Raw genomic sequence first — 57,671 nt, 5'->3', positions numbered from 1 at the left:
CAGATTTTCGTGCTCGGCCTCGATGCGACGGCCAGCGACGCCACCGTCGCGCAGCACGCCTGGTGCCGCGCCGAGGGCATCCACGAAAAAATCGGCGTGCGCGTCCTGGCCGGCGCCGAGCGCGAACAGATCCTCGCGCAGCGCAAGGCTTTTACGCAGCGCTACCTGTCGCTGTACTTCAAGGCGCGCGGCGTGGTGTGGCATGCGGGCATGGCGGTCAAGGACAAGCGCCTGGAACGTTTGCCCCTGGTGGTGCTGCAATGCCAGCGGCCGTTGCCGGCCAAGGCCAAAGTGGCGCTGGTGTGGGGCGCTGGCATGGCGGCCGACAACGGCATCGCCACGCGCCAGGACCAGGCGCTGGCGTTCCGCACGCGGCCCGACTTTACCGCCAAATTTACCTGCGAACGGCTCTCGCCCAAAGCCGGCTGCCTGCCGTTCCTGCCCACCCGCGTGACCTTCTCCGCGCCGGTGCGGCGCACCGATGCGCTGGCCGCCACCCTGACCGGCCCTGGCGCTAAGGTCTTCAAGCCAGAAGTGGAAAAATACCAGGCCAGGGCCGACTACGTGGACAGCATCAGCTTTGCGGGACCGCTGCCGGCCAGCAGCGCCTTGCGCCTGGCGCTGCCGGCCGGGCTGAAAGATGATGCGGGCCGCCTGCTGCTCAACGCCGCGCGCTTTCCGATGACGATCAACACCGACGCCCAGCCGCCGCTGGTGAAATTCCCGGCGCGCTTCGGCATCATCGAAGCGCAGGGCGACAAGCTGCTGCCGGTCACCGTGCGCAACGTGGAGGCGGCGCTTGCTGCAAAATTGGCGGCCGTCGATATCGATGGCGCATCGCTGCGCGTCAACGAAGGCGCCACCGACGAGCAGCAGGACCGGCAGATCGTGCGCTGGCTCGGCCGCATGAGTTGTAACGGCGGCTGGGAGCCGCAGGAGCTGTACCACGAACAGTTGTTCAAGCCGCTGCTGGCCGGCTTCGAAGTCAAGGACGGCAGCGCCGACCGCGTGCAGCGCTTTACCATGCCCAAACCGGGCGGACGCCAGCAGTTCGAAGTGGTGGGCATTCCGTTGAAAAAGCCGGGCTTCTACGTGGTGGAACTGGCCAGCCCGCGCCTGGGCGAAGCTTTATCCGGCAAGCGCCGGACCGCGTACGTCAGTTCGGCCGCGCTGGTGACCAACCTGGTGGCGCACTTCAAGCGCGGCGCGCAGTCGTCGCTGGTGTGGGTCACTTCGCTCGACAAGGGCCAGCCGGTGGCTGGCGCCAGGGTGGCCGTGCGCGATTGCACCGGCAAGCTGCTGTGGCAGGGCGCGACCAACAGCGACGGCGTGGCCAACATCGCCAAAGAACTGGCGGAACCCTCGTGCGAAGCGCGCGAAGGCCTGTTCGTCAGCGCGCGCCACGGCGCCGACATGACGTTCACCCTGTCGAAATGGGATCGCGGCATCGAGAGCTGGCGCTTCAACCTGCCCACCGAATACGGCGGCGCCGACAACGTGGTGGCCAACACGGTGTTTGATCGCACCCTGCTGCGCGCCGGCGAAACGGTGCACATGAAGCACTTCCAGCGCCGCAAGGTCATGCACGGCTTCGCGCTCGAGCCGAACCAGTCGCTCCCGGCCAGCATGTTCGTGATCCACGAGGGCAGCGACCAGCGCTACGAACTGCCGCTGGCCTGGCGCGCCAACGGCAGCGCTGCCAACGACTGGAAGATCCCGCTTGACGCGCGCCAGGGCTGGTACCAGGTGCTGGTCGGCGGCCGCGCAGCTGGCCGCTTCCGCGTCGAGCAGTTCCGCGTGCCGACCATGAAGGCGCTGCTGCAGGGGCCCAAGGCGCCGGCGGTGCAGGCAGCCGCGCTCGACCTCGATCTGCAACTGAGCTACCTGTCCGGCGGCGGCGCCGGTGACGCGCCGGTGCAGTTGCGCACCCTGGTGCAGGACAAGCCGGTGAGCTTCGACGATTATGGCGACTTCACGTTCAGCAATGGCGATGTGAAGGTGGGCGTGGAGCGCAGCGGCGGTGCGTTCGACGAGGACGAGGGCGTTTTCGATGACGGTGAAAACGAGGAAAGCGGTGGCGCCGTGGGTGGTGCTGTCCGCACCCGCAACATCACGCTGGACAAGGCCGGCGGCGCCCGCGTCACCATCGATCAACTGCCCGCGGTGACCGTGCCGCGCGAACTGGCGGCCGAGCTGTCGTACCAGGACGCCAACGGCGAAACCCTGTCCGCCGCCACCCGCGTGGGCCTGTGGCCTGCGGCCGTGGTGGTGGGCATCGCCCCTGACGGCTGGGTACTGAGCCGCGACGCGCTCAAATTCCGGGTGGTGGTGCTCGACCTGCAAGGCAAGCCGGTGGCCGATGCGCCGGTGTCTGTGGACTTCTTCCAGCGTGAATCGACTTCGCACCGGCGCCGCCTGGTTGGCGGCTTTTACGCCTACGAGAACAGCAGCGAAGTAAAAGCGCTGGGTCACGCTTGCCAAGGACGCACCGACGCCAAGGGGCTGCTGGTATGCCAGGTCAAGGCGCCGGCGGCGGGTAACCTGATCCTGCGCGCGCAAACCCAGGACGCGCAGCAGCGCGTGGCCACCGCCCACCGCGAAACGTGGGTGGCCGATGGCGACGACTGGTGGTTCAACGTGTCCGACAACGACCGCATCGACCTGCTGCCCGAACACAAGCGCTACGAGCCGGGCCAGGACGCCAGCTTCCAGGTACGGATGCCGTTCCGCGCGGCGACCGCCCTGGTGACGGTGGAGCGCGAGGGCGTGATCGACAGCTATGTGCGCCCGCTCGCGGGCAGCGCGCCGGTGTTCACGGTGCCGATCAAGGCCGGTTACGCACCGAATGTGTATGTCTCGGCGCTGGTGGTACGCGGGCGCGTGGCCGGCGTGCAGCCGACCGCGCTGGTGGACCTGGGCAAACCCGCCTACAAGCTTGGCATCGCGCCGGTGCGGGTGGGCTGGGCCGCCAATGAACTGAAGGTGCAAGTCGATACCGACCAGCAGGTGTACAAGGTGCGCGACAGGGCCAAGGTCAGGGTGCGGGTCACGCGCGCGGACGGCTTGGCGCCGCCGGCGGGTGCCGAAGTGGCGCTGGCGGCGGTCGACGTGGGACTGCTGGAACTGATGCCCAACACCAGCTGGAACCTGCTCGACGCCATGATGCAGCAGCGCAGCCTGCAAGTGCAAACGGCCACCGCGCAGATGCAGGTGGTGGGCAAGCGCCACTTCGGTCGCAAGGCGGTGGCGGCCGGCGGTGGCGGTGGCAAGGGCGGCGGGCGCGAGCTGTTCGATACGCTGCTGTTCTGGAAGGCGCAGGTGGCGCTCGCCGCCGACGGCACGGCTTCGGTCGAAGTGCCATTGAACGACTCGCTCACGGCGTTTCGCATCGTCGCCATCGCCAGCGCCCAGGCAGGCCTGTTTGGCACCGGCCAGGCCGAGGTGCGCAGCACGCAGGACCTGATGCTGCTGTCCGGCTTGCCGGCGCTGGTGCGCGAGGGCGACCGCCTGCGCGCCATCTACACGGTGCGCAACACCACCGCCGCCGCGCTCGACGTGGCGCTGACGGCCAGGGCGGGCGCGCAGACGCTGCCCACCCAAAAGGTCGCACTCGAGGCGGGGCAGGCGAAGGAAATCGGCTGGGACTACCAGGTGCCGGCCGGCGTGACCGCGCTGGCGTGGGAGGTGGGAGCCAATGTTGCAGGCACTGACGCGCGCGACAGCATCAAGGTCAGCCAGAAAGTGGCGCCGGCGGTACCGGTGCGCACCACGCAAGCGACCTTGCTGCAACTCGATGGCAAGCAGTCGCTGGCGATGCGCCTACCCGACGATGCGCTGCCCGGACGGGGTGCGGTGCAGGCGCAGTTCAGTGCGCGCCTGGGCGGCGACCTGCCGGGCGTGCGCGACTTCATGCGCGACTATCCGTACCGCTGCTTCGAGCAGGTGACCTCGCGCGCGATCGCGCTGCGCGATCCGGCACTGTGGCGCACGGCGGTGGCCACCTTGCCGGCGCACCTGGACAGCAATGGCCTGGTCAAGTACTTCGCTCCTATGCTGCACGGCAGCGACAGCCTGACCGCCTACGTGCTGTCGGCCAGCCAGGAGGCCGGCTACGAGATTCCGGCGGAACTCAAGGCGCGCATGGAGTCGGGCTTGCAGGCCTTTGTGCAGGGCAAGCTGTGGCTCGAATCGCCGCTGCCCACGGCCGACCTGGCGGTACGCAAGGTGGCGGCGCTGGAGGCGCTCTCGCGCAGTAACGCCATCAACCACGACGACCTCGAATCGTTCACGGTCGCGCCCAACCTGTGGCCCACGTCGGCCGTGATCGACTGGTACTTGGTGCTGAAACGCTCGCCCCAGCTGCCGCAGCAGGCCAGGCAGCTGGCCCAGGCCGAGCAGATCCTGCGTGCGCGGCTGAACCTGCAAGGCACGACCATGGGCTTTGCCACCGAGCGCACCGACAACTGGTGGTGGCTGATGTCGTCGGCCGACAGCAACGCCAACCGGCTGCTACTGGCCATGGCCGACAATCCCGCCTGGCGCGCCGACATGGGACGGCTGGCGCGCGGCACGCTGGGACGTCAGCGCGCGGGGCACTGGGATACGACCGTGTCGAACGCCTGGGGTGTGCTGGCCATGGACCGTTTCAGCGCCGTGTTCGAGCGCGCGCCGGTAACCGGCAGCGCGACTGCCGCGTTGGGTGGGGCCAGCAAGTCGGTGAGTTTCGGTGCGGTGTCTGCTGATGCCAGCGTTGGCAGCAATGCAGGCGTAGAGGTCGGGGTCAAGGCTGGCAGCAAGTCCGGAATTCCGGCCGATCCGAAAGCCGCGCCGACTACCGACCTCAAGTCGACCACCGTCGCACTGCCATGGCCGAAGGGCAGCAGCACGCTGGACCTGGTCCACGCCGGCACCGGCAAACCGTGGGTAACGGTGCGCACGCTGGCGGCGCTGCCGCTCAAGGCGCCGGTATCGAGCGGCTACACCATCGCCAAGACCATCACGCCGGTCGAGCAGAAGACGCGCGGCGTGTGGTCGCGCGGCGATGTGTACCGGGTGCGGCTCGAGCTGGAAGCGCAGTCGGACATGACCTGGGTGGTGGTCGACGATCCGATTCCCGCCAGCGCCACCGTGCTCGGTTCTGGACTGGGGCGTGACGCGGCGCTGCTGGACCGGGGCAACCGCAGGTCCGGCTGGGCGTGGCTGGCGTTCGAGGAGCGCAGCTTCGACGGTTACCGGGCGTTTTACGAATTCGTCCCCAAGGGTAAATGGAGTGTCGAGTACACGGTGCGGCTGAACAATCCCGGCCAGTTCAACCTGCCGCCCACGCGGGTGGAAGCGCTGTACAGCCCCGAGATGTTCGGCGCGGCGCCCAACGCGCAGGTGGTGGTCAAATGAGCGGGATGGCTGAGCGGATCGCCGTGCCGGTACGCGCTTGGGCAAATACCCGTAGATGGGCGGGGGCGGGGGCGGGGGCACGGACATTTTCGTGGTCGCTGGCGCTGGCCGCCTGCGCAGCGCTGGCCCAGCCGGCAGCATCGGCGGCATCGTCCATACCCACGCCGGAACAGGTGCGCGCAGCATACCGCAGCTCGGAGGCTGTACTGCTCGACCGCCACGGTGTACCGGTACAGTCGCTGCGCATCGACATGAAGGCGCGCCGGCTCGACTGGGTGTCGTTTGACGATATCTCGCCCGCCTTGCCGGCGGCGATCCTGCAAGCGGAGGACCAGCGCTTCTACGAGCATGGCGGCGTGGACTGGAACGCGGCGGCCAAGGCGGCGTGGGACAACCTGTTCCGCATCCGCCCGCGCGGCGCGTCCACCATCACCATGCAGCTGGCGGCGCTGCTTGATCCGGCCTTGCTGCCGAAGTCGAAGGGACGTAGCTGGGGCCAGAAGTGGGACCAGATCCAGGCCGCGCGCGAGCTCGATGCAGGCTGGACCAAGCGCCAGATCATCGAAGCCTATGTGAACCTGGTGTCGTTCCGGGGCGAGTTACAGGGCGTGGGCGCCGCCTCGCGCGGGCTGTTCGGCAAGGCGCCTTCGGGGCTGAACCTGACCGAGTCGGCCATCCTGGCCAGCCTGCTGCGCGCGCCGTCGGCCGCGCCGCGCCTGGTGTCGCAGCGCGCCTGCGCACTGGCGCGCGAGCTGCGCATGCCGGCCACCTGCGCCGATATCGAGCTGCGCACCGCCATCGCGCTGGGCCGACCGCAGCTGGCTGCGGGCATGGCGCCCGCGCCGCAGGTGGCGCAGCAGCTGCTGACCGGAATGGCAGCCGGGCAGTCGGTGCGCAGCACGCTCGACGCCGACGTGCAGCGCTTCGCCCAGGGCGCGTTGCGCCAGCAGTTGATGGCGCTTACCGCGCGCAACGTCAACGACGGCGCAGTGCTGGTGCTCGACAACGCCAGCGGCGACATCCTGGCGTATGTCGGCAACGCTGGTGGCGCCGAGGTCGATGGCGTGGCCGCGCTGCGCCAGGCCGGCTCCACCTTGAAACCGTTCCTGTACCAGCTGGCGCTGGAGCGCCGCCTGCTTACCGCCGCCTCGCTGATGGACGACAGCAGCTTCGGGATCGCCACCGGGGCCGGCACCTACGCGCCGCAGAACTACGACAAGGGTTTTAAAGGGTATGTCAGTGTGCGCACCAGCCTGGCCAGCTCGCTCAACGTGCCGGCCGTGCGCACCCTGGTGATGACGGGCCTGGACCGCTTTTACGCGCGCCTGCGCGACGTGGGCCTGAGCAGCCTGACCGAATCGGCCGACTACTACGGCTACTCACTGGCGCTCGGCTCGGCCGAAGTGTCGCTGCTCGAATTGACCAATGCCTACCGCACGCTGGCCAATGGCGGCCTGTATGCGCCGGCCAGGCTGGTGGCCACGGTTGACGCACTTGCCGGCGTTGGGGCAGGCGCAAGGGCAGGTGGCAGCGCGCCAGCCAAGTCGCTGCGGGTGCTCGATGCGCGCACCAGCTTCATCATCGGCGACATCCTGGCCGACCGCGGCGCGCGCAGCACCACCTTCGGGCTGAAAAACGAACTGGCCACCACGTTCTGGAGCGCGGTCAAAACCGGTACCAGCAAGGACATGCGCGACAACTGGTGCATCGGTTACTCGGACCGCTACACCGTCGGCGTCTGGGTCGGCAACTTCGATGGCCAGGCCATGTGGGACGTCTCGGGCGTGACGGGCGCCGCGCCGGTGTGGCGCGACGTGATGGACTACCTGCACCACGGCCAGCCCAGCCGCGCACCGGCCGCGCCGGCCGGCGTGGTACGGCGCCAAGTCGCCTGGCAGCCGGCGCTGGAACCGACCCGCGCCGAGTGGTTTTTGGCCGGCACCGAAACCTCGGTCGTGGCGCTGGTGCAGGACAGCGATGCCGGCCAACCACCGGCCATCGTCTACCCCGCGCCCGGCAGCGTGATCGCCATCGACCCCGACATCCCGGCCGGCCGCGAACGGGTGATGTTCCACGCCCAGGCTGCACAAGGCCTGACCTGGCGCCTGAACGGCGCCGCCCTGACCGCCGCCAGCGCCGACTTCTCCTGGACCCCGCAACCGGGCACCCACGAACTGGCGCTGGTGGACGCGGCCGACAAGGTCGTGGCCAGCAGCCGCTTCCAGGTGCGCGGCAATGCGCGTTAGGATGCTTGAATTTCCCGCCGCAACGTGCAAACATGGGACATTGAATAACTCGTGTTTGACACATTTGCGGGTTTGTAGAGGAGGCATCATGGCTACCGCATCGATCAAGCAGCGCATTTCGGCGCGCATTCGCTCGTCCAAGAGCTCGGTGTTCTTGCGCCAGGAGTTCGATCACTTTGGTGGATATCGGCAAGTAAGCCGTGTCATCAAGGAACTTGCAGAACTGGGGCAAATCATGCGTGTCGGCTACGGCGTCTATGTAAAGGCGCGGCCTTCTACCATCAGCGGCAAGCCCGTTCCTGAAGGGGCGCTGCTTGATATAGGCCTTGAAGCCATGCGGAAACTTGGCGTAAAAGCTGATATTGGCACCGAAGCGCGGGAACTTCGTGCCGGTACGAGTACTCAAATGCCTATGTCCGCTGTGATCAGCGTAGGTAAATCCCGGGTGCGCCGTGCCATCGCGATTGGCAATCGCAAAATCATGTATGAGAAAGATTGAAAGCTACCAAAGCCAAAAGATATCCGACCTGATCAATGAAAAGGGCCTTGCCATCGCAGAATATGCGCTTGAAAAGGACTTTATTGTCACGGCGGTGCTCAAGGTCATTAGTCAACTCAACAACGACGATTTCAGCTGCGTGTTTTGCGGCGGAACCTGCCTTTCCAAGGCCTACGGACTACTTGCCAGGATTTCGGAAGATGTTGATTTCAAGGTCATCAGCAAGGCGGTCGGAGTCCTGGGTAATAGCAAGCGACGTGATCTCTTAGGTGCCCTCAAACGTCAGGCGGTCGAGTGCTTGGTAGCGTCAGGATTTCCAGTTGAGTATGTCAAAGTCGATAAGGCTCGCAATAACAACGGATACATGCTGCTCAGCATCGCCTACGAGTCATATTTCTCGCCTGGCGTCGACTTGCGCGCACACGTCAGGTTGGAGTTCAATCACACTCAACTGTCTGCCCCGGTAGCCACCAAAAAAATCGGACTGCTATTCGATGTCCTTGCAGGAGCCACTGTCGGACAAACATTCGAGGTGGCATGTATAGACTTGATGGAAGCGGCGGTCGAGAAGCTGGTGCTTTTTCCCCGGCGCCTGGCGCTGTATCGAGCGCATCCTGGGCGAATCTTCGATCCCTCAATGGTTCGTCACCTCTACGACATTCACCAAATCGCCGCAGCCTATCCAGCTTTATTCAGTCCGAGTGACCACCTCAAGTCATTGATGCTCACCGTCATAAAAAAAGACGCTCAGTTGTATTCTCGCCAGCATCCTGAGTTTTTCTCCGATCCTGTCGGTGAGTTGAACAGGGTAGTGGAATGGATTCAAACTGATGCGCAGATACGGCAGCGTTACGACCGATTCATACGCGTCATGGTGTATGGACGTGATCCGCCGACGTTCGATATGGCGTGCAATACTTTCCAGTATGCCTTGCGATCAGCAGTGCCAGCGCCGGAGAACCCAGCGCACTGACGTAACTCCGCCCGCAAGCGCCCCTGCCGCCAGCCAGCCCAGATAGATAATGATCGCAAGATTCGACTGCAGCATGGGCCCAAAGCCGATCGTCAGCGTGGCGAGAAGGGCAGCGATCACCGTGCCGGGTGCAGCGCCGCATGCAAAGACGACCGCCAGCGCGAAGGCAGTGCGGGTGGAGTATTTGAAGCGGAAAATGCCGAACAGGCCGGCGAACAGCGGCGTGCCGGCGATGATCATGACGATAAGCGAGACTGCGGGACCCATGGCGCTCCGATATGTGTTGATGGATTGTACTGATTTTCGGGAACGGGGCGCCAATAAAAAAGCCGCCAACCCGTAAAGGTTGGCGGCTTTTGTCGTCAGCCGGTCGGGAAGACCGGCATGGATGTTAGAGCTTAGTCGCGGCTACCGCCCGCAAAGCCCAGCAGCGACAGCAGGCTGGTGAAGATGTTGTAGACGTCCAAGTACAGGCGCAGGGTAGCGCTGACGTAGTTGGTTTCGCCGCCGTTGACGATCTGCTGCACGTCGTACAGGATGTAAGCCGAGAAGATGGCGATGGCCACGACCGAGATCACGATGCTCAGGGCAGGGATGGCGAAGAAGATGTTGGCCAGCGATGCCAGGATCAGCACGATCACGCCGGCGAACAGCCAGGTGCCCATGCCCGAGAAATCACGCTTGGTCACGGTGGCGATCGATGCCAGTACTGCGAACACCGAAGCCGTACCACCGAAGGCCATCATGATCAGCGTGCCGCCGTTGGAAAAGCCCATGATGCGGGTGAGCAGCGGTGTGAGCATGATACCCATGAAGAACGTGAAGCCCAGCAGCAAGGCTACGCCCAGGCCGGAGTTCTTGTTCTTTTCGATGGCCCAGATGAAGCCGAAGGCGCCAGCCAGGAACACGATCATCATCAGGCCGCCGCCCAGGGGCAGGTGCAGCGCCATGCCGAGTGCAGCGCCCAGCACGGTCGGGATCATCGACAGTGCCAGCAGCCAGTACGTGTTACGCAACACGTTGTGCTGCACCGCCCGGCGACCGGTACTCAGGTCGTAGGTGTTTTGTTGCAAGTTGTTCATGATGCCTCCAATAGTTGGTGCGGAGCAATCCGCTTAGATAAAAGGATAGCACGCCCGCGCGACATTACCGAAAAAACTGCGGCAAAAGCCCTTAAAGAGGGCTTAAACCGGCTTCAAATGCCCGATATCGTGCTTGCGCGGCTTCAAAATGCTCTATCGTGAGCCATTGTTCGGGCCAATCTGGTGCCGGTTCTCGAAAGTCCGTAGTGTTCTATGTTAAAATCGAAGGTTGATTGAACTATCAATTCTTGTTTTAAACCTTTCTTTTTATTGGAGTTTTTCAAATGGCAATCGAACGCACCCTGTCGATCATCAAACCAGACGCAGTTGCAAAAAACGTAATCGGCCAAATCTACAGCCGCTTCGAAAACGCTGGCCTGAAGATCGTTGCTGCGCAAATGAAGCAACTGTCGCGTGAAGAAGCTGAAGGCTTCTACGCTGCGCACAAAGAGCGCGGCTTCTTCAAGGATCTGGTTGATTTCATGGTGTCGGGTCCAGTCATGATCCAGGCCCTGGAAGGCGAAAACGCCGTCCTGAAAAACCGCGAACTGATGGGCGCTACCGATCCTAAGAAGGCTGACAAAGGCACCATCCGTGCTGACTTCGCCGACTCGATCGATGCCAACGCCGTTCACGGTTCGGACGCAGTAGAAGCCGCACAAGTAGAAATCGCCTACTTCTTCGGCAAGTAATTTTTTGTAATGTCTCCGTTTCCGCCTTGGTGGAAACGGAAACTTTTTGTATTGTTTGGACTGACTATGAACGCACCTCTGACCAACTTGCTGGACTTCGATCCCGCGCAGCTCATCGCTTATTGCGCCGAGTTGGGGGAGAAGCCGTTCCGCGCAAAGCAACTGCAACGCTGGATCCACCAATTCGGTGCGTCGGATTTCGACAGCATGACCGATCTGGCCAAGTCGCTGCGCGACAAACTGAAAACCCGCGCCTTTGTTGCCGCGCCAGCCATCATCAGCGACAACACGTCCACCGACGGCACCCGCAAATGGCTGATCGACGTCGGCAATGGCAACGCGGTCGAAACCGTGTTCATCCCGGAAGAAAACCGTGGCACGCTGTGCATTTCCACCCAGGCTGGCTGCGCCGTGAACTGCCGCTTCTGCTCGACGGGCAAGCAGGGCTTTTCGCGCAACCTGTCGGTCGGCGAAATCATCGGCCAGTTATGGATGGCCGAGTTCGAACTGCGCCGCACCAAGGGCATCGAGCCCGGCCCCAAGGGCGAACGCCAGATCACCAACGTGGTCATGATGGGCATGGGCGAGCCGCTGCTCAATTTCGAACCGACTGCCACAGCACTCAAGCTGATGCTGGACGATAACGCCTACGGCCTGTCGCGCCGCCGCGTGACCTTGTCCACCTCGGGCGTGGTGCCCATGATCGACCGCCTGGCGCAGGAAGTGCCGGTGGCGCTGGCCGTCTCGCTGCACGCGTCCAACGACGAGCTGCGCAACGGCCTGATCCCGTTGAACAAGAAATATCCGCTGAAAGAACTGATCGCTGCCTGCAAGCGCTACCTGCAATACGCGCCGCGCGACTTCATCACGTTTGAATACTGCATGCTCGACGGCGTCAACGACAGCGACGAGCACGCGCGCGAACTGATCGCGCTGGTGCAGCACCCGGTCGATGGGATCAACTGCAAGTTCAACCTGATTCCGTTCAATCCGTTCCCGGAATCGGGCCTGCTGCGCTCGAAAAATCCGCGCATCAAGGCGTTCGCCCAGATCCTGGTCGATGCCGGCCTGGTCACCACCATCCGTAAAACCCGTGGCGACGACATCGACGCCGCCTGCGGCCAGCTCGCTGGCGAAGTCCAGGACCGCACCCGCGTCCAGGAGCGCATGGGCAAGATGGCCGAGTACCAGCAAAAGTTCGGCGCCAATTTCGGCAAGATCGTGGAGATCCATTCCTGATGGCGGGTTGGGCGCAGCGCAACCGGTATCGCTTGGCCATGCTCGGGATGTTCCCGCTGCTGGCCGGCGCACTGGGCGGTTGCGTCACGACCCCGGATAGTCCACAATCTGCCCGTGGCGCCGACAGCGCACGGGCGCCGGGCAGCGCCGAGCGCAAGGCAGCGATCCGCACGCAACTGGCGGTCGGTTATTTCGAGCAGGGCCAGTACGCGGTGGCGCTGGGCGAAATCAAGCTGGCGCTTGCTGCCGAGCCCGATAACGCCGAAGCGCTGGGCTTGCGCGGCCTGATCGAACAGGCACTGGGTCATACCGCTGCCGCCGACGAGAATTTCCGCCGCGCCCGCATGCTGGCGCCGGAAAATCCGGACCTGGCCAACAATTACGGCTCTTTTTTGTGCGAGAGCGGCCGCGTGGTCGAGGCGCTGCCGCTGTTCGACGCGGCGCTGGCCAACCGCGCTTACCGCTCGCCGGCCAGCGCCGCCAACAATGCCGGCGCGTGTGCATTGAAAATCAAGGATTACGCCAGCGCGGAGCGTTATCTGCTGCAAGCGTTGCAGTTGACGCCCGATCTGCCGGCCACCAACGCCAACCTGGTGCGGCTTTACGTGGAAAAACGCGATGTCCAGCGTGCCCATTTCTTCGTGACCCGCCTGGCCGACGTGGCAAAGATGGAGAGCTTGACGGCCGATGTGCTGTGGCTCGGGATTAAAGTGCAGCATCAAGTGGGCGATACGGGAAAACAAGCTGGTTGGGTCACGCAGTTGCGGTCCCGCTACCCCGGCTCGGCCGAGTATGCTGCTTATCAACGTGGGGCGTTTGATGAGTGAGACAGCAATGAATTCTGAGTGGGTAGAACCGCCAAAAGACCAGGCCAAAACCGGCCTGGCTACGCCCGGAGCACAGTTGAAGGCGCAGCGCGAAGCGCTGGGCCTGACCGTGGAACAGATCGCCGACCAGCTCAAACTGGCGCCGCGCCAGGTGGTGGCGCTCGAAGCCGGCGATTATGCGTCGCTGCCCAATATGGCGGTCACGCGCGGTTTCGTGCGCGCCTATGCCAAGGTGGTGCGCATCGACGCCACGCCGCTGGTGGCCATGATCGAAGTGCGTTCGCCCACCAGTCCCGAGGTGTCGCCGCCGCGCAAGGAAATCGCGGCCACGTTCTCCGACACGCGCATGCCGCTCATGAAGTCGCGTAACTCGCACACGGGCGCCTGGGTAATGGGTGGTGTGGCAGTGGTGGTCGTGGTGGGCGGGATTTTCCTCTACCAGAGCGGCCTGATTGCACACACGCTGGCGCTGTTCGAGCGCGGCGCCGATAGCGCTGCCGTCGCCACCGAACCCGGTAAAACCGACACCACCGTCGCGCCGCTGGAAACCACGCTGGTCAAGCCCGGCCAGGAAACCGCGCCGCTGCAGTCGCCCAATGTGCCGCTGGTGTCGGTGCCGCCGGTCGATGGCGGTAGTGCCGCCAACGCTGGCACGGTGGCCGGCGTCGCGCCTGCGCCAGCTGCCGGTGCCGCCGCTGCCACCACCCCGGCCACCGCACCGGTCAATACGCCGGCGCCTACCGTGACCGGTCAGCCGGCCACGACCACCGCAGCGCCGGCAGCCGCTGCTGCCACGACTGCAGCCGCAGCAGCCGTCACCGGCACCGCGCTGGTCCTGAAAGTAGCGGAGGATTCATGGGTCGAGATTCGCCGTCCGGGCGCCGCGCCGCTGATTTCGCGCGTGGTCAAGGCCGGCAGCACCGAAACCTTCGACATCAAGGGCCCGTCGCTGCTAATCGTCGGCAAGCCAGCCGGTGTGCAGGCTTCGCTGGGCGGTGCGCCGCTGGCATTGCCGCAAGTTGCAGGCGGTACCATCGCCCGCGTGAACATCAAGTAAGCCACATCAGCCAACAAATACCAGTTTCGAGTTAAACGACCATGTCTTCTACGCCAACAGCTATTCCTTCGGGCCAGTCACCGCGCCGCGCCAGCCGCAGCGTGCTGGTGGCGCACGGCCAGCGCCAGATCTGGGTAGGCGGCGACGCCCCCGTGGTCGTGCAGTCGATGACCAATACCGACACCGCCAACGCCATCGAAACCGCGATCCAGATCCGCGACCTGGCGCGTGCCGGGTCCGAGCTGGTGCGTCTGACCGTGGACCGTCCGGAGTCGGCCGAAGCCGTGCCGTACATCCGCGAACAGCTCGACAAGATGGACGTCGATGTGCCGCTGGTCGGCGACTTCCACTACAACGGCCACACGCTGCTCAATGACTATCCCGAGTGCGCCAAGGCGCTGTCGAAATACCGCATCAATCCGGGCAACGTGGGCAAGGGCGCCAAACGCGACACCCAGTTCGCGCAGATGATCGAAGTCGCGGCCCGCTACAACAAGCCGGTGCGTATCGGCGTCAACTGGGGCAGCCTCGACCAGGCGCTGCTGGCGCGCATCATGGACGAAAACGCCGGACGTGCCGAGCCATGGACCGCGCAGCAGGTGATGTACGAAGCGTTGATCACGTCGGCAATCGAGAACGCTGTCCGTGCCGAAGAACTGGGCCTGGCGCGCGACAAGATCATCCTGTCGTGCAAAGTCTCCGGTGTGCAGGACCTGATCGCCGTGTACCGCGAACTGGGCAAGCGCTGCGACTATCCGCTGCACCTGGGCCTGACCGAGGCGGGCATGGGCAGCAAGGGCATCGTGGCGTCCACCGCTGCGTTGTCGGTGCTGCTGCAAGAGGGCATTGGCGACACCATCCGCATCTCGCTCACGCCGGAACCGGGTGGCGACCGCACCAAGGAAGTGGTGGTAGGACAGGAGATCCTGCAAACCATGGGCCTGCGCAAGTTTACGCCAATGGTGATCGCGTGCCCCGGCTGCGGCCGCACCACGTCAACAACGTTCCAGGAGCTGGCCGACAACATCCAGACCTTCCTGCGCGACCAGATGCCGGAGTGGAAAAAAACCTACCCGGGCGTGGAAGCGATGAACGTGGCCGTGATGGGCTGCATCGTCAACGGTCCCGGCGAATCGAAACACGCCAACATCGGCATCAGCCTGCCCGGCACCGGCGAATCGCCGGCCGCGCCGGTCTTTGTCGATGGCGCCAAGGTGGCGACCTTGCGCGGCGAGCGCATCGTGGAAGAGTTCCACGAGATCGTCCTCAATTACGTCAAGACCAATTACAGCAAGACTGCCGCAGTCTAGTTTTTAACGAAATCAGAACCATGTCCGAAAATAAAAAAGCTGAAAAAATCACCGCCGTAAAAGGCATGAACGACATCCTGCCGCAGGACTCGCACCTGTGGCAGCTGTTCGAGAACACTGCGCAATCGGTGGTGCAAAGCTACGGCTTCCAGCAGATCCGCACGCCGATCGTGGAAGACACGGCGCTGTTCAAGCGCGCCATCGGCGCCGTTACCGACATCGTTGAAAAAGAGATGTATTCGTTCACCGATTCGATGAACGGCGACCAGCTGACCCTGCGTCCTGAAGGCACGGCCGGCGCGGTGCGCGCTGTCATCGAACACAACCTGGTGTACGAAGGTCCGAAGCGCGTGTGGTACACGGGACCGATGTTCCGCCACGAGCGTCCGCAGCGCGGCCGCTATCGCCAGTTCTACCAGTTCGGCTGCGAAGCCGTGGGCTTCACCGGTCCCGACGTCGATGCCGAGATGATCATGCTGTGCCGCCGCCTGTGGGACGACCTGGGCCTGGAAAACATCCGCCTCGAACTCAATTCGATCGGCGACGCCGAAGAGCGCGCGCGCCACCGCGTGGACCTGATCGCTTACCTGGAAAGCCACGAAGCGCTGCTGGACGCGGAAGCCAAGCGCCGCCTGCACAGCAACCCGCTGCGCATCCTCGACACCAAGAACCCTGCCATGCAGGACATGGTCAACGGCGCGCCGAAACTGCTCGACTACCTGGGCGAAGAATCGCTGGCGCACTTCAACGGCGTGCGCAAGATCCTCGACCACAACAACATCCCGTACGTGATCAACCCGCGCCTGGTGCGCGGCCTCGATTACTACAACCGCACCGTGTTCGAATGGGTGACCGATTCGCTCGGCTCGCAAGGCACCGTGTGCGCGGGCGGCCGTTACGATCCGCTGATCGCCTCGTTCGGCGGCAAGCCGACGCCGGCCGTCGGTTTCGCCATGGGCATCGAGCGCCTGCTGGAACTGATGAAAGAAGTGGGCGAGCCGGAACAACCGAACCTGTGCGACGTGTATCTGGTGCACCAGGGCGAAGCGGCGCAATTGCAATCGTTCGTGCTGGGCGAACGCCTGCGCGACGCCGGCCTCGACGTCATCATGCACGGCTCCACCGCCAACGGTCCTGGCAGCTTCAAGAACCAGATGAAAAAAGCCGACGGCAGCGGCGCGTCGTTCGCGGTCATCATCGGCGAAGACGAAGTGACCAACCACACCGCGTCGGTCAAGGCCATGCGCGGCGCCGACGGTGAACCGCAGCAAGCGACCGTACCGTTCGACGAAGTGGTCGACTACGTGGTGGACCAGATCACCGGTAGCGGCGACCATCACCACCACGTGCACGACGAACACTGCAATCACTAAGCCGACCCACCCCTTAACCTTTTAGCAGACGAACTGACATGGCATACGATCTCGAAGAACAAGAACAACTCGCTACGCTCAAAGCATGGTGGGAACGGTACGGCAACCTGACGACCTGGCTCGTCATTGCGGCCCTGGCCGCTTACTCGGCCTGGGCCGGCTGGAACTACTACCAGCGCAACCAGACCACCCAGGCCTCGGCCCTGTACGAAGAACTGCAACGCGCGGTGGAAGCCAAGGACAACACCAAGGTACAACGCGCCGCCACCGACATGGAAAGCAAGTTCGGCAGTACCTCGTATGCACCGATGTCGGCGCTGGTTGCCGCCAAGAGCGCGTTCGAAGCGAACGACGCCAAGACCGCCAAGGCCCAGCTGCAATGGGCGGCGGACCACGGCGCCGACGAGTTCAAGGCGATCGCCAAGGTGCGCCTGGCTGGCGTGCTGCTCGATGAAAAAGCGTACGACCAGGCGCTGAAAGCCCTGGACGGCACGGTGCCGCCAGCGTTTGCCGGCTCGGTGGCCGACCGCAAGGGCGACATCCTGGTAGCACAGAACAAGCTGGCCGAAGCGCGCACCGCCTACCAGGCCGCGCTTGACGCCACCGACAAGAAAAACCCCGGCCGCCAGCTGATCCAGCTGAAGCTGGAAGCGATCGGCGGCGCCGTGCCAGCCGACAAGCCAGCCAAGGCGGCTGCGTAAGCAGCAGCTGTACCGCATCCGGATAACCCGTAACGAGCAAGGTTGAAAAATTTTATGCGCATCACCGAAAAAGCTATTGCTGCAAGCCTGCTGGCACTGTTGGCTGGTTGCTCCTTGTTTGGCTCGAAAGACACCAAGAACCAGCCGGCGGCGCTGGTGGAACCGGCGGGCAGCCTGCAGCCGCCCGTGGCCTGGAAGTATTCGATCGGCAAGGCCGGCAACGCCGTCTTCACCCCGGTACTCGCTGGCGACAGCGTGTACGTGGCCGACGGCGACGGCGTGCTGGCACGCCTGAATGCGGCCACCGGCAAGGAAATCTGGCGCATCAAAACCGGCACCGACCTGACGGCCGGCGTGGGCAGCGATGGCGAGGTGGTTGTGGTTGGCGACAAGAAAGGTGTTATCCTTGCTTTTGATGCCAACGGCAAAGAATTGTGGAAAGCACAAGCGTCGAGCGAAGTGCTGTCCTCGCCGGTGGTCGGTGGTGGCGTGGTGGTGGTGCGCAGTGTCGATAACGTGATCACCGCGTACGAAGCCAAGACCGGCGCCAAGCGCTGGAACGTCACCCGTACCACCCCAGCGCTCACCCTGCGCAATGCGCCGGGCATGGTTATCAGCGGTCCGAATGTATATGTCGCCCAGCCGGGCGGCAAGCTGGTGGTGCTGGCCCTGGCCGGCGGTCTGCCACGCTTTGAAGTGGCAGTGGGCGAGCCGCGTGGCGCGACCGAACTCGAACGCGTGACCGACATTGCCGGCGCACCGGTAATTTTCGAAAAAGATGTCTGCGCCGTGTCGTACCAGGGCCGCGTGGCCTGTTACGACGCCACCACCGGCGCGCCGTCCTGGAGCAAGCCTGCTTCGTCCGACGTGGGCGTGGCGGTTGACCAGCGTTTTGTATTCGTCTCCGACGACAAGGGCGAAGTTGCCGCCTATAGCCGCGAAAGCGGCAGCAACGCCTGGAAGAACGACAAGCTGTCCTATCGCCGCCTCTCGACCCCCGTGTCGTATGGCCGCGCCGTGGCCGTTGGCGACTACCAGGGTTACATCCACTTCCTGTCACGGGAAGATGGCGCTCTGATAGGTCGAGTCGCGACCGATGGCAGCCCGATCCAGTCGGCCCCCGTCATCGCCGGCTCGAATTTGATTTTTCAAACTCAAGCAGGAACTGTGACCGCTTTCGCGGTCGAGTAATTCAATGAAGCCGGTAATCGCACTTGTGGGTCGACCCAATGTAGGGAAATCGACCTTGTTTAATCGTCTGACCCGCTCGCGCGATGCGCTGGTGGCGGACTTGCCTGGGTTGACGCGCGATCGTCACTATGGCGAGGGCCGTGTCGGCGAACGTCCCTTCCTCGTCATCGACACGGGCGGCTTCGAGCCGGTCGCCAAGGAAGGCATCATGCATCAGATGGCCAAGCAGACCAAGCAAGCCGTTGCCGAGGCCGACATCGTCGTGTTCCTCGTCGATGGCCGCCAGGGTCTGACGCCGCATGATAAAACCATTACCGACTTCCTGCGTAAAAGCGGCCGTCCGGTCATGCTGGTCGTGAATAAATCGGAAGGCATGCGCTATACCGCCGTGGTCTCCGACTTTTACGAACTGGGCCTGGGCGAGCCGTACTCGATCTCGTCCGCGCATGGCGACGGCGTGGCCGACCTGGTGGAAGAGGCGCTGAACCTGGCCTTCGCCCAGCGTCCCGAAGAGCCGGACGAACTAGACCCTGCCCAGCGTGGCGTCAAGATCGCGCTGGTCGGCCGCCCGAACGTGGGTAAATCGACCCTGATCAACACCCTGGTCGGTGAAGAGCGCGTGATCGCGTTCGACATGCCGGGCACCACCCGCGACTCGATCGAAATTCCGTTCGAGCGCGAAGGCAAGCAGTACACGCTGATCGATACGGCCGGTATCCGCCGTCGCGGCAAGGTGTTCGAAGCGATCGAGAAATTCTCGGTTGTGAAAACCCTGCAGTCGATCTCGGAGGCCAACGTGGTCGTGCTGATGCTCGACGCCCAGCAGGACATCTCCGAACAGGACGCCCACATCGCCGGTTTCGTGCTGGAGACGGGCCGCGCCCTGGTCATCGCCGTCAACAAGTGGGATGGCCTGCGTACCGACGAACGCGACGAGATCAAGATCGACATCGACCGCAAGCTCGACTTCCTGTCGTTCGCCAAGATGCACTTCATCTCCGCACTGAAATCGCAGGGCATCGGCCCGCTGATGAAGTCGGTCGATGCCGCGTACGCGGCCGCGATGTGCAACCTGTCGACGCCAAAGCTGACCCGCGCGCTGATCGAAGCGGTGGAAAAGCAGGAGCCGCGCCGCAAGGGTTCGATCCGTCCGAAACTGCGCTATGCGCACCAGGGCGGCATGAACCCGCCGGTCATCGTCATCCACGGCAATTCCCTGGAAGCCGTGGGCGATCCGTACAAGCGCTACCTGGAAAAACATTTCCGCGACACGTTCAGTTTGATAGGCACGCCGCTGCGGATCGAGCTGCGCACGGGTAAAAACCCGTTCGACAAGCGTACCGAGAAGAAGTAATCGCCAAGTAAGCGATAAGTTAAATCAGGTCGCCAAATGTGTGACCTGGTTTTCAACTTAGTATTCGATTAAATAGGCTGTTTTTTTGCGGTGCGACACTGCAAAAAAAGCAAAAACAGGTTACAGTGGCTTGGAAGCACCATTCCCTACGTGGCGAGCGGTGTTTCAGCGAATATCATTTGACTTTCGCTGGGCCACGTACTTGAAATTAAGCGTCTCGCCTCCAAATCCAACACAACAACATAAAATGGAGCTGTTATGAGCAACAAAGGGCAACTGTTACAAGACCCATTCCTCAACGCACTGCGCAAAGAGCACGTGCCGGTGTCGATCTACCTCGTTAACGGCATCAAGTTGCAAGGCCACATCGAATCGTTCGATCAATACGTCGTATTGCTGCGCAACACCGTGACCCAGATGGTTTATAAACACGCCATCTCCACCGTGGTGCCGGCTCGCGCCGTCAACCTCAGCATCGATAACGACGCGGACTAAGCGCTTGCCTTATCGCTTCTCCCCAACCTTACAGATCGTCGTATGCGTGCAGCTCTAGTCGGTATTGATTTCGGCCAGGGCGACTTTGGCGCCAGCGTCGAGGAACTGCAACTGCTGGCCCGTTCAGCAGGTGCCGAACCCGTGACGACGATCACCGCCAAGCGCTCCGCCCCGGACTCCGCTTATTTCGTCGGCAGCGGCAAGGCTGACGAAATCGGCCAGGCCGTGCTGGACGAGCGTATCGAAATCGTCATCTTCAACCATGCGCTGTCGCCGGCCCAGCAGCGTAACCTGGAAAAGCGGCTGAACATCCGCGTGCTTGACCGTACCAGCCTGATTCTCGACATTTTCGCCCAGCGCGCCGCCTCCCACGAGGGCAAGCTGCAGGTGGAACTGGCGCAGTTGCAGCACCTGGCCACGCGCCTGATCCGCGGCTGGACTCACCTGGAACGGCAAAAGGGCGGTATCGGCCTGCGCGGCCCGGGCGAAACCCAGCTCGAGACCGACCGCCGGCTGATCGGCGAGCGTGTCAAAGCCTTGCGCGCGCGCCTGGCCAAGCTGCGCAAGCAGCATGAAACCCAACGCCGTTCGCGTGGCCGCAGCCAGACTTTTTCCGTGTCGCTGGTCGGCTATACCAATGCCGGCAAGTCCACCCTGTTCAATGCGGTCACCAAGGCCGGCGTGTATGTGGCCGACCAGTTGTTTGCGACGCTGGACACGACCTCGCGTCGCGTCTACATGGGACAGGAAGTGGGCAACGTGGTGATCTCTGACACGGTCGGCTTCGTGCGCGAATTGCCGCACCAGCTGGTGGCGGCTTTCCGCGCCACGCTGGAAGAAACCATCCATGCCGATTTGCTGCTGCACGTGGTCGATGCGTCGTCGCCGGTGCGCATGGAGCAGATCGAGCAGGTCAACCTGGTGCTCAAGGAAATCGGCGCCGATCATATTCCGCAAATTCTGGTGTGGAACAAGATCGACGCCGCCGGCCTGGAGCCCTCGGTGGAGCGCGATGAATATGCTAAGATTTCCCGCGTTTTCCTCAGCGCCCGCACCGGTGTCGGTGTGGACCTGTTGCGGGACTCGATCGTGGAATGGGCCAAGGCGGCCCCGGGCGCCAGGCTGAACCAGGCGTATCCGATCGATGCGGACCCGGCAGACGACACTGAAGACGAGCTCGATATCGATGACGAAGTGCAGGAGCCGGATGTATCCGATTCCGGCGACGACAGCGGTATCGCGCGCAGTTCCCTTACAACTCACGTTGGATCCCACTAATGCGTGTCCCCTCAATGATGAAACGTCTCGGCATCAAGCTGTCGCTGAACGACCCCCGCTGGGGCTCGGACAAGAAAGACGGCGAGCCGCAGGCGAACGAAGGCAAGAAGCCTGGCGAAGGCCCTCCCGACATGGAACAGTTGTGGCGCGATTTCAATGAACGCCTGAACAATTTCTTCGGCCAGAAAAAACGCCCGGACAATAACAACAATAACAACGGCAACAATAACAACGGTGGCGGCGGCGTGCCGCGTCCCGATCCGGCCGGCATGCGCGCCACCGCAGGCGCCATCGCCGGCGTGGCCGCGCTGATCTGGCTGGCCAGCGGTTCGTTCATCGTGCAAGAGGGCCAGGCGGGCATCGTCTACACCTTCGGCAAGTACACGCACTCGACCGGCTCCGGTTTCAACTGGCGCTGGCCGTACCCATTCCAGTCGAACGAAACGGTACGCGTCTCGCAGATGCGTATGGTCGAGATCGGCTATCGCGGCAACATCAAGAACAAGCAGACCCAGGAATCCCTGATGCTCACCGACGATGAAAACATCATCGACATGCAGCTGGCCGTGCAGTTCAAGCTGAAGGACCCCGTGGCCTGGCTGATGAACAACCGCGACGAGGAAGAAACCGTGCGCCAGGTCGCCGAGACCTCGATCCGCGAAATCGTCGGCAAAAACAAGATGGACTTCGTGCTGTACGAGGGCCGCGACAAGGTGGCCTACGAAACGCAAGTGCTGATGCAGACCATCCTCGATCGTTACGCTTCCGGCGTGCTGATCTCGGGCGTGACCTTGCAGGCGGTGCAGCCGCCGGAGCAGGTGCAAAGCGCGTTTGACGACGCGGTCAAGGCCGGCCAGGATCTGGAACGCCAGAAAAACGAAGGCCAGGCGTACGCCAACGACGTGATTCCAAAGGCACGCGGTACCGCTTCGCGCCTGATGCAGGAAGCCGAAGCGTATCGTTCGATGGTCACCGAGAACGCGACCGGTAACGCCAACCGCTTCAAGCAGGTGCTGGTCGAGTACCAGAAGGCACCGGCCGTGACGCGCGACCGCATGTACCTCGACACGATGCAGCAGATCTTCTCGAGCACCAGCAAGGTCATGGTCGATTCCAAGAACGGCAACAACCTGCTGTACCTGCCGCTCGACAAGCTGATCGCCCAGGCGGCAGCGGTGGACAGTGCACGCCATGGCAGCAACAGTAGCAACACCGGTTCGCCAGCGACCGCGCCGACCACGGCCACGCTGCCGGCCGACGTGATGCCATCGGTGGAAGTGAGCCGCCAGCGCGAGCCACGCCCACGGGATTCCTCACGTGAACGGGAGAGTCGTTAATGAATCGCATAGTTAGTACCCTCGTCGCAGGCTTTGTCTTGCTGCTGATCTTGTCCTCGATGATTTTCGTGGTCGATCAGCGTAAATACGCGATCGTGTTCGCACTGGGCCAGATCAAGGAAGTGGTCCGCGAACCGGGTTTGCACTTCAAGCTGCCGCCACCGTTCCAGAACGTGGTGCTGCTCGATAACCGGATCATGACCATCGAGTCGCCCGATGCCGAGCGCTTCATCACGGCCGAGAAGATGAACATCCTGGTCGACAGCTTCGTCAAGTGGCGCATCGGCCGCAACGAAGGCCAGGCCAAGCTGTACTACGTCACCTTCGGCGGCGACGAAACCCGTGCCCGCGACCGCATGTCAGTCATCATCAAGTCGGCGCTGAACGAGGAAATCACCAAGCACACGGTGAGCGAAGTCATCTCGGGCAAGCGTGGCCAGGTGATGGAGGCGATTCGCAACAAGGTGGTGCTGGAGTCGGCCCAGATCGGCGTCGAGATCATCGACGTGCGCCTGAAACGCGTGGAGTACGTCGAGCAGATCAACAACTCGGTGTACGAACGGATGAAGGCCGAGCGCATGCGCGTGGCCAACGAGCTGCGTTCGACCGGTTCGGCGGCCTCGGAAACCATCCGTGCCGACGCCGACCGCCAGCGCACCGTGATCCTGGCCGAAGCGTACCGCGATGCCGAGAACATCCGTGGTGAAGGCGACGCCAAGGCATCGCAGATCTACGCCGAAGCGTTCGGCCGCAATCCGGAGTTCTACAAGTTCTACCGTAGCCTGGAAGCGTACCGCTCCACGTTCAAGAGCCAGGGCGACGTGATGGTGGTCGATCCGAGCTCGGACTTCTTCAAGTACTTCAAGAACTCCGGCGCCGGCGGTCAGAAGTAAGTCGAAAGCCACAAAGGAGGGCGCCCGCAGCGGCGCCCATCCTGTTGCCACGGCTGCCCGGCCGCTGGCGGTATGCATTTTTTACCTCCCCCCAAGCATTTTCGCGTAAAATATCAGGTTCGGCCTGTCACTTGTTGGCACGCGGCGCCCGCGCCCCATTGTTCATAATTTAAACTTCCGTTCCCATGCCGAATTGGCTTTTGCCCGAGAATATCGCCGACGTCTTACCGTCGGAAGCCCGCAAGATTGAAGAACTGCGTCGCCTGATGCTGGATAACTTCCGCCTGTACGGGTACGAACTGGTGATGCCGCCGCTGCTCGAGTACCTCGAGTCGCTGCTCACCGGCGCCGGTACCGACATCGACCTGCGCACCTTCAAACTGGTGGACCCGATCTCGGGCCGCCTGCTGGGCCTGCGTCCCGATATGACGACCCAGGTGGCGCGCATCGACGCCCACCTGCTCAACCGTGCTTCGGTCACGCGCCTGTGCTATGCCGGCAACGTGCTGCACACGCATCCGTCGGGCTTGCACGCCACCCGCGAGCCGCTGCAGATCGGCGCCGAAATCTATGGTCATGCCGGCCTGGAAGCCGATGCCGAGATCCAGGAACTGGCGCTGTCCACCCTGGCGCTCGCCGGTTTCACGCAAGTGCGGCTGGACCTCACCCACGTGGGCGTGCTGCGCGCGATCATCGAGGAAGATGCCGCCGCCACCAAGGACGAAGCCGCGCTGTACCTGGCGCTGCGCGCCAAGGACGTCTCGGACCTGAAAGCGCTCACCGCCAACTACGCGCCGCAAACGCGCGACGCATTGCTGGCGCTGACCAATCTGTACGGCGACATCGACGTGCTGAAAAAAGCGCGCGAAGTGCTGCCGGACCTGCCGGGCATTGCCAAGGCGCTGGCCGAACTGGCAGCGCTGGCCGCCTCCGCGATTGGCCGTGCCGAGGTCGCCATCGACCTGGCCGACCTGCGCGGTTACCAATACGAAAGCGGCGCGATGTTCGCGCTGTATGTGCCAGGCTTGCCGAACGCGGTTGCGCGCGGCGGCCGTTACGATCACGTAGGCGAAGCCTTCGGCCGGGCCCGTCCCGCCACCGGCTTCTCGCTCGACCTGCGCGAGCTGGCGCGCCTGTTACCCACTGCGGAACGCAAGCATTCGATCCGCGCACCGTGGGGCAATGCGCCTGAATTGAAAGAAAAAATCGCCGAGCTGCGCAAGTCCGGCGAAGTCGTGATCCAGAGCATGCCTGGTCACAGCAACGAGCTGGACGAGTTCGAGTGCGATCGCGCGCTGGTGCTCGACGATAACAGTAGTCAATGGATTCTTAAAAACTTAGGTTAGTGTGATGTCAAACAAAAACGCAAAGAATGTGGTCGTCATCGGCACCCAATGGGGCGACGAAGGTAAGGGCAAGATCGTCGATTGGCTGACCGATCATGCACAAGGTGTGGTGCGCTTCCAGGGCGGTCACAATGCCGGCCACACGCTGGTCATCGGCGGCGTCAAAACCGCGCTGCAACTGATCCCTTCGGGCATCATGCGTCCGGGCGTGGCCTGCTACATCGGTAACGGTGTGGTGGTGTCGGTGCCGGACGTGCTGCGCGAAATCGACAAGCTGGAAAAAGTCGGTGTCGAAGTAGCGTCGCGCCTGAAAGTATCGGACGCCGCGCCTGTCATCCTGCCTTACCACTCGGCACTCGACCTGGCTCGTGAAGCCAAGCGTGGCGAAGCGAAGATCGGCACCACCGGCAAGGGCATCGGCCCGGCCTACGAAGACAAGGTCGCCCGTCGCGCGATCCGCGTGGCCGACCTGCTCAACGAATCGCGCCTGGCTGAAAAGCTGGCCGAGAACCTCGACTATCACAACTTCGTGCTGGAACACTATCTGAAAGCACCGAAGGTCGATTACCAGAAAACCCTGGACGACGCGCTGGCCTACGTGCCACGCCTGCGCCCAATGGTGACCGACGTCTCGAGCGCGCTGTACGCTGCGCACAAGGCCGGCGCCAACCTGCTGTTCGAAGGCGCGCAAGGTTCGCTGCTGGACGTCGATCACGGCACCTATCCGTTCGTGACCTCGTCGAACTGCGTGGCCGGCAATGCCGCCGCCGGTGCCGGCGTCGGCCCGAACATGCTGCACTACATCATGGGCATCACCAAGGCCTACACCACCCGCGTGGGTTCCGGTCCGTTCCCTTCGGAACTGCCTACCGATGCCGGCGTCGGTCACCACCTGGCGCAAGTGGGCCACGAGTTCGGCACCGTGACGGGCCGCGCCCGCCGCTGCGGCTGGTTCGATGCCGCGCTGCTGCGCCGCTCGGTACAAATCAACGGCGTGACCGGCATGTGCCTGACCAAGCTGGACGTGCTGGACGGTATCGAAACCCTGAAGCTGTGCACCGGCTACACCATTGACGGTGTGACCGTGGACATCTTCCCGTCGGGCGCCGAGGAAGCGGCCCGCTGCGTGCCGGTCTACGAAGAAATGCCAGGCTGGACCGAAAGCACTGTCGGCGCCAAGACCATGGAAGCGCTGCCGGCCACGGCCCGCGCCTACATCAAGCGTATCGAAGAGCTGGTCGGCGTGCCGGTTGACATGGTTTCGACCGGTCCTGATCGTGAAGAAACGATCGTGCTGCGTCATCCATTCGCATAATAAGAGGAGTGTCATGAACAACCCGCAAACTAATGAAAAACACCTCTGGGTGTCCTGGGACGAATACCACCGCCTGATCGAGCGCCTGGCGCTCAAGGTGCATGAGTCCGGTTGGAAATTCGACATGGTGCTGTGCCTGGCGCGCGGCGGCGTGCGTCCTGGCGACGTCTTCTCGCGCATCTTCGACGTGCCGCTGGCGATCCTGTCGACCAGCTCGTACCGCGAAGACAAGGGTACCACCCAGGGCGACCTCGACATCGCCAAGTACATGACGATGACCAAGGGCCCGCTGTCCGGCAAGATCCTGCTGGTGGACGACCTGGCCGATTCGGGCGTTACCCTGATCAAGGTGATGCAGCACCTGAAGGACAACTTCGACGGCGTGACCGAAGTGCGTTCGGCCGTGATCTGGACCAAGGGCAGCTCGGCCTTCAAGCCTGACTACCAGATGGAAGAACTGCCGCACAATCCGTGGATCCATCAACCGTTCGAGGACTACGACGGTCTGCGTCCACACCAATTGGCCGCATGGATCAAAAAAGGCGAATCGGCTGAGTAAGCCGTTTCAGACAAGGGGAGCTTCGGCTCCCTTTTCAATTTCAGAACAATAATATGACCCAAGACTTCTTTCAGACCTTCATCCTGCTGGTCCTGGTGACCGATCCGTTCGGCAACGTGCCGCTGTTTGCCAGCGTGCTCAATCCCGTGCCGCCGGCGCGCCGCCCGCGCATCGTGATTCGCGAATGCGCGATCGCCTTCGGCCTGCTGCTGATCTTCATGTTTTTCGGCCGCCACTTCTTGGCCGCATTGCACCTGTCGGAAGTTGCGCTGCGCATCGGTGGCGCCGTGATCCTGCTGTTGATCTCGATCCGCATGATTTTCCCGCACCCCGATGGCGTGCTGGGCCGCACCGATGGCGCCGAGCCGTTCATCGTGCCGCTGGCCATTCCCGCGCTGGCGGGCCCGTCCGCGCTGGCGACCGTGCTGCTGTTCTCGAGCGAGAGCACGGGCGAGGTACTGGTGCACGTGGCGGCGCTGGCGGCCGTGGCGGTGGTGTGGCTGGCGGTATTTTTGTCGGCCGAGCGCCTGCAGAAAGTGCTGGGTCCGCAGGTGATGACCGCGTTCGAGCGGCTGATGGGACTGATTTTGACCGCGATGTCGATCGAAATGCTGCTGAGCGGAATACGCGAGTTCGTCAAGACCTTGTAGGCTGCGAGACCGCGTCCCGATTGAAAAAAAGCTGTACAGTGCGCGAGCAACGGCGCTACAGTGGCTGAAACAACAATGTAAACAATTTACATAGTGATGCGCCTCCGTCTCCCCGGCGGGGGCGCGCGGCCTCACCACTGTCAGCATTATCGGCGCCCCCTGCGGCGCCATGCCTGGTGATTATTCCGAACTACAAAACCAGGAGTACCCATGAAAAGCTCTGCCCGGCATACGCCTGCCTTACGCCTGTCCGTCATGTCCACCGCGCTGGCCGCAACATTTGCCGCCGCGCTGCTGGTGGCCCCGCTGGCGCATGCCCAGCTCAGTACCGCCACCATTCAAGGCCAGGTCGCCAGCGGCGCAGCGCCCTCGGCTGGCGCCGCGGTCACCGCCACCAACGAACTCAACGGTTATAAGTACGAAACCACCACCCGCGCCGACGGCAGCTATGTGCTCACCGGCGTGGCGCCCGGCACCTACCGTATCCGCGTGGGCGAGCAGCAGGCTGAGCCTGTCACCGTCAGCGTGGGCCAGACCAGCCAGGTCAACCTGCAGTTGCAGGCGGGCGTGCAGCAGGTGGTGATCACCGGCTCGGCGTCCCGGCGCGATGTGACCGGTTCCGAGGTGGGCACGTCGGTCTCGCGTCAGCAGATTGAAAAACTGCCGCAGGTCACCCGCAACTTCCTGTCGTTTGCCGACCTGGCGCCCGGCGTGCGCTTCAATGTCGATACTGCAGGCAACGTCAAGATGCAGAGCGGCTCGCAGAGCCAGGACAATGTCAACGTGTTCATCGATGGCGTCAGCCAGAAGAACAATATCCTGCGTGGCGGTGTGTCAGGACTCGATTCGAGCCGGGGCAATCCGTTCCCGCAATCGGCGGTGGCCGAGTACAAGGTGATCGCGCAAAATTACAAGGCCGAGTTCGACCAGGTATCGAGCGCGGCCATTACGGCGGTCACCAAGTCCGGCGGCAACACCCTGAGCGGCGACGTGTTCTGGGACCACAGTGGCACCAACCTCACCGCCAAGGATCCGTTTCAGAAAGAATCGGAGCGCCAGGGCGTGGGCCGGCCGTCGTCGTCGCAGGACCAGTATGGCGTCACGCTCGGCGGTCCGATCAAGGAAGACGTCGCGCACTTCTTCATCGCCTACGAGGGCAAGAAGATCGACAGCCCGCGCCAGGTGATTGCCCAGCGCACCGACCTGCTGCCCGATACCGGCATCGTGCCGTCGCTGCTGGCGCGTCAGGGCTCGCAGGTATCGAGCTTCAAGGAAGACCTGCTCCTGGTAAAAGTGGATGCCCAGATTTCGCGCAACCAGCGCATCGAAGCGACCGCCCGCGTGCGCCGCGAGTCCGACCTGATTCCCGAAGACCTCAAGCTCAGCGTCGCCGAAAACGTTCTTGACCGCACCAACGACGAGGACCGCTTCGACGTCAAGCACGAGTGGAGCGACCAGGGCTTTTTGAACGAAGCGCGCTTCGGCTACGAAAAATACAGCTGGAATCCACGTTCTGAGGCGGCCAACCCGTACGTGCGTTACCAGGTTTCTCCCAGCAACTCCGATGACAACGTGGTCGATGTGCTGATCACCGGCGGCTCGCCCAACAACCAGTTCCGCCAGCAGCGCGGCCTGTTGTTGCAGGACGATCTCACCTATACCGGGCTGGAAAATCATACCTTCAAGGCGGGGGTAAAGGCCAAGCGCATCGATTACAACCTGTCCGGCACCGCGCGCGCGGTCGAGCAGCGCTGGGAGCGCATCGACACCGTCACCGGCATTCCGAGCCTGATCCGCTCGGAGCCGGCAATTCCGTCCGCTGGCGTGGCGTTCTCCAACAATCAGTACGGTATTTATTTCCAGGACGACTGGCAGGCCACCGACAAGCTGCTGCTCAACCTCGGTGTGCGCTACGACTACGAGAGCAATATGCTCAACAACAGCTATGCCACGCCGGCCGACCGCGCGGCCATCTTCGACCGGCAAGATCCCCGCGACGGCGCCGTTGCCGGCCAGACCTATGCGCAGTCGCTGGCCAAGGGCGGGGTCAACATCGCCGACTACATCAGCAACGGCAACAGCCGCAAGCCGTTCAAGGATGCGTGGGCACCGCGCCTGGGCCTGTCGTACGATCTCAACGGCGACCGCGCTTCGGTGCTGTTTGCCGGCTGGGGCAGGGCGTATGACCGGGCAATTGCCAACCACGCGCTCGACGAGGCGCAGAAGAACTCGCAGCCGGGTGGCGAAATCTGGCTGATCAAGAACAACCACAAGATGGCGTACACCGACCAGTTCAGCGTTGGTCTGCGCCAGGCACTGGGCCGCTGGAACGGCGAAGTGGGCTACACCAATTCGCGCAGCCGCAACCAGTTCAACTGGTTCGGCGGCAACCGCGACGTCAACGGCACCTGGGGCAACGGCAGCCCGATCGATCCGCTGTTCGGCTCGGTGCCCGGTTACAGTACCCTGGTGCTCGGTGACTTCATCACCCAGACCAAGGCCGAGAACATTTACCTGAAACTGGACAAGCCTTATACCAAGGCGTCCACCTGGAGCCTGGGCGCGACCTACACCTACAGCCGCGGCGAGACCACCAACAACGAGTGGACCAACAACACGTTCAACTGGACCTACGGCCGCTACGCCACTGCCTGGAATCCATCGACCGACGTCGAAAAGCACCGCCTGGTGGTAGCGGGCGTGTCCGACGGCTTGCTGCCGTTCGGCTTGATGGTGTCGGGGAAACTGACGGTCGGCTCGGGCCTGCCGTACCGCATCACCGACTGCTCGCGCGGTCCTACCAGCTGCGTGGCGGCCGAAGGCAAGGGCAGCAACTTCCGCCAGGTGGACGTGGGCCTGGCCAAGGAAGTCAAATTCGCGTTCGGCGCGCTGTCGCTGCGCGCGGACGTGCTCAACCTGTTCAACAGCATCAACTACGGTGGTTACGACGGCTGGGCCGGAGGACCGGGCAACCCGAGCAACCGCTTCGGCGGCGACAACGCCAACCTCGGCGTACCCAACTCGATGGGCGGCCCGATGCGCACGGTCAAGTTCAGCGCGCGTTACGCGTTCTGATCCTGCTGCACCAGGCATCCGGGCGTCTGCCGCCCGGATGTTGCCAGCCACAACCAAAATGCGTTGAATGAGTTGACCGCGACCGTCAACTTGCCTTATATTTAGATGGATGTCTAATTAGATGTTTATCTCAATATGAATGCTGGCACATGACTTCCAACAATAGCGCGTTCAAGGCGATTGCCGATCCGGCGCGGCGCGAGATCCTGCGGCTGCTGCGCGATGGCGAGATGACGGCCGGCGACCTGGCCGAGCGTTTCGATACGAGCAAGCCGACCATGTCGCACCACTTCGCGGTACTGGTGGAGGCCGACCTGATCGCGCGCCGGCGCGAAGGGCAGACCATCTGGTACAGCCTCAATACCACCGTACTGCAGGACGTCGTCGCGTGGATGATGGACCTGACCGAACCCACCGGGAGGAAAAAATGAAAACCCGCTTCATCACCATCTGCCTCGTATTGATCGCCCTGATCAGCGCTTTCACCTGGCATTACTTCCCGGCGCTGCCCGAGCACATCCCGTTGCACTGGAATGCCGCTGGAGAAGTCGATGGCTATGGTCCGCGCGCCATGCTGTGGCGGCTGGGCCCCGGCTTGATGACGCTGGTCGCACTGCTCGGGCTGGCACTGCCATCGCTGTCGCCGCGCCGCTACGGCGTCACCGCGTTCGAGTCCACCTGGCTATATTCGACCGGCGTGGTCGTGGTGCTGCTGGCGTATGTCCACGTACTGGTGCTGATCGCCGCCACCGGCGGCAACGTGCCGATGGACCGCGCGGTGCCGGCCGGGATGTGTATCGTGCTGATCCTGGTGGGTAACCCGCTGGGCAAGGTGCGCAAGAATTTCTACCTCGGCATCCGCACGCCATGGACCCTGAGCAGCGACCGCGTGTGGTATGCGACTCATCGCCTCGGTGCCAGGCTGATGGTTGCCAGCGGCGTGCTGGGTCTGGTTGGCGTATTGGCTGGCGCACCGGGGTGGCTGGTGCTGTTGCTGATGTTCTGGTGGGCGCCGGTTGCAGTGCTCTATTCGCTGGCGTGCTACAAGCGGCTGGAAAAAGCGGGTACGCTTGAATCGAACTGAGTCACCTATCCATTCCTTTAAAGGAGTCGTTGATGCGTATTACGCTGCCCTTGTGCACGCTGCTGTTTTGCTGGACGGCCAATGCTGCGGTACACGCTGCGCCCGCCGTATCCAATGCGCCTGCCGCACCCGCTGTATCCGCTGCGCCAGCTGTACCCACCGTGCCCGCCGTACCCGCAGTAGCCATTACACGAGCCACGCCCGCCGCGCCCGTCACACCGGTCGCACCTGCGGTACCCTTTGCGGCGCGTGAAGTGACGCTCGATGTCGGTGGCGGCACGCTGCGCGGCACGGAATTGGCGCCCAAGGCGGGGCAGGGTGGCAAGGTGCCGGTCGTGCTGCTGCACGCCGGCTCCGGCCCCACCGACCGCAACGGCAACAGCATCGCGCTGCCCGGCGCCAATGACAGTCTGAAGATGGTGGCCGAAGGGCTGGCGGCGCGCGGCATCGTCTCGATTCGCTACGACAAGCGGCTGATTGCAGCGAGCGTCTCGCCGCAGTGGAGCGAGGCTGATCTGCGCTTCGACGATTTTGTCAACGACGCGGTAGCGTGGATCCGCCAGTTGAAAGCCGATCCGCGCTTCTCCAGGGTGGTGGTGGCCGGGCATAGCGAGGGCGCGCTGATCGCGGCAGGCGCCTGCCGGCGCGGCGCGGCCGATGGGTGCGTGGAGATTGCCGGCATCGGGCGTGGTCTCGATGAAGTGCTCGACGAGCAATTGAAACCCCACTTGACGCCAGAACAGTTTGCGCAGCACACGCGCATCGTGGCGTCGCTCAAGGAGGGCAAGCTGGCGGACGCGGTGCCGCCCGAGCTGATGATGTTGTACCGGCCATCGGTGCAGCCTTACCTGATTTCGTCGCTGCGCCACGGGCCGCGCGACGCCATCGCCGCCTTGACCATGCCGGTGCTGATCGTGCAGGGCACGTCCGACATCCAGGTGAAGGTGGCCGACGCCGAAGCGCTGGCCAAAGCGCAGCCGGCCGCCAAGGTGGTGATCGTCGAGGGCATGAACCACCTGCTGAAAATCGTCGGCGACGACCAGGCCTTGCAGGTCAAGTCGTATGGCAGCAATGAGCTGCCGGTGGCGCCGCAGTTGCTCGATGCGGTGGCCAACTTCGTGCAACAACTGTAGTGCTTAGTTTTCCCGGCGCTCTACCTGGCCACCGACGTGACGCGCAAAGCGGGTAGGATCGTCGCCATGTACGGGCGCCATGTCGGGCCACGGCCAGCCGCCAAAACCGGTCTGCTGGTAGTCGGCGTGTGCCTGGCGGATTTCCTGTTCGCTGTTCATCACGAACGGCCCGGCCTGCACCACGCGCTCGCCGATCGGGCGGCCTTGCAGAACCAGGAACTGCGCGGGTTTGGCGCGATTCTTCAACACTAGCGGGGCGTCGGTACGCAGGTCGTTGGCGCTGCGCGCTGCGATCGACTGGCCGCCGATGGTGGCGCCGTCGCCATCAAAGTAATACAGCGCGCGCCTGGTTTGCGCGCCACGCGTGGCAGGCAGGGTCCACTCGGCGCCCGGCTCCATCGTGATGACCCAGATCGCCACGTCGCTGTCGTCGGCGGCTGCCCACGAATCGGGTGGCGGCGCCAGCGGTTTTAATTCCGCCAACTGGCCGGCGACGCACAGCACGTCGGTGCGCGCGCCGGAAGCATCGGCCACCACCTGGTGCGGCACGTCTTCGGACCACAGCATGGTGAAGTGCGGTTCGACCATCTTGCTGCGCGCGGGCAGGTTGAGCCAGATCTGGAACAGCTCGAGCGGATTGTCGGCGTCGGTTTTCAGCAGCGGGAACATCTCGGAGTGGACGATGCCGCGACCGGCTGTCAGCCACTGCACGTCGCCGGCGCCGAAGCGTGCAGCGGCGCCCAGCGAATCGGCATGGTCGATCAGGCCACGGCGCACGATGGTCACGGTTTCGAAGCCGCGATGCGGGTGGCCGGGGAAGCCCGGTATCTGCTGGCCGTGGTACATATTCCAGCCATTGACGTTGGCGAAATCCTGGCCGATATTGCGCCCGGAAAGCGGCGTGGCGGGGCCGTACTTGCCGTTACCCTGCGGGTAGCCATCGACGTGGTGGACGCAAAATAAAAACGGGTCCATGGTGGCCCAGGGCATGCCCAGCGGACCACTACTCAGAATTGGATTCATTGTGTAACCTTTATGACGGCAGCGTATCCGCGCCCGGGGCGCCGAACAGCTGCTTCTTGAGCCCATGGAGCTGGTCGCGCACTTGCGCGGCTTTTTCGAATTCGAGATTCTTGGCGTGTTCGACCATGGCTTTTTCGAGGCGCTTGATCTCCTTGGCGATCTGCTTTTCGCTCATCGATTCGTACTTGGCCGATTCCTGCGCCACCGCCAGTTCTTCCTTCGCCTCCGAGGGGCTGAAGACGCCGTCGATCATGTCCTTGATCTTCTTCTGCACGCCGCGCGGCACGATGCCGTTGGCGGTGTTGAAGGCGATCTGCTTGGCGCGCCGGCGTTCGGTTTCGCCGATGGCGCGCTCCATCGAATCGGTCATGCGGTCCGCGTACAGCAGCGCCACGCCGTTGAGGTTACGCGCGGCGCGGCCGATGGTCTGGATCAGCGAACGCTCGGAGCGCAGGAAGCCTTCCTTGTCGGCGTCGAGAATCGCCACCAGCGACACCTCGGGCAAGTCCAGGCCCTCGCGCAGCAGGTTGATCCCGACCAGCACGTCGAAGGTGCCCAGGCGCAGGTCGCGCAGCAGTTCCACGCGTTCCACCGTTTCGATATCGCTGTGCAGGTAGCGCACCTTGATGCCATGGTCGCTCAGGTACTCGGTCAGCTGTTCGGACATGCGCTTGGTCAGCGTGGTGACCAGTACGCGCTCGTTCTTGGCCACGCGGTCGGTGATCTCGGACATCAGGTCATCGACCTGCGAGCTGGCCGGACGCACGATGATCAACGGGTCCACCAGGCCGGTGGGGCGCACCACCTGCTCGACCACCTGGTCGGCATGGGTCTTTTCGTACTCGGCCGGCGTGGCCGAGACGAACACGGTCTGGCGCATCTTCTGCTCGAATTCCTCGAATTTCAGCGGGCGGTTGTCAAGCGCGGACGGCAGGCGGAAACCGTAGTCCACCAGGTTGGTCTTGCGCGAACGGTCGCCGTTGTACATGGCGCTGAGCTGGCCGATCAGCACGTGCGACTCATCCATGAACATCAGCGCGTCCTTGGGCAGGTAATCGACCAGGGTAGGGGGCGGGTCGCCCGGCATGGCGCCGCTCAGGTGGCGCGAGTAGTTCTCGATGCCTTTCGTAAAACCGATTTCCTGCATCATCTCGAGGTCGAAGCGCGTGCGCTGTTCCAGGCGCTGCTCTTCAATGAGCTTGCTCTCGTTGCGGAAGAATTCCAGGCGGTCGCGCAGTTCGAGCTTGATCGACTCCACCGCGCGCAGCACGGTCGAACGCGGCGTGACGTAGTGCGAGCCGGGATAGACGGTAAAGCGCGGGATCTTCTGTTTGACGCGGCCCGTGAGCGGATCGAACAGCTGGATCGATTCGAGCTGGTCGTCGAACAGGTCGAGGCGCACGGCCAGGTCGGCATTCTCGGCCGGGAAGATGTCGAGCGTATCGCCGCGCACGCGGAACGTGCCGCGGCCGAAATCGACTTCGTTGCGGGTGTACTGCATCTGGATCAGGCGCGCGATGATGTCGCGCTGCGAGACGCGGTCTTTGGCGCGCAGCGTCAGGATCATCTGGTGGTATTCGTTCGGATTACCGATACCGTAGATGGCCGACACGGTGGCCACGATCACCACGTCGCGCCGCTCCATCAGCGACTTGGTGCACGACAGGCGCATCTGCTCGATATGCTCGTTGATCGACGAGTCCTTTTCGATGAACAGGTCGCGCTGCGGCACGTAGGCTTCGGGCTGGTAGTAATCGTAGTACGAGACGAAGTATTCGACCGCGTTCTCTGGGAAGAACTCCTTGAACTCCGAGTACAGCTGCGCGGCCAGCGTCTTGTTGGGCGCGAAGACGATGGCAGGGCGGCCCTGGCGCGCAATGACGTTGGCCATGGTGTAGGTTTTGCCGGAACCAGTCACGCCGAGCAGGGTCTGGAAGAACAGGCCGTCGTTGATGCCCTCGCACAACTGGTCGATCGCCACGGGCTGATCGCCGGCCGGCGGGAACGGCTGGTGCAGCTTGTAGGGCGAGTCGGGGAAGGTGACCACGGTTGCCGCAGAAGTGTCTATTACGGGTAATTCAGCCATCTTGATCAGACCTTTGTTAGAATGACGGCCTGCCAGCGGCCTAATTTTCGGATACTAGTAAGGGGCGCTGTCAAAATTTTCCACTGCGAACCGTTCAAATCGAATCCAATCTTATCATGACGAATCCTAGCTTGTTCAGCGCCATCGACATGGCCCCACGCGACCCGATCCTGGGTATCACCGAAGCCTTCAACGCCGACCAAAACCCGGCCAAGATCAACCTTGGCGTAGGTGTCTACTATGACGACAATGGCAAGGTGCCGCTGTTGGCTTGCGTACAGAAGGCCGAGGAAATCCTGATCGCCGCACCGGCGCCACGCACCTACCTGCCCATCGAAGGCCTGGCTGCCTACGACAAGGCGGTGCAAGAGCTGGTATTTGGCGCCGACAGCGCGGTAATTCAAGAGAAGCGCGCGATTACCGTGCAAGCCATCGGCGGCACCGGCGCCCTGAAGATCGGCGCCGACTTCCTCAAGCGCTTCGCGCCCGACGCCCAGGTCTATATCAGCGACCCAAGCTGGGAAAACCACCGCGCGCTGTTCGAAAGCGCCGGTTTCGCCGTGAATAACTACAGCTACTACGATCCGGCCACGCACGGCGTCAACTTCGCCGGCATGATCGCCGACATCAAGGCCATGCCTGCCGGCTCGATCGTGCTGCTGCACGCGTGCTGCCACAACCCGACCGGCGCCGACCTGACCTCGGCTCAATGGGATGAAGTGATTGCAGCCGTGACCACCGGCGGCCTGGTGCCGTTCCTCGACATGGCCTACCAGGGCTTTGGCGCGGGCATCGCCGAAGACGGCGCCGTGGTCCGCCGCTTTGCCGACGCCGGCGGCCCGCTGCTGGTCTCGAACTCGTTCTCGAAATCGTTCTCGCTGTACGGCGAGCGCGTGGGTGCCCTGAGCGTGGTGGCAGCCAGCGGCGAAGAAGCTGCGCGCCTGATGTCGCAAGTCAAACGCGTGGTGCGCACCAACTATTCGAACCCGCCGGTCCATGGCGGCAAAGTTGTCGCCACCGTGCTGACCACGCCGGAACTGCGCCAGCTGTGGGAAGACGAACTGGCCGGCATGCGCGTACGCATCAAGGAAATGCGCGAAGCGTTTGTCGCCAAGCTGAAAGCCAAGGCGCCATCGCACGACTTCGACTTCGTGCGCGACCAGGTGGGCATGTTCTCGTACTCGGGCCTGACCAAGGAACAGGTCGGCAAGCTGCGCGAGCAATCGATTTACGCCGTGGACACGGGCCGTATCTGCGTGGCAGCACTGAACTCGCGCAACATCGATACCGTTATTGACGCCATCGCCAAAGTACTCTAAAATCTTGCTTCTTCGGATCGCGGCAACGTGATTCGAGATGGCAACAAGATGTACCGTTAAGAATTGCACTGAAAGAATTCTTTCTTGAAAGTGCAAGATAAACAGTATAAAATGTTGCCTCTTTTCCCTGATAGCTCAGTTGGTAGAGCGACGGACTGTTAATCCGCAGGTCCCTGGTTCGAGTCCAGGTCGGGGAGCCAGAATTTCAAGGCAGCGCCAAGGCGCTGTTTGAACCGATGAATGAAATGCTCGCAGCATGCATCGGGTAGCACCAAGCGACACAATTCCCTGATAGCTCAGTTGGTAGAGCGACGGACTGTTAATCCGCAGGTCCCTGGTTCGAGTCCAGGTCGGGGAGCCAGAATACAAGAAGGCCACGTTGAGAAACGTGGCCTTTTTCGTTTAGGTCCTCCAGTTTCTTGGGCGCGTCCGTCATCCGGTAACTTAGGATGGAGTGGTCGTGGGTGGCAAGTTCAAGTACTCTGGGAATCTTTCGCATTTCCCTGTAGCGCGCCGCGACATTTGGCATTGATTTTTCAGCTCGTCATCAGCTAAACCGAACCACCGCACTTGATACATGCAATGCCGCCGGTTGGGCGCTTGGACCAATCCATACATCACCAAAATAGCCGGCCCATTCCATTTTTTAACCATAGGCTCTGAATCTAGATGGCCGAGGTCCTTGATACATGCGTTCTTAATGCCGTCCCTCGTAAGCCATGTGAGATTGGTAGTAATTTTCGGATAACAACATAAAGAGCCAACGTCAGATCTGGTGTGACAATATGTGATATTTCCAATTGGAAAATTTGCTATTGTTTACTACCACCGGCTAAGAGTGGTCGGAGGTAATTCAATTTGATTAAGAAAGATTCAATGGATACGATAATGCCAAGTTTCAATCGGATCACCATCCGAGTGGATGTTCCGCGGGATCAGGCCGAGACATTCATGACCGATATGCAGCAATGGATGCTGAGGGTACCCACCGTCTACTTTTTGGACATTTGTGCAATCGCACACATCAAGACTTACCTTCCGTCTAAGAACGTCAAAGACGAACATCACAGGGAGTCTATCCATGCACTTCATGAACTCGACCTCCCTCAAAACCGCGTGTCCTATCTCCCAGCTCTGATGGAGAAGGCCAGTGACCAACGCAGCAAGTTTTCTGCTGAGGATTTTATCCTTGAGGCGCGGCGCGACTGGGATGCAATGAGTGCATTCTTCACGAACGCCCGCGTATTAGAGCCGTGGAAATTCGTTGAGGCCTATGCGACCGACTTGTTTGGAGTTCATCCTGAGCAGTCGACGCCACAGTATCTAATGTTCCTTCAGTTCGCAAATGACCAAGGCCTGCACAACAAGATCGCCGAAGCGAAACGTTTCAAGATGGCTCAAGTGCTTTGCGCCAAAGCGCATGAACTCGGGATATTAACTAGTCACCCGGTGGTGTTGGTACCGATCGCAAGCCTGTATGGCTGCGAGGATGCTCGATTGGTATTGAAATTCGCTGGAAAGCCGGAAAATTTTAATCCTGGTAATGCCTTGGGTGATATTCAGTCGATCTCCCGTGTCGGTGGAATGATGACGCACTTCATCCAACGCGCTGGCGCGAGCGGCGGACCGTTCAAGAACGGCAAATTCAAAACAGCCGACTCTCCGCTTCATAACATGCTGCGCTATTTCACCGTGGAATCTATGAGCACAACGGAAACGTCAGATGGGGCAACTCACAAATATAAGGTGACCGTCGATGCTCCGAGTCTTTACCCAAGTCTTTTCGGGGCAGATCGCGAGCCTAAAGACGAGAAAAGTGAAGCTGAACTGGATCGACTGTACGAGCTATTAGGCGCAGAATTTCCCGTGTAACGGAGCTCTTCGCTAGCGTTTCTACACCGCTGCTAACGACGGCAATGCACCCGGCCTAATAGAGAGTCCAGTTAGGGGAGTAACCATGGGCTTGCGATGCCACCAAGTATCCGCCCCCCATGGCGACTGGCTGTGCAGATTGGGATGAGAATAAATATCCTGCTTGATGGAGTACCCGATAAGCTGCAGAAGCGGCATCGGCAGGGTTCCAGTGGGCAACGGAATCTCTGCCAAGGCCGTTAAACGGGCGTTAATAGCTGTTTCAATACAACGTGGCGGCGATGTGCAGGCCAGCACCATTTGAACGACGCAAGAGCGCTTTAATGCGTTTTGGATTTTTTGGCCTACGCTGGCTAACAACCCAGTCAGCACTGAGCAATCCCAATTAGTGATCACCAGTTCGGTGCTGACCTTGACGGTGTCGTGGACGTTTGCCGTCGAGTACTTGATATCCAGTTCCAGAATGTGGAGACCCTCGAATGCCCTACGGATGTCGCGTGGTCATTGATCGAGACCATCACCTTGCCCTTACATGACCGCATCAGCTGGGCCATTAGCTCAAACTGCTCCAGCCCAAAGTCCACGGTGCTTGCACGAGGCTGCGATGCAGCGCATTGAGTAGCAGAAATTCGCCCAAGCCTTTGTCTGGAATAGTTTTGTCGCGCGCCAGGCGCCCAAGCAGGGTTACCGGGAGGCTGTTGTAGCGCGGTAGCTTCTTTGCAAGCTTGGCCGGTAATTCGCGCAGGGGAATCAACGATGACGAGAGCGTGTAAAAGCCACGCACGGTGATGGTGTCCGACTCGACGAGTACGAACGGTGCGGCTACATACCGGTCCGCGTCCTGCCTGGCTTGATGCTTCAAATAGCGGTTGAGAGCATCGCTTCCGCAGTTGAAGGCGCTGCGATCGTGTCCGCTTGCGAGCGCGACTACGAATTCAGGCGCCAGGACCAGCGACATTACAGTCCCGATTTGCGCCGATAGCTATCGGCCGCCTTGCGCAGTCGTGCGCCCGGCTCGGCAGCTTTCAGGACCGCCGAAACGAAGGCAATCTGCTCTTCCCTGGACAGCCGGATCAGCTCATGCTCTTGCGCGGCCTCGTCTGCCACAACATCGTCTGTAGCCGCTTTCACTTTATCTAACGTAGTCATCCCTATCTCCAGGAAGGCCGGATTGCATCGCCCAATGTACGGCATTTGCACGGGAAGTTCAATCGGCGCACGCGACAAACTCTGTATGGCTGCAGGGTGGGCCAGGCAACGGCAGCCCGGCCCGGGCAAACTTTATCCTACTGCCAAACCGCCTCAGTCCAATCACGCCACACCTTCAACCGCGCCGGCTCCGCACCCATTTGCGTTGCCTTCCACAGTCCGTATTGTTCGGTCTGCTCGGTGGTAATCTGGCCGAGGTTGTTGGTGACCATGTAGTAGCCGCCGTCCGGATAGTGGCCCAGTGGCGCCTTGGCCTGGTCGAGGCAGTAGCGGAAGCCGGCGACGTTTTCCGGTTCGCCCAACTCGGTGTTGGCCGGGTCGCAGCGGCGCCAGGCGCTTGCTGGCTGGTGGGTGTACAGCGCGTTGAACTGGCCGATCGCGCCGTTCACGGTTTTTAGATACAGGCCCGGCTGCAGTTCGTCGAGGAAGCGGTAGCGCGAGGGTTGTACGCCTTCGCGCGTGGCCTTGTCGAGGAAGTTGGCGGTGGCTAGGTGCTTGACGATCTGGGCGCGGCCGTAGCGGGCTGCGTTGTCGTAGCCGGTGGGGCCGTTCGGGTCCCAGATCGGGATATCGTTGTTGACGTATTGCGCGCCCTTGATGCGTCCTTGCAGCAGGCGGATGTTGTGGCTGTTTTGCAGGGCGCGCGCCGCTGGTGTGCCGGAGCCCACCAGGTCGCCGATGTATTCGTCGAACGCGGTCAGGTACGGCCAGTCCATCGGGTAGTTCACCCAGCCGCTCTGGCCGCCGGGATTGACCGTCATCTGCAACTGGTACCACTGGTTGCTGCGGTAGTAGGAGCCGACGATGTTGTCCGCCTCCCAGGCCGTATACCACTCGCGCGTGATCTTGCCCGCCGCGTTCTTGTCCTCCTGGTACACCATGTGCGGCGCCAGGAAGAACAGGCTCACGGTCTGGAACGGCCAGCCGTGCGCCTCGCCGCGACCCTTCCACTGGCCGGTGGTTTTATCCTTGTCGCCGATGAACCAGGTCTGGTTGCCTTCGAGCTGGTAGTCCTGCGCCAGTTCCCACTGCTTGACCACGTTCCAGTGGAACATGCTGGCCACCGCGCGCTCGATGAAGGCGTTGGTGGTGAAGTCGCGCGGCTTGGCGGCGGCCATGGTGGTGCTGTTGGCCAGGGTTTGCAGGTAAGCAGCGCCGCGCTGTGCGCCGTATTGCTGGCCGTTGTCGGCAATGTGGTTGCCGCGTCCGCCGCCGAGGAATTTATAGGCGTCCCACCCGGTAAACGTCATCATGGCATTGATCTGCACCCGCAGGTCCGGGATCAGGTGGCTGTAATCGGCGCGGTTGCCGTTGGGGTTTTTGTGCTGCTCGAACCAGTTGATCAGGTCGTGGTAACGGCCGTTGGGATTTTGCCAGCCTTCGTTCGGATGCTGGATGCCGTTGGTAAAGCCGCTGCCGTCTGCCGTCGTGGGCCAGATGTCGAGCGGATGGGTGGTGGGCAGCCAGGCATTCCAGTCGGGGAACTGCATCGGGATCGCGGTCTCGCGCACGTTCATGGTGGCGTCGGGATTCATCACGCGGTCGATGTCGGCCTGGGTAAGGGCCAGCGGCACGCTCAAGGGTTTGCCGAACAGCGCTTTCACGGCATCGGTCGGATTGGTCAGCACCGCCTCGAGGCCGGCGCCGGCCGACCATTCGGTCGCGCAGGCAGCGGTAGTGCAGTCGAGGCCTGGTCCAGGCTGGTATGGCGGATTCCATGGCCGCGCCTTGGCCACGTATGGCACGTCCTTGAGCGATGCGCGCAGGAAGGCGGCGATCTGCGCACCCTGGGTGTCGGAGAGGCCGTGGAAGCGGCTGCGCTGGACGATGGCATTGTTTGAATAATTGAAGTACTGCAGGTCGCGGCCGTTGTCGGCGTGGCACGAAGCACATGCGGCCTGCAGCTTGCGGGTGACGATGACCGATTTGGCGTTGTTGCCATGCGCGTACCACAAGGCTTTGCCGGCATCGATATCGGCTTGTGCCAGGTTGCCGGTGCCGCGCTCGCTTAGCGGATCGAAGCGCTGCACGGTGGTGGTGTCCACCTGCGCTGCGCTGGCGTCCTGCAATTGCAGGTTGAGGATGCGGTAGCCGTTCGATTCGCCGTCGGTGCCGTTGAAGCGGAACTGGATGCGGTTCATGCCGGGCAGCGCCACCAGGCGCGCCCTGGCCGCCGCGTCGAGCGGCACGGTGATGCGGGTGGTGTAGAAGCCGCCGTTGATGCCGCCATGCAGGCGCTCGTCGTCGGCCAGCACCATGTTGGCGTCGGTAACGTCGATCCACGGCGCGTTGCTGTCGTCGCCGGCGCCGCCAAGGATGCGGATGCTGGCCTTGATCTTGACGGGCAGGGCGGTGGTGGCCTCGAATTCCGGCGCACCGTAGAAGCCGCAGCGGTGGCACTGGAACCACAATTGTGTCGCGGCGCCGAGCTTGTAGGCAGCCAGGCCCAGCCGGGCTTCGGCAATCACCGGCGTGGCGCGCGCACCGTTGCCGAGCACTTCGAGCGGCAGTACCAGCGCATCGCTGCCGGCCACCACCGTGGCGGCAAAGCTGGCGGTCTTGGTGGCCGGTTGCCGGTTGGCGTCATTGCCAGCGCCGCAGGCTGCCAGCAGGGCGGCCACGGCCAGCGCGCACGCCGTCCGTAACCGTGAGCGGAAATTGTTCATTGGTTTTTCCCGGGATTGATAGTTGATTCGATATGTTTGATGTGGCGGTAATGCCGGAGAATGTTACCGGAAATCAAATTCGATTTGAAACGAACAAGGTCTGCTATGAGGCATAGGCGGATGGCTCACAGAATTTGCATTTCGGCACAAATGTTTCATGAAATCGCAGGTATCGGTGGACGTGAATCTTGCATCTGGTTATTCTTCTAACTCGGGACGCGGTCGTTGCGCAGCGCGCACCTGCACCCAGCTTTTACAATTGAAAAGGTCACAGAGGTTCACCATGAGTTTTGAAAAAGAAACGGTTGTCTACGGCACCGAGGATGTGCTGAAGAGCTTGTGCGATTCCGTATCGCGCGTGATCAACGTGGCCACGCAGAGCCGCGTGAACTATTCGGGTATGGTGCAGCGCATTACCAAGATCGGCCTGAAGCCGGACATCGGTTGCTTCGTGCTGTTCGACGGCGGCTTCACCGGCCTGGTGGTGCTCAACTTCAGCGCCGCTACCGCGATGGAAATCTACGAACGCTACATGCTCACCATGGGCATGCCGAAGTCGGAACTGGCCACCGCCCACACGTCGGACGAAGTGTCCAACATCATGGGCGAGCTGATGAACCAGATCGTCGGCGACTTCACCGGCAAGGTGCGCCGCGAACTGCAAACCAACATCACCCAGAACCAGCCGAAAATGCTGGTGCTCAACAAGCAGGTGATGCTGAACGTCGATACGCCGCTGGACCGTCCGGAAATCCGCCGCGTAACGTTCTACACCGAGAAGAACAACATCTTCTACCTGGAACTGGCGATCGACCGTACCGAATTCATCCGCCTGCACGACTTCGACACCCACGAAGAAACCGATGCCGACGCCCTGATGGATGCCGAGCAAGCCAAGGGTAACCAGGGTTCCCAGTCAGCGCCGGTGGATGACATCGACGACAATTCCGACCTGCTGCGTTCGCTCGGCATGTAACCGCTGTGGTGTTTTCCACACACATGGTGAGGATTTCACCAAAAAAGTCGCGCCCAAGCGACTTGGTGTAACGAAATAAACAGTATTGATTTTTTCGCCAAAAGGCGCCCCGCTGCACAGCCGGGCGCCTTTTTATATTCTGTAAACACATATGGTGTACCGAATATCTAACACTTAAGCGAGCTGGTCATATATTCGGCTTGCAATACCACCTATCAATGAAAGAAAATACCGCCTTTCTCAAAGCGGGTGCATTCTAGACATCTTCAAGATGCGTTGCCCCGCTTGAACCGCCATGGTCGCGACAGATGATCAGCCGGAAGCCAGACCACAAAAGAGAAGACAGGAGACACTGTTTCGCACTCTTTATCAGCCAATTAAATCGGGAATTCGAATGATCAAACTGTCCAAGATGCACAAGCGCCTGCTGGCGCTGAGCGCCGTTATGCCTATGGGCGCCGCAATGGCCCAGACCGCAACCCAACCGCAACTGGAAACCGTCGTGGTAACCGCCCAGCGTCGCGCTGAAAACATCAAGGACGTGCCGGTGTCGGTGACGATGCTCAAGGATGAGCGCCTCGACGTGCTGCTGTCCGGCGGCCAGGACATTCGCGTGCTGGCCGGCAAAGTGCCATCGCTGAATATCGAATCGTCGAACGGCCGTACCTTCCCGCGCTTCTACATTCGCGGCTACGGCAACACGGACTTCAACGCGTTCGCCTCGCAACCAGTGTCGCTGATCTACGACGACGTGGTGCAGGAAAACGGCATCCTGAAAGGTTTCCCGATGTTCGACCTGGCCGGCGTGGAAGTACTGCGCGGCCCGCAGGGCACCCTGTTCGGCCGCAACACCCCGGCCGGCGTGGTCAAGTTCGAATCGGCCAAGCCGAACCTCGATAAAGTGGAAGGCTACTACAGCCTGTCGTGGGCCAGCCATAACACCATCAATCTCGAAGGCGCCGCCAACGTGCCGCTGTCGAAGGAATGGGCAATGCGCGTATCGACCCTGCGCCAGCACCGCGACGACTTCGTCGACAACACCTTCACCGGCGCCAAAGACTCGCTGGAAGGCTACAACGAACACGCCGAGCGCGTGCAGTTCCTGTACAAGCCGAGCACCACCTTCAATGCCCTGTTCAATGTGCACTCGCGTTCGACCACCGGCAGCGCACGCCTGTTCCGCGCCAACCTGATCCGCCAGGGTACCAACGACTTTGCCGACGGCTACGACTTCACCAAGATCGGCACCAATGCCCAGAACGGCCAGCACCTGCGCACCAACGGCGCCAACGTGCGCCTGTCCTGGGACCTGGGCGCGGTCAAGCTGTTCTCGATTACCGGCTACGAAGGCGTGGACGACTACCTGAGCCGTGGCGACATCGACGGCGGCTACCCGAACCAGCCGGGCGTGCCGTTCCAGGTTGAAACTGCCGGTGGCCTGAGCTACCTGAAGCAGTACAGCCAGGAATTCCGCGTCGAATCGAAAAACGCCGGTCCCCTGAACTGGCAGACCGGTGTGTACTGGTTCAAGGAAAGCGCCGAAGGCCTGACCGACAACTTCGACACCGCCGGCGCGCGTACCTCGCACCTGGTGAGTCACCAGAACAACACCGCCAAGGCCATCTTCGGTTCGGTAACTTACGACCTGAGCAGCGACCTGGTCCTGCGTGGCGGCGTGCGCTACACCAACGACAAGAAGGACTTCCGTACCGTCACCAATATCAACGTGGCGCAAACGGGTCCAAGCACGGCCGACGCCGACAAGAGCAAGGCCAACTGGGATGCCAGCCTGACCTACAAGATCAACCCGGACGTCAACGCCTACGCCCGCGTGGCGACCGGCTTCCGCGCGCCAAGTATCGCAGCGGCATCGGCAGCAGTGCCGATCACCGTGGCCGATGCGGAAACCATCACCTCGTACGAAGCCGGTATCAAGGCTGACCTGTTCAACCGTCGCGCCCGTGCCAACTTCAGCATCTACAACTACGAAGTCAAGAACCAGCAGCTGACCGTGGTGGGCGGCCTGTCCAATGCCAACCAGCTGATCAACGCAGCCAAGACCACCGGTCGCGGCGTGGAAGCGGACTTCGAAGCCTTTATCACCCCGGCTTTCAAGGTGACCGCAGGCGGTTCGTACAACTTCACCGAGATCAAGGACCCGTCGCTGCGCGTGGCCACCTGCAGCCCTAGCCGTTGCACCGTGACCGATCCGGTCGACGCCAACGGCTTCGCCCTGATCAACGGCAACGCGTTGCCACAGGCGCCGAAGTACACCGTCAACGCCACCGCCCGCTACAACTGGGCGCTGGAAAACGGCAACCTGTTCGTGCTGACCGACTGGGCTTACCGCAGCAAGATCAACTTCTTCCTGTACGAGTCGAAAGAGTTCACCGGCAAATCGATGGTGGAAGGCGGCGTGCGCGTCGGCTACAACTGGGATGGCGGCAAGTATGAGGTGGCAGCGTTCGGCCGCAACATCACCAACACCGCGCGCATCATCGGCGGCATCGACTTCAACAACCGCACCGGTTTCGTGAACGAGCCACGCCAGTTCGGCGCCCAGTTCCGCGGCAATTTCTAAAATTCGCCGTTCAGCGTAGACAGCTGACCCGAGGCCGTATATAATGCGGCCTCTTTTCCCTGATAGCTCAGTTGGTAGAGCGACGGACTGTTAATCCGCAGGTCCCTGGTTCGAGTCCAGGTCGGGGAGCCAGAATGCGTAGCATCAAAAAGCCCAGCCTTTACCGGTTGGGCTTTTTGCTTTGGGCCTTATTTTGCGGCGGCCGCCATCGCGTTTTCCCACTCTTCCTTGATCTTCTGCTTGAAGTCCAGGTATTCCCAGTCCGAATCCGGCAGGAAGTGCTCGATTTTGTCTTTCTCGATGTAGTCGAAGTATTCGTAGTGCGTGTCGTTAGTGTCCGGATAGCGGTAGCACTGGATCGTCGCGCAGAAGTCGCCGCCCGGTTTCGGTGACGGATTTTTCAGCTGGTGGATCTGGTAGTAGTCGGGCGTGAGGAAGGTGACGTCGCCGGCATGGGCGATCATGCTGCCCCACGGTGTGAGCAGGTTCGGGTCGAGCGAACTGAACCACGATACCTGGATCTGTCCATGCAGCACCTTGATGACGGCGCAGGCTTCGCCGTGGTCGTGGATCGGCGAGCCATTGCCTGCCGGCCAAATCTCCAGCACGTACGGCTGGCCGGGCGAATCGCCCATATTGGTGTCGAGCGTGATGCGCAGGTAGCCGAACTCCGCTTCCTTGTGCTGAAGCTTGGTGTAACAGAGTGCGCCCTTGGTGTTGATGGAGTACTGGATCGCCTGGGCAAACTCGGGGAAGTCCGGTGAATTCAGGGTGATGCCGGGGCCGGCGACGTTGGCGTACAGGCGCTGGCACACCGGCGGCAAGTCGTTGACCACGGATGCGCTGTTACCGGCGATGATTTCCATGGTGATGGCCGAGGTCGGGATGACGGCAGGCGGTGGATCGAGCGTGACCGGTATCTGCATCACGCGCAGGTGGTCCTTTACCGTGCCCAGAATGTCGACTTCGCGCAGGTCCTTGCTGAAGTCCTTCAATGTACAGGTCGACTCGGCATTCCATTGATATTCGAGCAGCATCAGCCCGCGCAGCATCTCACCCTTGCCGTAGCGGATGCGCTGGTTGTTGGTGTCGATGCTGACCCAGTATGGTTGCCTGATTTCGGGCAAGGTGAGCAGCAGTTTCTTGTCTTCCGAGGTCACCAGGTTGCTGATCTTGCCGCCTGTCTTGCAGTCGATGGTAAAGCAGGTTCGGCTGATCGCCACCTCCAGCGTGCTGCCTTCCTTGGTGGAGAAGACAAAGCGCAGGGCGTCTTCCACAACATCGGGCTTGATCGATACCGTCCCTTGTCCCTTGATTGGCAATACCGCGCCGTTATCCGTTGACACCGCGTAGTGCAAACTGACGCTCTGTTTCGGGGCTTGCAAACTCGTCATGGTCATCTGTCCTTGTAGATAGTTGGAGTGCCGTTAGGCAACTCAAACTATATAAGACAGAGCCGGGCTGGAAATTCACGAATTGTCACAGCTGTGCAGTAGCGAATGGCACTATTCTGCGCCAACTCAAACCGCAGCCGCACCCCACCGGTCACCGCGCTTGCGAATGTACTGATCGAACACATACCTCCAAGGCATCGCAATCGGGATGATGATGGCCACCGCGCATTCGAAGGCGGTGGCGATGATTGTCTCGTCCATGGTGCCGCTCTGCCAGGCGGGCAGGGCGACCAGCAGCAGCCACAGCGACTTCCACGTCAATTCCCACAGCAGCACCGGCAACATCTGCAAGGGATAGCGGATGCCGACGATGCACAGCAGGCTGAACGCCGTCAGCATGCACTTGACCACCCCCTGCGACAAACCCCACGGTTCGGCGTGGCGCAGCACGCCCGGCCACACGACCAGCGCCAGTCCCAGCGCGATGATCAGGTACACAGCTCTCAGCGAATACAAACGAAACAGCGATACGTGTGGCATGGCGCTACTCCCATTCTGGCAGGTTGGATTACTCGACGTCTTTCAGCACTTTTTCAATGGCGACGATGCGGATTTTCAGGTCGGTCAGGGCAGCGGCGGTGGCTTCTTCGGCGGCGACCGCGCGTTCGGCCAGCAGGCGGTAAGACTCTTCGCTGTCCGCTTGCAGTTGCGCCTTTTTGACGATGGTCTGCGAGCGGATCAGGAAGATCATCAGGATCGTGCCGAAGAAGATGCCGAGGGTCGTCAGGTAAATCGGTTCAGACATGGTTGCCTCTATTTTTCAGGATTGTTGGTCAGGGTGGCGACTGCGGTACTGATCGTGGCCGGCGACAGGTCGATGGCGAATGGTGCGACGTCGAAAAAATTGAGCGCCTTGCCATCGTCCGACAGTTCCAGCTGGCTCGTTACCAGCCCGGCGTCTTCCAGCTTCTGCAAATGCAGGTGCAGCAAGGGCCGGCTGATGTTCAACTCCCGCGCCAGCTGGCTCACGTAATTGCGCCCGCCTGCGGCCAGTGCTGCCACCACCCGCAAACGGTGCGGGTTGGACAGCGCCGCCAGCGCCGCCAGCAGCTGATCGCCAGTAAGGTGTTTTGATTTCATGTGTCAACAATATCTGACAGGTGTCAGCATGTCAAACCATTTCGACGAAAAAAAGCCCCGTGCAGTGCACGAGGCTTTCATGGGCAACTGCCGGGCGGATGGTGCTTCAGCCGTTGCGCCGCTCTCCAGCCAACCGCCGCACCACCGCGATCAAACGGTCGATTTCGTCGTAGGTGTTGTAGAACGCCAGCGACGGCCGCACCGTGGTCTCCACGCCGAACCGGCGCAGGATCGGCTGCGCGCAGTGGTGGCCGGTGCGCACGGCGATGCCTTCTTCGTTGAGCGCCTTGCCCACTTCCTCGGTCGTGTAGCCTGTCAGCACGAACGACATCACGCTGGCTTTGTCCGCCGCCGTGCCGATCAGGCGCACGCCGGGGATTTCGCGCAGCTTGTGGGTGCCGTACTCCAGCAGTTCGTGCTCGTAGCGGGCGATGTTCTCGATGCCGATCTTGTTGATGTAATCGATGGCGGCGCCGAGGCCCACCGCGTCGGCGATGTTGCCGGTGCCAGCTTCGAACTTGTTCGGAATCGGCTGGAACACGGTTTTTTCGAACGTGACGTCGGCGATCATATTGCCGCCGCCCTGCCATGGCGGCATATCTTCGAGCACTTCGCGCTTGCCCCACACCACGCCGATGCCGGTCGGGCCGAACAGCTTGTGGCCCGAGAACACGAAGAAGTCGGCGCCGATGTCCTGCACGTCGATGCGCATATGCGACACCGATTGCGCGCCATCGACCAGCGCCTTGGCCCCCGCGCGGTGCGCCAGTTCCACGATCTCCTTGACCGGCACCACGGTGCCAAGCGCATTCGAGACCTGCGTGACGGCGACAATTTTCGTGCGATCGTTGAGCAGCTTGCGGTACTCGTCGAGCAGCACCTGGCCGCTGTCATCGACCGGGATCACGCGCAGCGTGGCGCCCTTGGCGGCGGCCAGCTGCTGCCACGGCACGATGTTGGCGTGGTGTTCGAGGTTGGAGACGATGATCTCGTCGCCTTCGCCCACGTGCTGGCCGCCCCAGCTCTTGGCCACCAGGTTGATGGCCTCGGTGGTGCCGCGCACGAAAATCACCTCGTTCACATCGGGCGCGTTGAGGAAACGCCGCACCCGCTCACGCGCGCCTTCGTAGGCGTCGGTGGCGCGCGCCGCCAGCGCATGCGCGGCGCGGTGGATGTTGGAGTTTTCGTGCTCGTAGAAGTAGCTGATGCGGTCGATCACCGATTGCGGCTTGTGGGTGGTGGCGGCGTTATCGAACCATACCAGCTGGCGGCCATTGACGCGCTCCTGCAAGATCGGAAAATCGCGTCGCACCGCGTGCACATCGAACGGCGGATGGCGGTCGCTGCCAGCCAGCGGCACGGTGCCATGTGGCGCCGGTTTGGCAGGCGTGACAAAACCGCTGGGCAGGGTGACGGCATCGACAAAATAGTACTGCGGCGCGGGCGTTGGGGCGCCCGGTGCGCTCGATGCTCCTGGTGCGGCGGCGTTCCGCTGGTCGGGCGCGGTGGCGCCGGGTTGGCCGTGGCGGTCGCTCAGGAAGTAGTAGGCGCCAGTGTCTGCGAAAGGCGAAGCCGGGTACTGCTGCGCTGCTGGCGTAACAGGCACGCCCACGCCAAACGGCGCAGCAGGCACGCCAGCCGCACCGGCATTACCAGGCGTGTTCCCGAACGCCTGCGGCACGCCGAGCAGCGCGCCGCCCACGCGGGGCTCGTACGCGGGTATCGCGCCGAGCGCCTTATCCGGCACGCCGTTGCCCGCTTGCGCGGACGGCAGCAGCGCCGGCGCGCGATTGGCCAGCGACAGCACCTGGGTAGGCGAGGCCGGGATCAGATTGGTACCGGGGATTTGTCCTTGCGGGATCGGCGTACCTGGCACGGCCGGACCGAAGCCGGCGGGGCTGGCCAAGGGCGAGCCGGCCGGCGCGATATTGGCCGGCGCCTGCACGCCCGGCGCGGAAAACTGCCGTGCCGCCGTTGGTGCAAACTGCTGCACCTGCGATGGCGGCGACAGAGATGCCGACGACGGCGCAGACGGATATGCCGACGATGACGCCAACGATGGCGACAAACCCGGCGCCGCGCCAGGTGCGGAACCGGATGACGAGCCAGGTGCCGAGCCGGGCGACGCAAACGGCGAAGCAAACGGCGACGCTGCAAACAGCTCGTTCGCCAGCCGCGCCAGCACGGCCGGATCGAAGGGCGCGCCCGTCGGTGCTGGCACGCTGGCCGGCGGGCTGGCCGGGAGGGAGGAGGGGGGCGTCAGGATGCTCACGGCGCGGCTTACTTGTAGGTGTCAGGGTAGTCGTGGTATTTGCCGATTTCGACGTCGTCCAGCACGGCCAGCGCGTCGGAGGTCAGCACCGCGAGCGAGCAGTACAGCGAAATCAGGTACGACGAAATCGCGTGGTTGTTGATGCCCATGAAGCGCACCGACAGGCCCGGGCTTTGCTCGCCCGGCAGGCCAGGCTGGAACAGGCCGACCACGCCTTGCCGCTTGTCGCCCACGCGCAGCAGGATGATCTTCGATTTGCCGTCGGCCACCGGCACCTTGTCGGACGGGATCAGGGGAATGCCGCGCCAGGTGATGAACTGCGAACCGAACAGGCTGATGGTCGGCGGCGGCGTGCCGCGACGGGTCGCTTCGCGGCCGAAGGCGGCAATCGCCAGCGGGTGGGTGAGGAAGAAGGCCGGCTCTTTCCAGACCTTGGTCAGCAGTTCATCGAGGTCGTCCGGGGTGGGCGCGCCGGTGAGCGGGAAGATGCGCTGCTCGTCGGTCACTTGCGCCAGCAGGCCGTAGTCCGGATTGTTGATCAGTTCGCTTTCCTGGTTTTCCTTGATGGTCTCGATGGTCAGGCGCAGCTGCTCCTTGATCTGGTCGTGCGGGCTGCTGTACAAGTCGGAAACGCGGGTGTGCACGTCGAGGATGGTCGAGACGGCATTGAGGAAGTACTCGCGCGGATTTTCCTCGTAATCGACGTAGGTGCGCGGCAGCTGGTTCTCCTGCTCGCGGGCGGTGCAGGTGACCTTGATCGCTTCCGGATTCTTGACCTTGTTGAGGCGGTAAATGCCTGCTTCCACCGGCACCCATTGCAGCAGGTGCGTGAGCCAGCGTGGACTGATGGTTTCGAGCTGCGGTGCAGTCTTGGTTGCGTTGGCTAATTGCCGTGCTGCGTTGTCGCCCAGCGCCGTGGTGCCGCCTACAGTTGCCGTCATTTGAGGTTCCTTTGATTTAATGATGTGACTTGCATAAGTGTGCGTGCTGGAGCGGGACCGCTCAACATGCTATAGCCATCAACCGGGGCCGTTGGCATCGGCCCGCACGCTGCGGTCCAGCAGCGCGGCCGGTGTGAGCTTGAGCGCGGCCGCCAGCTTTTCCAGTGTCACCAGCGAGGCGATCACGCTGCCGCGTTCGATCTCGCCGATGTACGAACGATTGAGGTTGGAGTTCTCGGCCAGCCGCTCCTGCGACCAGCCGCGCGCGAGGCGCAGCGCACGCACGCCGGCGCCGAAGTTGTGCACCAGCGAACCCGGTCCGGCATCGGCACTCATGATGCACCGATGCTGTTGGCCAGCGCCCCCGAGCGCGATTCGGCCTGGGCGATGCGGCCGCCTGCCGGCACGTCGTGGGTGAGCCAGACATTGCCGCCGATGACAGCGCCCTTGCCCAGCGTGATGCGGCCCAGGATGGTGGCGCCGGCATAGATCACCACGTCGTCTTCGACGATCGGATGGCGCGGCAAGCCTTTTTGCAACTTGCCCTCGGCGTCGGTCGGAAAGCGCTTGGCGCCGAGCGTGACGGCCTGGTACACCCGCACCCGGGCGCCGATCACGGCGGTCTCGCCGATCACCACGCCGGTACCGTGGTCGATGAAGAAGCCGGGGCCGATGTGGGCGCCGGGGTGGATGTCGATGCCGGTGGCGCCGTGCGCCAGTTCGGCGATGATGCGCGCCAGCAGCGGCAGGCCCAGGCCATACAGCTGGTGCGCCAGCCGGTAATGGATCATGGCCAGCACGCCCGGATAGCACAGCAGCACTTCATCGACGCTGCGCGCGGCCGGATCGCCCTGGTAGGCGGCCAGCACGTCGCTGTCGAGCAGGGCGCGGATGGCGGGGAGGGCGGCGGCAAAGTCGCGGGTGGCGGTCAGCGCCTGCTGGTCGAGATCGAGCACGCCATCGCTGTCGGCCAACTGGCCGAGATGCGCGTTGTACGCCAGCTCGCGCCGTACCTGCTTGAGCAGCGCGTGCAGGGCGCCGTCGAGCGCATGGGCGACATGAAAATCCTCGCTTTCCTGGCGCAGGTCGGGTGGTCCCAGCCGCATCGGGAACAGCACGCCTTTCAGGCTGTCGATGATCGCGCCGAGCGCATCGCGCGACGGGAATTCGCGGTTGCCCGCTTCGCTGTTGCGGCGCTGCGTGTGGCGCCATTGGTGCCGCACTTCGTGCAGCGACTGCACTACACCGGTGATGTCGAAGGTACCCATTGTATTAGTCCTGGATCCAGGGAAGTTGGTGGAAGCGCCAGCCGTCGGCCTTGCCGCGCTGCTGGTGCTCATCGAGCTCGCCTTCGAAGCCTTCGAGCACATTGAAGACATGGGTGAACCCGGCCTTGGTGGCCGCTTCGGCAGCCAGCACCGAGCGCTTGCCACTGCGGCACAGCAGCAGGGCGACGGCATCCTTGCCGCCGATTTTGTTTTCGAGTTCGCGCACGAAGCGCGGGTTGCGGGTGAGGGCGGTGCCGGTGGCCCAGGCCACGTGGCCGCTGTCGGCAACGTGGCCGACGAACTTGCGTTCTTCGCCGGTGCGCACGTCGATCAGCTGCGCGCGGCCGCTGCTGAACAGCGCCCAGGCCAGCGCGGGCGGCACGCCGCCGGCATACGGTAAATTGGAGGACTGTGCCGCTGCCTTGATGGTGGCAAGTTCTTCAGGCAGGGCGGTGGCGATTGCTTCTACAGACATGGATAACCTCGATGCGCTTGGTGGCGATAGACAACATGGAGGTCAATATACGGCGGGGGTTTATAAACCAGAACGAATAAAAACAGAGACGGTTAGATGAAAAAAGCATAAGCCGAGCCTAGTTGGCCGGTGCGCGGCAGACCGGGTCCGATTCCCAACCGCCGGAACAGATGCGGGAGCGGCACAACATGCCCTCCATCAGGCCCAACTGCTTGCAGCGCGCCAGCAGGTCGGCGGTAGATACGCCGTCCACGCGCTCGACCACGTCGCGGCTCGGTTCGGGCGCCACGCTGGCCGGCTTGTTCGCGTGGGCCACCAGTGCGGTCAGCAGGGTGACGTCGGTGTCGCTCGCAGCCGGTGGGATCGGGCTGGAACCAGGGCGCACGCGTGGTGCCACAGGTGCCGGCTTGCCGTAAGAGGCGATGGTGCTTTTGTGGGAGCCTGCCTTGTTGGCGGTTTTGCCTGTGTCGTTGATCCTGGTGGGAGTGCCGGTCCTGTGGGGCGGACCGGAGGCAACAGCCATGCTGCGCTCCCCCGCTGACGTCGAGGACAACGGCACCGCGAACGTGCCGGAAGGCGCGGAGGCCGCCAGGCGCGGCTGGTTGATGATGGCCGCCGGGTGCTCCGCATGAACATCGCTGCTGCCCGCGTAAGCCGCTGCTGGCGCTGCGCTGGCTGCAGACATGACGTCCGCCGCTGCTGCCCTTGCCGCCGGCATCACATCCACCGCTGTCGCCGTCATCGTCGTCCCTGCTGCTGCATTCGCGACATTCTCCGCAATCTTTGCTGCTGCCTCCACTGTGTCCTGCGCCGCCGTTGCTTTGACATGCCGGTCGCCCTCCGCATGGCGCTTGAAAGTCACCGGCGTGATGGTCTCCTCGTGCATCAGCCAGGCCAGGCCGCCCAGCGTCAGCAACAGCAGCACCAGTCCCACGGTCCAGCCATCGAAGCTCCAGGCGCGGGCAGGACCGGCGGCGCGGCTGCCGGCTTTGGGGCCGTATTCGAGCTGCGCCAGGATGCGCCGGTTGCCATCGGCCGCGCCGTGCGCCGCGCCCATCAGATTCGGCATCTGCTTGGAGGTGTCCACATTTTTCTCCCGGGTTTGATCTGATCTTTCACGCGACTTGCTGGGCGGCATACCATGAAGTGTTGCGGCCGCCTGCCAGTGTCCATCCGGCAGCGCGCCCCGGTCTTGATGGAGCGCACCATGTTTCTCTTTTCCATGCTGATGTTTTTTGTCGCGGTTTGCGCCGGTGCGTGGCTGCTGCTGTTTCCCTCCGGGCGGGCGCTGCTGGCGCAGTCGGTGGCCGGCGTGGCCGGGCGCCTCGAACATGGCGTGCGCCGCCGCGCCGCCCACGGCGTGCTGCAAGCCGGTACGCTGGGACGCGGCGCGCGCGATGGGGTGGCAAACGGGGCGCGCCTGCTGCGGCGGCGCTGGCCCTTGCTGCTGGCCGCAGCGGTGCTGGTGACGGTACCGCCGCTGCTGGCGCTGGTGCTCAGCAGCCCCACCATGCTGGGTGGTTACGAAGACCACCGCGTGACCAACGAGCAGGTGGCGCAGTTGCTCAAGGGCGAGCGGCTGGCGGCGCCGGCCGCGCTGCCACCGCCCGTGTTTACCACCGCCGAGGTGACGCTGGTGCGCCCCATGCTCGACAGCGCAAATCGCAACTGGCAACTGCTCGATGCCGATTTCTCGCGGCGGTTGCTGGTGGTGTTTCGCATCATGAAGGAGCAGCACGGCTACGACATGGCCATCCTCGAAGGCTACCGCAGTCCCGAGCGGCAGAACGCGCTGGCGGCGGCCGGCCCCGCTGTCACCAATGCGCGCGCGTTCCAGAGCTATCACCAGTTTGGCCTGGCCGCCGACTGCGCCTTCCTGCGCGACGGCAAGCTGGTGATCTCGGAAAAAGATCCGTGGGCCATGCGCGGTTACCAGCTCTACGGTGAGGTGGCACAGTCGGTCGGACTGACCTGGGGCGGGCGCTGGAAGATGATGGATTTCGGCCACACCGAGTTGCGCGTGGCGGGAACGCTGGCCAAATAATTCCAGGCGGCTATTGTTGTTTTTGATCAAGATTTTCCAGCAATCCTGATGGCAACATTGATCGGTCCGCCTTTGGTCCAGGCGCCCAATCCTGCCGCCTGCGAGTGCCCCGATGCGACGATTCTGGAACTACATCACCGATGCCCGCCGCCTGACAATTGCCGGTCTGATCGCGATGGCAGCGCTGTTCTACCTAGGCGCCGAAGTGCTGGAACTGGCGCTGATCTGGGCCCTGGGCGCCACCGCCCTGATGCTGCTGATCGCCGGTGGCGTGTGGTGGTGGCGCCGTCGCCGCGCGCGCGGCGACGCCGAACAGCTGGCGCAGGCCATCGCTGCGCCAGCGTCTGCCGAAACCATCCAGCGCGACCAGTCACTCGAAGAGGTCAAGGCCATCCGCGAGGGTCTGCTCAAGGCCATCGACACCATCAAGGGCTCGCGCCTGGGCATCGTCTCCGGTGCGCGCGCGTTGTACGAGCTGCCGTGGTACATGATCATCGGTAATCCGGCAGCCGGCAAAAGCACGGCGATCACCAACTCGGGCCTGCAGTTCCCGTTCGCCGATGGCAAGGTGGTGCAGGGCGTGGCCGGCACCCGCAACTGCGACTGGTTCTTCACGCCGGACGGCATCCTGCTCGACACCGCCGGCCGCTACTCGGTGATGGACGAACACCGCGCCGAGTGGTTCGGCTTTCTCGACCTGCTGAAAAAATACCGGCGCCGCGCGCCGATCAACGGCATCCTGATCGCGGTCAGTATCGCCGAGCTGCGTGGCGACGATCCCGAGGCCGGCATCCAGCTCGCACGCGGCCTGCGCAAACGGGTGCAGGACCTGATCGAACGGCTGGAAGTATTCGCGCCCGTGTACGTGGTGTTCACCAAGGCCGACCTGGTTGCCGGCTTCGGCGAATTTTTCGCCCAGGCCGAACGGGCGGAACGCGAACGCGTCTGGGGCGCCACCATGCCGTACAAGCGCAAGAACGCCAGCCAGCAGATACTGGCGTTCTTTGACCAGACCTTCGACGAATTGTGCGACGGCCTCAAGGCGCTCTCGATCGCCAACATGGGCCAGCAGCGGCGCGACCGCATGGAGCCGGGCGTGTTCACGTTCCCGCTCGAATTCTCCACCTTGCGCACGCCGCTGCGGGCCTTCCTGGCCGCGCTGTTCGAGGAAAACCCGTACCAGTTCAAACCGCTGTTTCGCGGCTACTACTTCACCAGCGCGCTGCAGGAAGGCTTGCCGGTCAGCGCGCAGTCGCAGCGCGTGGCGCAGCGCTTCGCCTTGCAGGCGCCGCAGCAGGGCGC

General features: G+C 62.6%; 48 protein-coding genes and 3 tRNA genes (2 of these 51 cut by a window edge). 34 read left to right on the top strand and 17 right to left on the bottom strand.

The window, feature by feature from the left end; translation table 11 throughout:
• The 4 genes from F8197_RS16440 to F8197_RS16425 all read left to right on the top strand — a co-directional run.
• Window positions 1-5,394 carry the 3' portion of an alpha-2-macroglobulin gene (locus tag F8197_RS16440; protein WP_152882742.1) on the top strand. 414 nt of this gene lie to the left of the window's left edge, so only the last 5,394 of its 5,808 coding nucleotides appear in the window; its start codon lies off the left edge, out of view; the stop codon is at window positions 5,392-5,394.
• Window positions 5,391-7,640, top strand: coding sequence for a penicillin-binding protein 1C (gene pbpC / locus F8197_RS16435; protein ID WP_227012279.1), 2,250 nt, complete (start codon window positions 5,391-5,393; stop codon window positions 7,638-7,640). Before F8197_RS16440 ends, pbpC begins: the two co-directional genes overlap by 4 nt.
• Before the next feature lie 88 nt (window positions 7,641-7,728).
• Window positions 7,729-8,139, top strand: a complete 411-nt coding sequence (locus F8197_RS16430; RefSeq protein ID WP_152882741.1) for a DUF6088 family protein — start codon at window positions 7,729-7,731, stop codon at window positions 8,137-8,139.
• The gene (locus tag F8197_RS16425) at window positions 8,126-9,112 is read left to right on the top strand and encodes a nucleotidyl transferase AbiEii/AbiGii toxin family protein (RefSeq protein ID WP_152882740.1); all 987 of its coding nucleotides are present in this window, start codon (window positions 8,126-8,128) and stop codon (window positions 9,110-9,112) included. The genes F8197_RS16430 and F8197_RS16425 overlap by 14 nt, the downstream gene beginning before the upstream one ends.
• Here F8197_RS16425 and F8197_RS16420 read toward each other — a convergent pair.
• Window positions 9,077-9,379 (bottom strand): hypothetical protein, encoded by a 303-nt coding sequence (locus F8197_RS16420; protein ID WP_152882739.1) that lies wholly within the window; start codon window positions 9,377-9,379, stop codon window positions 9,077-9,079. The two genes, F8197_RS16425 and F8197_RS16420, sit on opposite strands and share 36 nt — an antisense overlap.
• A 131-nt stretch (window positions 9,380-9,510) precedes the next feature.
• On the bottom strand, window positions 9,511-10,194 hold the full coding sequence (locus F8197_RS16415) for a Bax inhibitor-1/YccA family protein (RefSeq protein ID WP_056143415.1): 684 nt from the start codon (window positions 10,192-10,194) through the stop codon (window positions 9,511-9,513).
• Window positions 10,195-10,478: 284 nt separating this feature from the next.
• On the opposite strand from F8197_RS16415, the gene ndk reads away from it, so the two are divergent.
• The 21 genes from ndk (at window position 10,479) to F8197_RS16305 (ending at window position 33,103) form a co-directional block, all read left to right on the top strand.
• On the top strand, window positions 10,479-10,886 hold the full coding sequence (gene ndk, locus F8197_RS16410; protein ID WP_019920462.1) for a nucleoside-diphosphate kinase: 408 nt from the start codon (window positions 10,479-10,481) through the stop codon (window positions 10,884-10,886).
• Window positions 10,887-10,952: 66 nt separating this feature from the next.
• Complete coding sequence (gene rlmN, locus F8197_RS16405) at window positions 10,953-12,125, top strand: 23S rRNA (adenine(2503)-C(2))-methyltransferase RlmN (protein ID WP_019920461.1); 1,173 nt, start codon at window positions 10,953-10,955, stop codon at window positions 12,123-12,125.
• 38 nt (window positions 12,126-12,163) lie between these two features.
• Complete coding sequence (gene pilW, locus F8197_RS16400) at window positions 12,164-12,952, top strand: type IV pilus biogenesis/stability protein PilW (RefSeq protein ID WP_227012278.1); 789 nt, start codon at window positions 12,164-12,166, stop codon at window positions 12,950-12,952.
• A 7-nt stretch (window positions 12,953-12,959) separates the two neighbouring features.
• Entirely contained in the window at window positions 12,960-14,009 is a 1,050-nt protein-coding gene (locus F8197_RS16395) for a RodZ domain-containing protein (RefSeq protein ID WP_152882737.1), read from the top strand.
• 41 nt (window positions 14,010-14,050) lie between these two features.
• Window positions 14,051-15,319 (top strand): flavodoxin-dependent (E)-4-hydroxy-3-methylbut-2-enyl-diphosphate synthase, encoded by a 1,269-nt coding sequence (gene ispG / locus F8197_RS16390; RefSeq protein ID WP_056143423.1) that lies wholly within the window; start codon window positions 14,051-14,053, stop codon window positions 15,317-15,319.
• Window positions 15,320-15,339: 20 nt separating this feature from the next.
• A complete protein-coding gene (gene hisS, locus F8197_RS16385) occupies window positions 15,340-16,692 on the top strand; it encodes a histidine--tRNA ligase (RefSeq protein WP_056143426.1) in 1,353 nt (450 codons plus the stop codon).
• A gap of 38 nt (window positions 16,693-16,730) precedes the next feature.
• A complete protein-coding gene (locus F8197_RS16380) occupies window positions 16,731-17,393 on the top strand; it encodes a tetratricopeptide repeat protein (protein WP_152882736.1) in 663 nt (220 codons plus the stop codon).
• A 54-nt stretch (window positions 17,394-17,447) separates the two neighbouring features.
• Window positions 17,448-18,584 (top strand): outer membrane protein assembly factor BamB, encoded by a 1,137-nt coding sequence (gene bamB, locus F8197_RS16375; protein ID WP_152882735.1) that lies wholly within the window; start codon window positions 17,448-17,450, stop codon window positions 18,582-18,584.
• A gap of 4 nt (window positions 18,585-18,588) precedes the next feature.
• On the top strand, window positions 18,589-19,938 hold the full coding sequence (der, locus tag F8197_RS16370) for a ribosome biogenesis GTPase Der (RefSeq protein ID WP_026637029.1): 1,350 nt from the start codon (window positions 18,589-18,591) through the stop codon (window positions 19,936-19,938).
• Between the two features lie 258 nt (window positions 19,939-20,196).
• Window positions 20,197-20,433 carry an RNA chaperone Hfq gene (gene hfq, locus F8197_RS16365; protein WP_019920453.1) on the top strand — a complete coding sequence of 79 codons (237 nt, stop codon included), beginning with the start codon at window positions 20,197-20,199 and terminating at the stop codon, window positions 20,431-20,433.
• A gap of 42 nt (window positions 20,434-20,475) precedes the next feature.
• On the top strand, window positions 20,476-21,711 hold the full coding sequence (gene hflX, locus F8197_RS16360) for a GTPase HflX (RefSeq protein ID WP_152882734.1): 1,236 nt from the start codon (window positions 20,476-20,478) through the stop codon (window positions 21,709-21,711).
• A 14-nt stretch (window positions 21,712-21,725) separates the two neighbouring features.
• Entirely contained in the window at window positions 21,726-23,048 is a 1,323-nt protein-coding gene (gene hflK, locus F8197_RS16355; protein ID WP_152882733.1) for an FtsH protease activity modulator HflK, read from the top strand.
• Entirely contained in the window at window positions 23,048-23,941 is an 894-nt protein-coding gene (gene hflC, locus F8197_RS16350) for a protease modulator HflC (RefSeq protein WP_019920450.1), read from the top strand. Before hflK ends, hflC begins: the two co-directional genes overlap by 1 nt.
• A 185-nt stretch (window positions 23,942-24,126) precedes the next feature.
• Window positions 24,127-25,287 (top strand): ATP phosphoribosyltransferase regulatory subunit, encoded by a 1,161-nt coding sequence (locus F8197_RS16345; protein WP_056143440.1) that lies wholly within the window; start codon window positions 24,127-24,129, stop codon window positions 25,285-25,287.
• A 4-nt stretch (window positions 25,288-25,291) separates the two neighbouring features.
• Window positions 25,292-26,602 carry an adenylosuccinate synthase gene (locus F8197_RS16340; protein WP_152882732.1) on the top strand — a complete coding sequence of 437 codons (1,311 nt, stop codon included), beginning with the start codon at window positions 25,292-25,294 and terminating at the stop codon, window positions 26,600-26,602.
• Window positions 26,603-26,615: 13 nt separating this feature from the next.
• Window positions 26,616-27,161, top strand: a complete 546-nt coding sequence (locus tag F8197_RS16335) for a phosphoribosyltransferase (RefSeq protein WP_056143446.1) — start codon at window positions 26,616-26,618, stop codon at window positions 27,159-27,161.
• Between the two features lie 53 nt (window positions 27,162-27,214).
• On the top strand, window positions 27,215-27,811 hold the full coding sequence (locus tag F8197_RS16330) for a MarC family protein (protein ID WP_019920446.1): 597 nt from the start codon (window positions 27,215-27,217) through the stop codon (window positions 27,809-27,811).
• A gap of 210 nt (window positions 27,812-28,021) precedes the next feature.
• Complete coding sequence (locus F8197_RS16325; protein ID WP_152882731.1) at window positions 28,022-30,886, top strand: TonB-dependent receptor domain-containing protein; 2,865 nt, start codon at window positions 28,022-28,024, stop codon at window positions 30,884-30,886.
• A gap of 149 nt (window positions 30,887-31,035) precedes the next feature.
• On the top strand, window positions 31,036-31,317 hold the full coding sequence (locus F8197_RS16320) for an autorepressor SdpR family transcription factor (RefSeq protein WP_152882730.1): 282 nt from the start codon (window positions 31,036-31,038) through the stop codon (window positions 31,315-31,317).
• Window positions 31,314-31,970, top strand: coding sequence for an SdpI family protein (locus F8197_RS16315; protein WP_152882729.1), 657 nt, complete (start codon window positions 31,314-31,316; stop codon window positions 31,968-31,970). The genes F8197_RS16320 and F8197_RS16315 overlap by 4 nt, the downstream gene beginning before the upstream one ends.
• Before the next feature lie 32 nt (window positions 31,971-32,002).
• Window positions 32,003-33,103 carry an alpha/beta hydrolase gene (locus F8197_RS16305; RefSeq protein WP_227012277.1) on the top strand — a complete coding sequence of 367 codons (1,101 nt, stop codon included), beginning with the start codon at window positions 32,003-32,005 and terminating at the stop codon, window positions 33,101-33,103.
• Between the two features lie 3 nt (window positions 33,104-33,106).
• Here F8197_RS16305 and F8197_RS16300 read toward each other — a convergent pair whose 3' ends face one another.
• Window positions 33,107-34,126 carry a pirin family protein gene (locus F8197_RS16300; RefSeq protein ID WP_227012276.1) on the bottom strand — a complete coding sequence of 340 codons (1,020 nt, stop codon included), beginning with the start codon at window positions 34,124-34,126 and terminating at the stop codon, window positions 33,107-33,109.
• 10 nt (window positions 34,127-34,136) lie between these two features.
• Window positions 34,137-36,212, bottom strand: a complete 2,076-nt coding sequence (gene uvrB / locus F8197_RS16295; RefSeq protein ID WP_152882728.1) for an excinuclease ABC subunit UvrB — start codon at window positions 36,210-36,212, stop codon at window positions 34,137-34,139.
• 116 nt (window positions 36,213-36,328) lie between these two features.
• Between uvrB and F8197_RS16290 the strand changes: the two genes are divergently transcribed.
• The 4 genes from F8197_RS16290 to F8197_RS16275 all read left to right on the top strand — a co-directional run bounded on the left by F8197_RS16290 (window position 36,329) and on the right by F8197_RS16275 (window position 39,403).
• Window positions 36,329-37,531, top strand: coding sequence for an amino acid aminotransferase (locus F8197_RS16290; protein ID WP_193333448.1), 1,203 nt, complete (start codon window positions 36,329-36,331; stop codon window positions 37,529-37,531).
• Between the two features lie 124 nt (window positions 37,532-37,655).
• Window positions 37,656-37,731 (top strand) — tRNA-Asn (locus tag F8197_RS16285).
• Between the two features lie 85 nt (window positions 37,732-37,816).
• Window positions 37,817-37,892 (top strand) — tRNA-Asn (locus F8197_RS16280).
• A 527-nt stretch (window positions 37,893-38,419) separates the two neighbouring features.
• Window positions 38,420-39,403, top strand: coding sequence for a hypothetical protein (locus F8197_RS16275; protein WP_152882727.1), 984 nt, complete (start codon window positions 38,420-38,422; stop codon window positions 39,401-39,403).
• Window positions 39,404-39,956: 553 nt separating this feature from the next.
• Here F8197_RS16275 and F8197_RS16265 read toward each other — a convergent pair.
• From F8197_RS16265 to F8197_RS16255, 3 genes are all read right to left on the bottom strand, one after another.
• Entirely contained in the window at window positions 39,957-40,361 is a 405-nt protein-coding gene (locus F8197_RS16265) for a GNAT family N-acetyltransferase (RefSeq protein ID WP_152882726.1), read from the bottom strand.
• A complete protein-coding gene (locus tag F8197_RS16260; RefSeq protein WP_227012275.1) occupies window positions 40,361-40,552 on the bottom strand; it encodes a DUF1778 domain-containing protein in 192 nt (63 codons plus the stop codon). The genes F8197_RS16265 and F8197_RS16260 overlap by 1 nt, the downstream gene beginning before the upstream one ends.
• Before the next feature lie 137 nt (window positions 40,553-40,689).
• On the bottom strand, window positions 40,690-43,278 hold the full coding sequence (locus F8197_RS16255; protein WP_152882725.1) for a hypothetical protein: 2,589 nt from the start codon (window positions 43,276-43,278) through the stop codon (window positions 40,690-40,692).
• 283 nt (window positions 43,279-43,561) lie between these two features.
• On the opposite strand from F8197_RS16255, the gene F8197_RS16250 reads away from it, so the two are divergent.
• From F8197_RS16250 to F8197_RS16240, 3 genes are all read left to right on the top strand, one after another.
• The gene (locus tag F8197_RS16250) at window positions 43,562-44,254 is read left to right on the top strand and encodes a DUF3334 family protein (protein ID WP_152882724.1); all 693 of its coding nucleotides are present in this window, start codon (window positions 43,562-43,564) and stop codon (window positions 44,252-44,254) included.
• A 394-nt stretch (window positions 44,255-44,648) separates the two neighbouring features.
• Window positions 44,649-46,835, top strand: coding sequence for a TonB-dependent receptor (locus F8197_RS16245; protein WP_152882723.1), 2,187 nt, complete (start codon window positions 44,649-44,651; stop codon window positions 46,833-46,835).
• 56 nt (window positions 46,836-46,891) lie between these two features.
• A tRNA-Asn gene (locus F8197_RS16240) sits at window positions 46,892-46,967 on the top strand.
• Between the two features lie 56 nt (window positions 46,968-47,023).
• On the opposite strand, the gene F8197_RS16235 is transcribed toward F8197_RS16240, so the two are convergent.
• From F8197_RS16235 to F8197_RS16190, 10 genes are all read right to left on the bottom strand, one after another.
• Complete coding sequence (locus tag F8197_RS16235; RefSeq protein WP_152882722.1) at window positions 47,024-48,229, bottom strand: cysteine dioxygenase family protein; 1,206 nt, start codon at window positions 48,227-48,229, stop codon at window positions 47,024-47,026.
• Between the two features lie 126 nt (window positions 48,230-48,355).
• Entirely contained in the window at window positions 48,356-48,769 is a 414-nt protein-coding gene (locus F8197_RS16230; protein WP_152882721.1) for a hypothetical protein, read from the bottom strand.
• Between the two features lie 28 nt (window positions 48,770-48,797).
• A complete protein-coding gene (locus tag F8197_RS16225; RefSeq protein ID WP_152882720.1) occupies window positions 48,798-49,034 on the bottom strand; it encodes a hypothetical protein in 237 nt (78 codons plus the stop codon).
• Between the two features lie 8 nt (window positions 49,035-49,042).
• Window positions 49,043-49,369 (bottom strand): winged helix-turn-helix domain-containing protein, encoded by a 327-nt coding sequence (locus F8197_RS16220; RefSeq protein ID WP_152882719.1) that lies wholly within the window; start codon window positions 49,367-49,369, stop codon window positions 49,043-49,045.
• A gap of 106 nt (window positions 49,370-49,475) precedes the next feature.
• Window positions 49,476-51,641: a family 2A encapsulin nanocompartment cargo protein cysteine desulfurase gene (locus F8197_RS16215; protein WP_373996894.1), complete on the bottom strand. Its 2,166-nt coding sequence runs from the start codon at window positions 51,639-51,641 to the stop codon at window positions 49,476-49,478.
• An 8-nt stretch (window positions 51,642-51,649) separates the two neighbouring features.
• On the bottom strand, window positions 51,650-52,582 hold the full coding sequence (locus F8197_RS16210; RefSeq protein ID WP_019920424.1) for a family 2A encapsulin nanocompartment shell protein: 933 nt from the start codon (window positions 52,580-52,582) through the stop codon (window positions 51,650-51,652).
• A gap of 78 nt (window positions 52,583-52,660) precedes the next feature.
• The gene (locus tag F8197_RS16205) at window positions 52,661-52,918 is read right to left on the bottom strand and encodes a helix-turn-helix domain-containing protein (protein WP_019920423.1); all 258 of its coding nucleotides are present in this window, start codon (window positions 52,916-52,918) and stop codon (window positions 52,661-52,663) included.
• A complete protein-coding gene (gene epsC, locus F8197_RS16200; RefSeq protein WP_152882718.1) occupies window positions 52,915-53,850 on the bottom strand; it encodes a serine O-acetyltransferase EpsC in 936 nt (311 codons plus the stop codon). Before epsC ends, F8197_RS16205 begins: the two co-directional genes overlap by 4 nt.
• 4 nt (window positions 53,851-53,854) lie before the next feature.
• A complete protein-coding gene (locus F8197_RS16195) occupies window positions 53,855-54,325 on the bottom strand; it encodes a rhodanese-like domain-containing protein (RefSeq protein ID WP_152882717.1) in 471 nt (156 codons plus the stop codon).
• Between the two features lie 118 nt (window positions 54,326-54,443).
• Entirely contained in the window at window positions 54,444-55,412 is a 969-nt protein-coding gene (locus F8197_RS16190) for a hypothetical protein (protein ID WP_152882716.1), read from the bottom strand.
• A 120-nt stretch (window positions 55,413-55,532) separates the two neighbouring features.
• Here F8197_RS16190 and F8197_RS16185 point away from each other — a divergent pair, with 120 nt between their 5' ends.
• Both F8197_RS16185 and tssM read left to right on the top strand, forming a co-directional pair.
• Complete coding sequence (locus F8197_RS16185) at window positions 55,533-56,369, top strand: M15 family metallopeptidase (protein ID WP_152882715.1); 837 nt, start codon at window positions 55,533-55,535, stop codon at window positions 56,367-56,369.
• Window positions 56,370-56,481: 112 nt separating this feature from the next.
• Window positions 56,482-57,671 carry the beginning of a type VI secretion system membrane subunit TssM gene (gene tssM / locus F8197_RS16180; protein ID WP_152882714.1) on the top strand. It continues 2,572 nt past the right edge of the window, so 1,190 of the gene's 3,762 nt are visible here — the first part of the coding sequence; the start codon lies at window positions 56,482-56,484; its stop codon lies beyond the right edge, outside the window.

Source organism: Duganella sp. FT27W, assembly GCF_009295655.1.
GTDB classification, from domain to species: Bacteria; Pseudomonadota; Gammaproteobacteria; order Burkholderiales; family Burkholderiaceae_D; genus Rugamonas; species Rugamonas zoogloeoides.
Note: the sequence above shows the minus strand (reverse complement) of the source record. Positions and strands in the feature narration are given on the sequence as shown.

Coding starts and splice junctions, on each gene's coding strand:
- pbpC (WP_227012279.1), top strand. CDS start 5,391: ATGAGCGGGATGGCTGAGCGGATCGCCGTGCCGGTACGCGCTTGGGCA.
- F8197_RS16430 (WP_152882741.1), top strand. CDS start 7,729: ATGGCTACCGCATCGATCAAGCAGCGCATTTCGGCGCGCATTCGCTCG.
- F8197_RS16425 (WP_152882740.1), top strand. CDS start 8,126: ATGAGAAAGATTGAAAGCTACCAAAGCCAAAAGATATCCGACCTGATC.
- F8197_RS16420 (WP_152882739.1), bottom strand. CDS start 9,379: ATGGGTCCCGCAGTCTCGCTTATCGTCATGATCATCGCCGGCACGCCG.
- F8197_RS16415 (WP_056143415.1), bottom strand. CDS start 10,194: ATGAACAACTTGCAACAAAACACCTACGACCTGAGTACCGGTCGCCGG.
- ndk (WP_019920462.1), top strand. CDS start 10,479: ATGGCAATCGAACGCACCCTGTCGATCATCAAACCAGACGCAGTTGCA.
- rlmN (WP_019920461.1), top strand. CDS start 10,953: ATGAACGCACCTCTGACCAACTTGCTGGACTTCGATCCCGCGCAGCTC.
- pilW (WP_227012278.1), top strand. CDS start 12,164: ATGCTCGGGATGTTCCCGCTGCTGGCCGGCGCACTGGGCGGTTGCGTC.
- F8197_RS16395 (WP_152882737.1), top strand. CDS start 12,960: ATGAATTCTGAGTGGGTAGAACCGCCAAAAGACCAGGCCAAAACCGGC.
- ispG (WP_056143423.1), top strand. CDS start 14,051: ATGTCTTCTACGCCAACAGCTATTCCTTCGGGCCAGTCACCGCGCCGC.
- hisS (WP_056143426.1), top strand. CDS start 15,340: ATGTCCGAAAATAAAAAAGCTGAAAAAATCACCGCCGTAAAAGGCATG.
- F8197_RS16380 (WP_152882736.1), top strand. CDS start 16,731: ATGGCATACGATCTCGAAGAACAAGAACAACTCGCTACGCTCAAAGCA.
- bamB (WP_152882735.1), top strand. CDS start 17,448: ATGCGCATCACCGAAAAAGCTATTGCTGCAAGCCTGCTGGCACTGTTG.
- der (WP_026637029.1), top strand. CDS start 18,589: ATGAAGCCGGTAATCGCACTTGTGGGTCGACCCAATGTAGGGAAATCG.
- hfq (WP_019920453.1), top strand. CDS start 20,197: ATGAGCAACAAAGGGCAACTGTTACAAGACCCATTCCTCAACGCACTG.
- hflX (WP_152882734.1), top strand. CDS start 20,476: ATGCGTGCAGCTCTAGTCGGTATTGATTTCGGCCAGGGCGACTTTGGC.
- hflK (WP_152882733.1), top strand. CDS start 21,726: ATGATGAAACGTCTCGGCATCAAGCTGTCGCTGAACGACCCCCGCTGG.
- hflC (WP_019920450.1), top strand. CDS start 23,048: ATGAATCGCATAGTTAGTACCCTCGTCGCAGGCTTTGTCTTGCTGCTG.
- F8197_RS16345 (WP_056143440.1), top strand. CDS start 24,127: ATGCCGAATTGGCTTTTGCCCGAGAATATCGCCGACGTCTTACCGTCG.
- F8197_RS16340 (WP_152882732.1), top strand. CDS start 25,292: ATGTCAAACAAAAACGCAAAGAATGTGGTCGTCATCGGCACCCAATGG.
- F8197_RS16335 (WP_056143446.1), top strand. CDS start 26,616: ATGAACAACCCGCAAACTAATGAAAAACACCTCTGGGTGTCCTGGGAC.
- F8197_RS16330 (WP_019920446.1), top strand. CDS start 27,215: ATGACCCAAGACTTCTTTCAGACCTTCATCCTGCTGGTCCTGGTGACC.
- F8197_RS16325 (WP_152882731.1), top strand. CDS start 28,022: ATGAAAAGCTCTGCCCGGCATACGCCTGCCTTACGCCTGTCCGTCATG.
- F8197_RS16320 (WP_152882730.1), top strand. CDS start 31,036: ATGACTTCCAACAATAGCGCGTTCAAGGCGATTGCCGATCCGGCGCGG.
- F8197_RS16315 (WP_152882729.1), top strand. CDS start 31,314: ATGAAAACCCGCTTCATCACCATCTGCCTCGTATTGATCGCCCTGATC.
- F8197_RS16305 (WP_227012277.1), top strand. CDS start 32,003: ATGCGTATTACGCTGCCCTTGTGCACGCTGCTGTTTTGCTGGACGGCC.
- F8197_RS16300 (WP_227012276.1), bottom strand. CDS start 34,126: ATGAATCCAATTCTGAGTAGTGGTCCGCTGGGCATGCCCTGGGCCACC.
- uvrB (WP_152882728.1), bottom strand. CDS start 36,212: ATGGCTGAATTACCCGTAATAGACACTTCTGCGGCAACCGTGGTCACC.
- F8197_RS16290 (WP_193333448.1), top strand. CDS start 36,329: ATGACGAATCCTAGCTTGTTCAGCGCCATCGACATGGCCCCACGCGAC.
- F8197_RS16275 (WP_152882727.1), top strand. CDS start 38,420: ATGCCAAGTTTCAATCGGATCACCATCCGAGTGGATGTTCCGCGGGAT.
- F8197_RS16265 (WP_152882726.1), bottom strand. CDS start 40,361: ATGTCGCTGGTCCTGGCGCCTGAATTCGTAGTCGCGCTCGCAAGCGGA.
- F8197_RS16260 (WP_227012275.1), bottom strand. CDS start 40,552: ATGACTACGTTAGATAAAGTGAAAGCGGCTACAGACGATGTTGTGGCA.
- F8197_RS16255 (WP_152882725.1), bottom strand. CDS start 43,278: ATGAACAATTTCCGCTCACGGTTACGGACGGCGTGCGCGCTGGCCGTG.
- F8197_RS16250 (WP_152882724.1), top strand. CDS start 43,562: ATGAGTTTTGAAAAAGAAACGGTTGTCTACGGCACCGAGGATGTGCTG.
- F8197_RS16245 (WP_152882723.1), top strand. CDS start 44,649: ATGATCAAACTGTCCAAGATGCACAAGCGCCTGCTGGCGCTGAGCGCC.
- F8197_RS16235 (WP_152882722.1), bottom strand. CDS start 48,229: ATGACGAGTTTGCAAGCCCCGAAACAGAGCGTCAGTTTGCACTACGCG.
- F8197_RS16230 (WP_152882721.1), bottom strand. CDS start 48,769: ATGCCACACGTATCGCTGTTTCGTTTGTATTCGCTGAGAGCTGTGTAC.
- F8197_RS16225 (WP_152882720.1), bottom strand. CDS start 49,034: ATGTCTGAACCGATTTACCTGACGACCCTCGGCATCTTCTTCGGCACG.
- F8197_RS16220 (WP_152882719.1), bottom strand. CDS start 49,369: ATGAAATCAAAACACCTTACTGGCGATCAGCTGCTGGCGGCGCTGGCG.
- F8197_RS16210 (WP_019920424.1), bottom strand. CDS start 52,582: ATGACGGCAACTGTAGGCGGCACCACGGCGCTGGGCGACAACGCAGCA.
- F8197_RS16205 (WP_019920423.1), bottom strand. CDS start 52,918: ATGAGTGCCGATGCCGGACCGGGTTCGCTGGTGCACAACTTCGGCGCC.
- epsC (WP_152882718.1), bottom strand. CDS start 53,850: ATGGGTACCTTCGACATCACCGGTGTAGTGCAGTCGCTGCACGAAGTG.
- F8197_RS16195 (WP_152882717.1), bottom strand. CDS start 54,325: ATGTCTGTAGAAGCAATCGCCACCGCCCTGCCTGAAGAACTTGCCACC.
- F8197_RS16185 (WP_152882715.1), top strand. CDS start 55,533: ATGTTTCTCTTTTCCATGCTGATGTTTTTTGTCGCGGTTTGCGCCGGT.